Origin of the sequence: Bacillus bingmayongensis (assembly GCF_000299035.1) — a bacterium.
Lineage (GTDB): Bacteria > Bacillota > Bacilli > Bacillales > Bacillaceae_G > Bacillus_A > Bacillus_A bingmayongensis.
In genome coordinates this window covers 201,398-259,068 of the sequence record NZ_JH921521.1, presented here as the reverse complement: position 1 = coordinate 259,068, position 57,671 = coordinate 201,398, and the positions used below count along the sequence as shown (strand labels likewise).

Here is a 57,671-nt window from a genome sequence, read left to right as displayed (position 1 = left end):
TGTGAGAATTGCTTCTCCACCACTTAAGTATCCTTGTTTCTATGGAATTGATATTCAAACTAGAAAAGAATTAATCGCAGCAAACAACTCTGTAGAAGAAATACGTCAAATCATCGGTGCAGATTCTTTAACATTTTTAAGTGAAGATGGCCTAGTAGATGCAATTGGACGCCCATATGAAGGGAAATACGGCGGCTTATGTATGGCTTACTTTAATGGAGATTATCCAACAGCTCTTTATGATTATGAGCAAGAGCTTTTAGAAAGTATGAAGTAAAAAAGCGAGAAGCTTCTACTTCATTTTAAGTAGAAGCTAGCTTTTTCCTAAAACATACTCTATAGAGAGAGTGCCCGCTCGGGTGGGAGAAATTAAAAGACGAGGTGTAAAAAACGATGGCGAATGCATATAAGCAAGCAGGAGTAGATATTGAAGCTGGATATGAAGCGGTATCTCGTATGAAAAAACACGTACAAACAACAATGAGAAAAGAAGTGCTAGGCGGTCTAGGCGGTTTTGGGGGCATGTTCGATCTATCAAAATTTGCATTAGAAGAACCCGTATTAGTATCTGGAACAGACGGCGTGGGTACAAAATTGATGCTCGCTTTCATGATGGATAAACATGACACGATTGGTATTGATGCAGTGGCAATGTGTGTAAATGATATTGTTGTCCAAGGGGCAGAACCGCTTTTCTTCCTTGATTACATTGCTTGTGGTAAAGCAGAACCTAGTAAAATTGAAAACATCGTCAAAGGTATATCAGAAGGTTGTCGCCAAGCGGGGTGTGCACTAATTGGCGGAGAGACAGCTGAGATGCCAGGTATGTATTCCACTGAAGAGTATGACTTAGCTGGTTTTACTGTTGGAATTGTTGATAAAAATAAAATTGTAACAGGTCAGTCTATTGAAGCTGGTCATGTATTAATTGGTTTAGCATCTAGTGGTATTCATAGTAACGGATATTCTTTAGTACGAAAAGTGTTGTTAGAAGACGGACAGCTATCTTTAGATCGTATACATGGTCGCTTAGAACTACCTCTTGGTGAAGAACTATTAAAACCAACAAAAATTTATGTCAAACCTATTTTAGAACTATTGAAAAAGTATGAAGTGTATGGCATGGCACATATTACAGGTGGCGGCTTTATTGAAAATATTCCACGTATGTTGCCGGAAGGAATTGGTGCAGAAATTGAACTAGGTTCTTGGCAAATTCAACCGATTTTTAGTTTACTTCAAGAGGTTGGAAAACTAGAAGAAAAAGAAATGTTCAATATTTTTAACATGGGTATTGGTATGGTAGTTGCAGTAAAAGAAGAAGATGCAAAAGCTGTTATCGAGCTTCTTTCAGAACAAGGAGAAAAAGCGCATATTATTGGACGTACTGTAAAAGGAGCAGGTGTTACTTTTAATGGAGGCACAGAACTATGAGCAGATTGGCAGTCTTTGCCTCTGGAAGCGGGTCTAACTTCCAAGCACTAATTAATGCAGTGGAAGAAAAAAGATTACATGCTGAAATTAGTTTGCTAGTAAGCGATCAACCTGAAGCACGTGTGCTCGGACGGGCGCATTATCATCATGTTCCATGCTTTGCTTTTTCAGCGAAAGAATATGAATCAAAAGAAGCATTTGAAAATGAGATATTAAAAAAACTGCGAGAATACGAGATTGATTGTGTTATTTTAGCAGGATATATGCGTTTGATTGGTCCTACATTACTGGAAGCATATGGCGGTAAAATCATAAATATTCATCCGTCATTATTACCGAGTTTTCCAGGGAAAGACGCTGTCGGTCAAGCATTAGAAGCGGGTGTGAAAGTAACTGGTGTGACCATTCATTATGTGGATGCAGGGATGGATACAGGACCAATTATCGCACAAGAAGCAGTAACAGTTTCTGAAACGGATACGAGAGAAAGTTTACAAAAGAAAATTCAGCAAGTTGAACATAGATTGTACGTAGATACGGTGAACAAAGTTGTTCAAGCTAAGAAAGAGCCAACTGTTAAATAACATTCAACTAGGGGTGAAGGATAAATGAAAAAGCGTGCATTAGTAAGTGTTTCAAATAAAACAGGCGTTGTAGAATTTGTCAAAGGATTACTTGATCAAGGGATTGAAGTTATTTCAACAGGTGGAACGAAGAAATTATTAGAGGAAAATGGTTTACAAGTAATCGGTATTTCTGAAGTAACAGGTTTCCCAGAAATTATGGATGGTCGTGTGAAAACATTACATCCAAATATTCATGGTGGTTTACTTGCAGTACGTGATAATGAAACGCATGTAGCGCAGATGAATGAATTAGGTATTCAGCCAATCGATTTTGTTGTTGTAAATCTATATCCATTTAAAGAAACAATTGCTAAGCCTGATGTGACGTTTGCTGATGCAATTGAAAATATTGATATCGGTGGTCCAACAATGATTCGTTCAGCTGCGAAAAATCATAAATTTGTATCAGTTATCGTAGATCCAACAGATTATGATGTTGTATTAGCTGAGCTAAAAGAAAACGGTGAAGTTACAGACGAAACAAAACGTAAATTAGCAGCAAAAGTATTCCGTCATACAGCGGCGTATGATGCATTAATTTCAAACTATTTAACAGAACAAATGGGAGAAGAAAGCCCAGAAACATTAACAGTAACATTTGAGAAAAAACAAGACTTACGTTACGGCGAAAACCCACATCAAAAAGCAACATTCTATAAAGCGCCATTTGCAGCAACTTCTTCTGTTGCATATGCAGAGCAGTTACACGGAAAAGAGTTATCTTATAACAACATCAATGACGCAGATGCGGCGCTTAGCATCGTGAAAGAATTTACAGAGCCAGCAGTGGTAGCAGTAAAACATATGAATCCATGCGGAGTTGGTGTTGGTACGGATATTCATGAAGCATATACACGTGCTTATGAAGCGGATCCAGTATCAATCTTTGGCGGCATTATTGCAGCCAATCGTGAAATTGATAAAGCTACAGCAGAAAAATTGCATGAGATTTTCTTAGAAATTATTATTGCTCCTTCTTTCTCACAGGAAGCTTTAGAAGTGTTGCAAAGTAAGAAAAACTTACGTCTGTTAACTGTTGATATTGCTAAAGTTGCAACAGCTAGTAAGAAATTAACTTCTATTCAAGGTGGTTTACTTGTACAAGAAGAGGATACATTAGCGTTAGAAGACGCAACAATCACAATTCCAACGAAACGCGAACCAACAGAGCAAGAATGGAATGATTTAAAATTAGCTTGGAAAGTTGTAAAACACGTAAAATCAAATGCAATTGTTTTAGCCAAAGATAACATGACAATCGGCGTTGGCGCTGGACAAATGAACCGTGTTGGCTCTGCGAAAATTGCAATTACACAAGCTGGTGAGAAAGCACAAGGCAGTGCACTTGCATCTGATGCATATTTCCCAATGCCAGATACAGTAGAAGAAGCTGCTAAAGCAGGTATTACAGCAATCATTCAACCAGGCGGATCTATCCGTGATGAAGATTCTATTAAAAAAGCAGATGAGTATGGCATTGCTATGGTGTTCACTGGCGTACGTCATTTCAAACATTAATAGAGGAGGTTTAAAAAGTCCGGTCAAGATAACCTTCGCATTTCTTCGTTGCTTTGCCAGTCCGGTACTCATGTAGTACAAGCTACACTCCGTATCCTCCTGGCTACAGCGCCTTGAACTGCTCGGTTCTCTTGGTCCTCCTTTTTAAACTTATATTGTTAGAGGAAGTTCAAAAAGTCCGGTCAAGATAATCTTCTTTTTGAACATGAACGAATAGAAACAAACTAGGGGCATTGCTCCTAGTTTGTACTTATTTGAATAATGGAGGATGAGATATGAATGTTTTAGTAATCGGCCGCGGTGGGCGCGAGCATGCTTTAGCTTGGAAATTTGCACAGTCTGAGCAAGTGGAAAAGGTATATGTAGCACCGGGAAATGAAGGTATGAGAGATGTGGCAACACCAGTTGCTATTGACGAAAATGATTTTGACGCACTTGTTTTGTTTGCGAAAGAGAACAATATAGGTTTAACATTCGTTGGTCCAGAAATTCCGCTTATGAATGGAATTGTTGATCGTTTTGAAGCAGAGGGACTTCGCGTTTTTGGTCCGAATAAAGCAGCTGCTGTGATTGAAGGAAGTAAAGCTTTTACAAAAGAATTGATGGAAAAGTACGACATTCCAACGGCAGCATATGAAACGTTCACGAACTATGAGGAAGCAGTAGCGTATATTCAAAAAGTTGGTGCACCAATTGTTATTAAAGCGGACGGTTTAGCGGCTGGAAAAGGTGTAACAGTAGCAATGACGTTAGAAGAGGCATTGCAAGCTGTAAAGGAAATGCTACAAGATGTAAAGTTTGGGGAAGCAAGTAAAAAGGTTGTTATTGAAGAGTTTTTAGATGGACAAGAATTTTCTTTAATGGCATTTGTAAATGGAACAACTGTATATCCAATGGTAATTGCACAAGATCATAAACGTGCTTTTGATGGTGATAAAGGACCGAATACAGGAGGAATGGGGGCATATTCTCCAGTACCACAAATTCCAGAATCAGCGGTTGAAGTAGCGATTGAAACTGTTTTACATCCAACCGCTCAGGCGATGATCAAAGAAGGACGTTCATTTACAGGCATTTTATATGCAGGTCTTATTTTAACAAGTGAAGGACCGAAAGTAATTGAATTTAATGCGCGTTTTGGTGATCCAGAAACAGAAGTTGTATTACCTCGTTTAGAGAATGATTTAGTCGACGTATGTAATGATGTATTAGATGGGAAAGAGCTAACTCTTAAATGGTCTGAAGAAGCGGTTATTGGTGTAGTACTTGCTTCAAAAGGATATCCAGAAACATATGAAAAAGGTGCTGTGATTCGTGGATTAGATACATTAGAAGGTGTAATTGTCTTTCACGCAGGTACAGCCATGAAACATGGAGATTTTGTAACGAACGGTGGTCGCGTACTATTTGTTGCTTGTAAAGCAAAAGACTTACAAGAAGCGAAGGATAAAGTATATAAAGAGATAGAAAAAATTGAGAGCGATGGTTTATTTTATCGAAGTGATATAGGATACCGCGCAATTGAAAAAGTAGATTGCTAGAAGCTAACATGTTTTATGTTAGCTTTTTTTGTCTTATTTCGTTTTTTTATAACATATATCCATTTTGATTTTTCGACATATAAGTTGCTACTATACCATGAGCGGATGCTCTCTCCCTTCTAAAAAGAAAAGGTTTATGCTGCTTTTTGATTTGGATTTATATAGTTCTGTTTAACAATAACGTTGATAATCTAGTAAGTTTCTTACTACGAACTAATTAAGCCGACGAAATACGGATCTAAAGCGAAAGTAAACTTTACTTTAGATTCGTATTTTATATAATTCTGCAAAATTAGTAAGCAACCCCATTCATATACTTAATCGATTTGAATATTACTTTTACTTGTCCGGTGTTTATTAAAGGAAGCATTATTTGCAAATTCAAAATCAATAGAGAAAATGTCTAGCAATAAATAATTGCGATGCATAAAATAGCAAAATATATTAAGATTAGTAGCACAGACCAAAGATACAGTCTGTGCTACTATTTTTTATAGTAGAATTGAAGAAAAGGTTAATCTATTTCAGAAATTATATAAGACAAGAATAATAGCATTTTTATTTAGATGGAGTTAAATCAGAAGTTTCTAGTTCCTCAAAGTTTTTCTTTCACTTTTTTGTTAGCAGTGAATGGATGAACATTTTCCTTCTTTATGGTTAGTTCACCAATTAATAACAATAAAATTGAAATAATTAATGTAAGCGCAGCACCAATGAGTGGAAAAGAAAAGCTTTGAGTTTGTTTTGCGATAATGCCTGTAAAGATTGGGCCAATAATTTGGCCGATACCATAAATACCGGTGGTGTAACCGATAATTTTATTGCTTTCATTTGGTTTGATTCTTTTTGCCTCTGTAGTCGTTAAAATAGTGATTCCTACAAAGGTAGCTCCGAGAAGAAAGGCGCTTAAAAATGCTCCAATAACGTTTGGGATTAGGAGTGGAGAAAGTACGCTTATAATTTGCAAAAGGTAGGCAGAAATGAGGGCGCGTGTTGTCCCGTACCTTTGAGCAATGTTTGACCAAATATAGCTAGACGGAATAACGGCGATACCAACAATAATCCAGCTACAAGAGGCATAAAAGGATGAGAGGGTAATCCTCTCTACAATGGTGACAAGAAAGGTTCCGGTAATGATATATCCAAATCCTTCAAACCCATAAGCTAAAATGAGCCAAAATAAATAGTTTTTTCTATGAGTGGTATCTATTGCAGTAACTTTTGATTTTTGCGCAATATGTCTAGTATCCTCTCTTAACCATTTCCATACAAAAATAGTTAAACTAAAGCTAATAAGACCTAATCCAATCCAAGCCCCCTTCCAATACCAAAGTGAGTTGAATAGAGGGGCAAATAATCCAGCAAAAATAATTCCAATTCCAACACCACTATAAATCATCCCGCTTAGTACAAGCTTATTCCGATGAAATAAATAATCTAAAACAATACTGGAAGCAAGAACGAATACGATAGCACTTGTAAAACCTCCAATAAACCGAAGAGGAAACCAAAAGAAAACTTGAGAGGTAAAGCCCATACAAAGGGTCGAAAGGACATTAAGGAGTAAACAATAATGTAACACTTTTTCACGATTTTTTAACGTAATGAATCCAATAAAGAAGGCGCCAAGTAAATAGCCGAGATAGTTACTAGAGGCTAAATATCCAGCGAGGTCTTCCTCTACATGAGCTTGCTTTTCCATAAAAGAAATAATGGGCGTGTAGGCGAAGCGACTAATTCCCATGACAGCGACTAAAGAAAATATGCCAGATAGAATCATTTTCCATGTTTTTGTTTCGTTCATATAATCCACCCTTCTTGAAACAGCTTCTAATACATATGATAGGAGAATATGTACAGCGCGTAAAATGCTGTTTTTTTATATGTAATATCAAAAATAATGATATGAATGAAAGGACGAGAAAAATGAATTTACAAGATTTTGTAGCTTTTTATATGGTAGCGCAAGAGAAAAGTATTTCAAAAGCAGCAGTTCGTCTTAATTTTGTCCAATCGAATATAACGGCAAAAATAAAAAGATTAGAAGCGGAGTATGAGACACAGTTATTTTATCGGCACCGCAATGGGGTCACACTAACGCCAACAGGGGAAACATTATTGAGATATACTGAAAAAATGATTCAATTATTGAATGAGTCAAAAAGAGAAATTACCTATAAAAATGTAACAGAGGGGATTTTGAAAATTGGAGCGATGGAAACGGCAGCTGCAGTTAGGTTGCCAAGTATTCTTTCTAATTATCATACAAAATATCCAGAAGTTGAGATTGGGCTTCAAACGAACAGCACGGAAGAATTAACGAAAAAAATACTTTTACAGGAGCTAGAGGGAGCATTTGTAGCGAATACCATTGAAGATTCAGCGTTAGAAAAGATAGAAGTATTTCAAGAGGAAATGATGTTACTGTCAAAGAGAAGGCTTTTAATGAATCATAAATATATGGAAGAGCAGTCGTTTATCGTTTTCCAATCTGGTTGTTTTTATAGAAAGGTATTGGAAGAATGGTTATTGTCGGAAGGGATTGTTCCAAGGAAAGTAATGGAGTTAAATTCTTTGGATGGTATTATTGGCTGTGTAAAGGCTGGGCTTGGGGTATCCATGCTTCCACGGGAGGTAGCAGAGCAGTTCGATTCTCATCAAGAGCTCGTTCGTACACCGTTATTAAATGAAAATAGATTTATTCCAACGTACTTTATTTATCGGAAAGATAGTGTGAAAACAGCAGCATTATGTAAGTTTATTGATGAATTAATTTACACGAGGAAAAGTGAGAAACGAAAATATTCATAAGTAATGGAAAAAGACCGCTGAAATCTCAGTGGTCTTTTGAAATTTAGTAATCTTTCTCTTTTTTGAGCCTTCCTTTTTGCTTAGCTATTTCCCGAAGTAAATACTCGATGTGAGCGTTAACGCTGCGGAATTCATCATTTGCCCATTTTTCAATGATTGCGTGTAATTCAGGATCAATACGTAATGGAAAACTTTTCTTTTTAGCCATAATACCTACAACCTTTAATATAGACTTCCTGTATTAATAACTGGTTGTGCTCCTTTGTCTGAAACGATGGCAACTAATAAGTTGTTAACCATGTTTGCTTTACGCTCGTCATCTAAATCAAGTATGCCTTCTTCATCTAATTTTTGAATTGAATCTTTAGCCATTTGAACAGCGCCTTCAACAATCTCTTTGCGCGCAGCTAATACTGCTTTTGCTTGTTGACGTTGAAGCATTGCATGCGCAATTTCCGTTGCGTAAGCTAAATGCGTTAGGCGAGTTTCTAATACTTCTACACCAGCAATTTCTAAACGTGCTTCTAATTCGCGTTTTAATTCTTCAGAGATTTCTTCGGAATTTCCGCGTAGTGTTATACAATTTTCATCTTGGAAATTATCATACGGATATTTCGTTGCGACGTGGCGAATTGCTGTTTCACTTTGAATTTCTACGAATTCATCGTAATGTTCAACGCCGAAAATTGCCTTTGCAGAATCAACGACTTTATAAACGACGACAGCTGCAATTTCAATCGGGTTCCCATCGACATCATTTACCTTTAGTTTTTTACTATTAAAGTTTTCAACGCGAAGGGAAACAGTTTGACGAAATGCGAATGGAATTGTTAAAAATAATCCATTTTGACGGATTGTTCCTAAATAGTTACCAAAAAACGTAATCACTTTCGCTTGATTCGGTTGGACAATTCCAATGCCGGTGGCAAGAATCGCAGCTAAAACTAGACAAAGTGCAGCTACTACAAATATTTCTTGTACGAGGCAAAATACACCGATACCAGCTAAGACTAAAAGACCAATAATACCTAGAAAACCATTTACGTAAAATACTTGTTTTTCTCTCATACTAATCGCCTCCTTCTGATATAAAAATGATATCACTTTTATATCATTAAATGCAAGGGAGGAAAACCTAATTTTCTGAAAAAAATAAAAGTATTCTTAAGAAGAGTGAGAGGAATTGGTTGTTAAGGTGTGCGGCTAGATACATTTCAAATTAATATATAGCTACAGTTACTTATAAGAATTCATCTTGTTTGAGAAACAAAAGGTTTCTTCATTTGAGGGCACTGAATTGCTCTCTCATCTTGAAAATGCGATTTATCCTACTATTTACGGACAGTAAGCTGCTTAACTCAAGAGTCAGAGAGAAACGAGGAAAATAGATGGGAGAAAGGTGATTTTTCTCAAGCAGTTGAGGATCATAATTTTCTTTGGGAAATACAAGGTGGTAACACTGGTAAAGCCTACAAATTAACAGATCTAGAGCAAGAGAAAGAATTTATTCAAACGCAAGGGAAGTAAAGGGTGAAAAACGCACTCTTTTTTTATGCGAATCTTTTAGAAAAAACAAAACAAAAGGGAACGTTAGTTCTGTTTTGTGGTAAAATAAAGAAGACTTAGCCGCCCACTGCAGCAGCTAAGTCCCTTTGAGAGCATCTTGCATCTTGACAAATGATTCAAAGCGGTTTCGTCAGGATTGCTTCTTCAATCGCTGACTCAATCTCTTTGTCAGAAGCATCGTAACTTCCTTTTGACTTTTGGAGGTCAGGACTGGAAGTGTGACTTGCTTCTTCTTGTTTAGCATGTCCTTTTTTATTTAAATCCATGCTAGGTATTTTAAAGGCACTCAGGTTTATATATTTTCCAAATTTACATGCTTCAGTAATAGGACAGAAACGCAAGATTCCCTCTGCAATTCTCATTGCACCAAGCCATAGCAAAACCTTTGACCAAGTACACCATGGTTTACGTGTGAGTTTAGCTGTGCTACAACTTAGTACGACTAAACCGAGTGTAATTCGGATTAGAGCATTCATTATGCCGATGTTTTGCTTCATCAAAGAAAACACTCCTTCTTCATCAGCTTAGAAATAGAAGATACTATTTCAATTGTTATTATTCCGCGTAAGTTTGACGATATGTAATCCAACATTTGACGGTGAAAAAGATGTTGGATTGTAAGTGTGTATAGGTGTCTTTTTTTGTTATAATGTAAGAATGCATAAAAGGAAGTTCAAAAAGTCCGGTCAAGATAGCTGTCGCATTTCTTCGTTACATCGCCAGTCCGGTACTCATGTAGTGTCAGCTACACTCCGTATCCTCCTGGCTGCTGCGCCTCGAACTGCTCGGCTCTCTTGATCCTCCTTTTTGAACAAGCACATAAAGGTGATTAGATAAGAGAAAGGGTGTTTTCATGTACGATATTTCCGGATGGAAACATGTATTTAAGCTTGATCCTAATAAAGAATTAAGTGATGAACATTTAGAAATGATTTGTGAATCTGGAACGGATGCAGTAATTGTAGGCGGAAGTGATGGAGTAACGATAGATAATGTATTACATATGCTAGTAAGCATTCGTAGATATGCAGTTCCTTGTGTGTTAGAGGTTTCTGACATTGAAGCACTTACACCAGGATTTGATTTTTATTACATTCCAAGTGTTTTAAATAGTCGAAAAGTAGAATGGGTAACGGGGATTCACCATGAGGCATTGAAAGAATTTGGAGATATTATGAACTGGGATGAAATTTTCATGGAAGGATATTGTGTTTTAAATTCAGAAGCGAAGGTAGCTCAGCTTACAGAAGCGAAATGTGATTTAACAGAAGATGATGTAATTGCATATGCACGTATGGCAGACAAGCTTCTGAACTTGCCAATTTTCTATTTAGAATATAGTGGTACTTACGGAGATATTGAACTTGTTAAAAATGTAAAAGCAGAATTACAACAAGCAAAGCTATATTACGGCGGCGGAATTTCAAGTGCGAAAGAGGCAAAAGAAATGGCGCAGTACGCTGATACAGTCGTTGTAGGAAATGTAATTTATGATGATATAAAAGCAGCGTTACAAACAGTAAAAGCTGTAAAAGGAGAGTAGGTGAAGGCACATATGAGTATAACTGATAAATTATTAAATGGTTTAAACCCAGAGCAGCAAAAGGCAGTGCAAACAACAAACGGACCACTTCTATTAATGGCGGGTGCAGGTAGTGGTAAGACGCGTGTGCTAACACATCGCATCGCATATTTACTTGGTGAAAAAGGTGTAGCACCGTGGAATGTATTAGCAATTACTTTTACAAATAAAGCAGCTCGTGAAATGCGTGAGCGTATCGATACGCTTGTTGGTCCGGAAGCAGAGGATATTTGGATTTCTACGTTCCACTCGATGTGTGTACGTATTTTACGACGTGATATCGACCGTATTGGGATTAATCGAAACTTTACAATTTTAGATGCAAGTGATCAACTTACTGTCGTTAAAAAAATCATGAAAGAGCGAAATATTGATCCGAAAAAATTTGATCCACGTTCTATTTTAGGTGGCATCAGTAATGCGAAAAATGAATTGTTATCAGCTGACAAATATGCAAAGCAAATTTCAATTGCTGATCCATTTGAGAAATTAACAAGTGATGTATATACAGAGTATCAAAAGCGTCTTCTGAAAAATAACTCATTAGACTTTGATGATTTAATTATGACCACAATTCAATTATTTGATCGTATTCCAGAAGTATTGGAATTCTATCAGCGTAAATTCCAGTATATTCATGTTGATGAGTATCAAGATACGAATAGAGCGCAATACATTCTTGTGAATAAATTAGCTGCTCGCTTTAAAAATCTTTGCGTTGTTGGTGATTCTGACCAGTCAATTTATCGTTGGCGCGGGGCAGATATTTCTAACATTTTGTCATTTGAAAAAGACTATGAGAATGCACAGGTTATCTTGTTAGAACAAAATTACCGTTCATCACAAAATATTTTAAATGCAGCTAACGCTGTAATTGAAAATAATTCAAATCGTAAACCGAAAAAATTATGGACGGATAATCAAATTGGAAGTAAGATTTCGTATTACCGTGCTGCAACGGAGAAGGATGAAGCATATTTTGTTGCGAAAAAAATTCGCGACGAAATTCAAATGGGGAATCGAAAATATACAGACTTTGCGGTTCTGTATCGTACTAACGCGCAGTCTCGTATGGTCGAGGAGATTTTCTTAAAATCCAACATTCCATATAAAATTGTCGGCGGCATTAAGTTCTATGATCGTAAAGAGATTAAAGATATTTTGGCTTACTTACGTTTAATTGCAAATCCAGATGATGAGATTAGCTTCGCACGTATTATTAACATGCCGAAACGAGGGATCGGTGCCACGTCTATCGATAAAATTATTAACTACGGTGTGCAAAATGGTATTTCATTAACAGCTGTAATGGATGAGATTGAGCATGTTGGGGTAAGTGCAAAAATTACAAAAGCAGTAAAAGAATTTGCAAGTCAATTACACAACTGGGTAAACATGCAAGAATACCTATCTGTTACGGAATTGGTAGAAGAAGTTATTGAGAAAACAGGTTATCGCGATATGTTAAAGAATGAACGTTCTTTAGAAGCGGAAGGTCGTCTTGAAAACTTAGATGAGTTCTTATCTGTTACGCAAACATTTGAATCACAAAGTGAAGATAAGAGTCTTGTTGCTTTCTTAACAGATTTAGCGCTTGTTGCGGATATTGATCGTGTGGACGAAGATCCAACTGCGGGTGAGGAAGTTATTTTAATGACGATGCACTCGGCAAAAGGACTGGAATTCCCAGTTGTCTTTATTATTGGTTTAGAGGAAGGTGTCTTCCCGCATACTCGTTCTCTTATGGAAGAGGATGAAATGCAAGAAGAACGTCGCTTAGCCTATGTAGGTATCACTCGTGCGGAAGAAGAGTTATATTTATCGAATGCCCAAATGCGTACTCTATTTGGTAGAACAAATATGAATGCAGCATCTCGATTTATTTCAGAAATTCCGACGGAGTTACTAGAATCATTAAATGAAACAGCGCCAAAGCGTGAAACGTTTAGTGCAAAAGGAAGAACGGCTGGTGCGACGACAATGACAACACGTTCTCGCTCTGCATTTGTACGTCCAACTGTAAAAACGACAGGAGGAGAGCAAATTGGCTGGGCTGTAGGTGATAAAGCATCCCATCAAAAATGGGGAGTTGGTACAGTTGTAAGTGTGAAAGGTGAAGGTGATGCAAAAGAATTAGATATTGCATTCCCAAGCCCGATTGGTATTAAACGTTTATTAGCAAAATTTGCACCTGTAACGAAACAATAGAAAGGAGTAAGGATATGTCAAAAGAAGAGGCGAAGCAGCGTATAGAAGAACTTCGTGATATGTTGAATGCATTTAACTATCAATATCACGTATTAGACAATCCTTCTGTTTCTGATGCGGAATATGATCGCGATATGCAGGAGCTTATAAAATTAGAAGCAGAGAACCCAGAATTTGTAACAGAAGACTCTCCCACCGTTCGAGTTGGGGGAGCAGTGCTTGATATATTTGAAAAAGTAACGCACAAATCACCGATGTTAAGTTTAGGTAATGCCTTTAATGAAGGTGATTTGCGTGATTTTGATCGCAGGGTGCGTCAAGGAATTGATGGTTCAAATGTAAGATATATATGCGAACTAAAAATTGACGGTCTTGCGGTTTCCCTTCATTATGAAAAAGGACACTTCATTCAAGGGGCAACACGTGGTGATGGCGTAACTGGTGAAGATATTACGCAAAATTTAAAAACAATTAAAGCGATTCCTCTTCGTTTGAAAGAAGAAGTAACATTAGAAGCGCGCGGCGAGGCATATATGCCAAAGCGTTCATTTGTAAAATTAAATGAAGAGAAAGAACAAAATGGTGAAGCTGTGTTTGCTAATCCTCGTAACGCAGCAGCAGGATCACTTCGTCAGCTTGATCCAAAAGTTGCCGCAAAGCGTAATTTGTCAATGTTTGTGTATGGCCTTGCTGATGTGCAAGAAAAGATGATTGCATCCCATGGTGAGTCACTAGACTTCTTAGGCGAGCTTGGATTTAAAACGAACCCAAACCGCCGCACTTGTGAAACAATTGAAGACGTAATCGCTTATGTAGAAGAATGGCAGGAAAAGCGTCCAAATCTTGATTATGAAATCGATGGGATTGTAATTAAAGTAGATGATGTAGCCTTGCAAGAAAGTTTAGGAACAACAGCAAAGAGTCCACGCTGGGCAATTGCCTATAAGTTTCCGGCAGAAGAAGTTGTAACGAGATTAACAGGTATTGAACTGAGCGTGGGACGTACAGGTGTTGTGACACCGACTGCAGAACTAGAGCCAGTTCGAGTGGCAGGAACAATTGTCCGCCGTGCATCTCTACATAACGAGGATTTAATTCGTGAAAAAGATATTCGAATTGGCGACTACGTTGTTGTGAAAAAAGCTGGAGACATTATTCCAGAAGTAGTTAACGTTATTATCGATAAACGTACTGGTGAAGAAGAAGAGTATCGTATGCCAACCCATTGTCCGGCTTGTGACAGTGAACTTGTTCGTTTAGAAGAAGAGGTAGCTCTTCGTTGTATTAATCCAGCATGCCCAGCGCAAATTCGTGAAGGGCTGATTCATTTCGTCTCAAGAAATGCAATGAACATTGATGGACTCGGAGAGCGTGTTATTACACAACTCTTTGAAGCAGATTATATTCGGACATTTGCCGATTTATATCCATTAACGAAGGAACAATTGTTACAATTAGAGCGTTTTGGTGAGAAATCAGCCTCTAAATTAGTACAAGCAATTGAAACTTCTAAGGAAAATTCGTTAGAGCGTCTATTATTTGGACTTGGTATTCGTCATGTCGGTGCAAAAGCTGCTCGCACGTTAGCTGAGCATTTTGAAACGATGGACCACCTTGTAAAAGCAACAGAAGAAGAGTTAAAAAAGATTAATGAAATTGGCGAGAAAATGGCCCAATCGATCGTAACGTACTTTGATAATGACGACGTGTTAGAATTATTACAACAATTTAAACAGTACGGCGTTAACATGACTTACAAAGGCATAAAGCGTGCTGATTTACAAAATATTGCGTCTTACTTTGCTGGAAAAACAATCGTCTTAACAGGAAAACTAGAAGTTATGGGGCGTAGCGAAGCGAAGAAAAAGATTGAAGAGCTAGGTGGAAAAGTAACAGGTAGTGTAAGTAAGAGTACTGATTTAGTCGTTGCCGGTGAAGCGGCAGGATCAAAATTAGCACAAGCGAAGAAACATAATATTGAGGTTTGGAATGAAGAGAGGTTCTTACAAGAGCTGAATAAGTAAGAGGTGCAAACTTACCATGAAAAAAATAGCATTAGCGGTATTAAGCCTAGGTCTACTTGTAAGTGGATGTAGCACGAGTATAAAAAAAGAAGAAAAAGTTGTTGAGAAATCGGGCAACTCAAAAGAACAAGCGATTGTTCCGAAATATTCTATTTCTGATGAGTATTACAAAACAACGGTGCCATTTGAATCAGGTTCTGCACGTGGTTTAGCTGTACAACAGTTAAATAGCCGTCTGGATATAGATGAATTTGAAACAGGATTAATGCGCATTGCAAAAGAATCATTTAGTACGAAAGATTATTTGTTTCAAGGTGGTAAATATTTAGACAAAGACACAGCTCAAATGCTTGTAAAGAGAAAGCGCACAGATGCTGAGCAAAAAGAGTTAGAGGAGAAGCTTGGCAAAAAAGAAGCTGATAAAATTCCTAACATCGGATTGAATCCACCATTAGAAGGAGGATCAGAATCATTAGAGGTTCGAAACAAGAAAAGTAAAATCTATCTTTCTAATATTTTAGAGCATGATTATTATGCGCGCAAAGGTGATCAAGTTGAATTGGGTGGAGTTGTTGTTGGTCTAGCGATGAATTCAGTTCATTATTTTAATGAAGAACATGGGTATCCGCGTGAAGCTGATATTTCAGAAGACGACATGTTAAAAGAAGGTAAACGCATGGCGCAAGAGATTTTAACATTGATGCAACAGAAAAATCCTGACTTGAAAAATGTCCCAATTACGTTTGCAATTTATCGTCAAGGAGCAAAATCGGCACTCGTACCAGGGAAATTCGTATCGTACGTTCAAGTAGATAAAGGTAGCGATAAAATAGGGGATTGGAAAGCAATTAATGAAAAATATTACTTGTTTCCTTCTGAATCAGCAAAAACGGATGTGCGTGAAGATTACACAACTGTAGAAAACTTTAAAGCAAAATTGAGCGAGTATTTCAAAGGCGATTATACAGCTGTTGTAGGAACAGGATTCTATAAAGATGATCAATTAAAAGAAATGAAGGTTGAAATTCCTGTCCAATTTAATGGAAAAGCAGAAGTAATTGGATTCACGCAATACGTGGCGGGACTTGTTATGCAATACTTCCCGAACTATGTTAAAGTACAGGTGACAATTAAATCTGTTGAACGCCCAGAAGCGATTATTATTCGTGATGCGAAGCAGGATGAACCATTTGTGAAAATTTTAGATTAAGAATAAGAGCTGTTCCTATATGGAACGGCTTTTTTTATTCCGAAATTTTGTTATAATTTCTAATGTTGTGAACAAAAAGGGGTAAGGAGAAAAGACATGGATGAGTTAAGCTTACAGATTATCGTATTACTCGTTGCTTTTGGATTTTTGGCTTCATTTATTGATTCTGTTGTTGGAGGAGGGGGGCTCATTTCACTTCCGGCACTTATGTTTGTAGGATTGCCGCCAGCTTCGGCAATTGCAACAAATAAGTTAGCTTCGACGATGGGGTCGTTAACAAGTACAATTTATTTCATTCGTTCCAAAAAAGTTGACTTTCGTATAGTAGGAAAGTTAATCCCATTAACTATTATTGGAGCTATTGCAGGGGCTTTAGTTGTAAAATTTATTCCACCAGATATTTTACGTCCACTCGTACTGGTTATGTTGGTATTTATTGCAATTTATATTATTGTAAAAAAAGATTGGGGAAGTGTTTCCACCTATAAAAAGATGACAAAAGGAAAAGCATTAATGTTTTACTTCGTTATTTTAATTGTAGGATTTTATGATGGATTTTTTGGACCGGGGACAGGATCTTTTTTAATTTTTGCATTTTTATTAATTGGTTTGGATTTTATTCGAGCAGCTGCATCTGGAAAAGTTTTGAATTTTGTTAGTAACATTGTATCTTTAATTACATTTTTATTTTTAGATATTATTCATTTTGAATACGGTATTATTATGGGGTTATCTATGATTTTAGGAGCATATTTAGGATCGAAGTTTGCTGTGCAAAAAGGTGTTGGATATGTTCGTACCTTATTTTTATTAGTAACAATTCTATTAATTGGAAAAAATATTATGGAATATGCTCATATTATTTAGCTTCATACGTATGTATGAAGCTTTTCTTTTTTTTATTATATTTTAAAAATTAATTAATTTTTAAAATATAAGTCTAGGAATATTTGAATAAATCTAAATTATCGTGTAGAATAATGTTGTAAAATGTAAACGTTTTTCTAAGGGGAGGCTAAAAGGAATGGTAGTAGCATACAAACATGAGCCATTTACAAATTTTTCAGTAGAGGCTAACAAGTTAGCGTTTGAAGAAGGTTTAAAGACAGTAGAATCTTATCTTGGACAAGACTATCCATTAATTATCGGGGGAGAAAAGATCACTACAGACGAGAAAATCGTTTCTGTAAACCCTGCGAATAAAGAAGAAGTTGTGGGCAGTGTTTCAAAAGCAAGCCGTGAATTAGCTGAAAAAGCAATGCAAGTGGCGGATGAAACATTCCAAACTTGGAGAAAGTCAAAACCAGAAATGCGTGCAGACATTTTATTCCGCGCTGCCGCAATCGTTCGTCGTAGAAAACACGAGTTCTCTGCTATTCTTGTAAAAGAAGCAGGTAAACCATGGAATGAGGCAGATGCTGATACAGCAGAAGCAATCGACTTTATGGAATATTATGGTCGTCAAATGTTGAAATTAAAAGACGGTATCCCAGTAGAAAGCCGTCCAATTGAATATAATCGTTTCTCTTACATTCCATTAGGAGTAGGTGTTATTATTTCTCCTTGGAACTTCCCATTCGCAATTATGGCAGGTATGACAACAGCTGCATTAGTTTCTGGTAACACAGTACTATTGAAACCAGCTAGTACAACACCTGTAGTAGCAGCGAAATTTATGGAAGTGTTAGAAGAAGCAGGCTTACCGGCAGGTGTTGTAAACTTCATCCCTGGTAGCGGATCTGAAGTTGGTGACTACTTAGTAGACCACCCTCGTACACGTTTCATTAGTTTCACTGGATCACGCGATGTAGGTATTCGTATTTACGAACGCGCAGCAAAAGTAAATCCAGGTCAAATTTGGTTAAAACGCGTTATCGCTGAAATGGGCGGTAAAGATACAATCGTTGTTGATAAAGAAGCAGATCTTGAATTAGCAGCAAAATCTATCGTTGCATCAGCATTCGGATTCTCAGGACAAAAATGTTCTGCTTGCTCTCGTGCAGTAATCCACGAAGATGTATACGATCACGTATTAAATCGTGCTGTTGAATTAACAAAAGAATTAACTGTAGGTAACCCAGCTGAAAAAGGAATGAACATGGGACCAGTTAATGACCAAGCTGCATTTGATAAAGTAATGAGCTATGTTGCAATCGGTAAAGAAGAGGGTAAAGTAGTAGCAGGTGGCGAAGGTGACGACTCTAAAGGCTGGTTCATCCAACCAACAATCGTTGCTGACGTTGCAGAAGATGCTCGCCTAATGAAAGAAGAAATCTTCGGGCCAGTAGTAGCATTCTGTAAAGCAAAAGACTTTGATCATGCACTTGCAATTGCAAACAACACAGAATACGGTTTAACAGGAGCAGTTGTTTCTAATAACCGTGAACATATCGAAAAAGCGCGTGAAGATTTCCACGTTGGTAACTTATACTTTAACCGTGGATGTACTGGTGCAATCGTAGGTTACCAACCATTCGGTGGCTTTAATATGTCTGGTACGGACTCTAAAGCGGGTGGACCTGACTATTTAGCACTTCACATGCAAGCAAAAACTACTTCTGAAACTCTATAAGTAGTAGATGAAAAAGCCTTCCTGTAATAGGGAAGGTTTTTTTATGTAAGAAAGATGTTGATTGGAAAATTGTTATTTTCTTTAAAATATGAAAAGAAACAAAACCATTAGAAAAATTAATTCATTCGTCATATTTTTCTGTATTAATTTTTTGAATTTCCTGTATAATACAATTTGAAAGAAAATCTATGGTTAGACAAGAGGACACTACTTTCGGTTTTGCTCACTGAAAGTAGTGTTTTTGTATTTTTCAGAAAAAACATTGTAACAAATTATGGAAAATGATAAAATGAAACATGAAAGATTGGGAGAAAAATAAGTAGCTATCGAACAGTATTATATAATATATAGTACTGAATAATAAAAGTTATATGAACAGGGATGTATGGAATTTAATTTTTAACGATTTTATAGAAAGAAATACGACGAAGGAAGTGTTATTTTATGAAAAAGATTGTTCTTATCGCATTATCGTTGTTAGTTATTGGGAGCATTGGTGTTGGTGCAATGACTGTTTTTGGATTAGCTTTTAATAAAACTGAAATTCATAAAAAAGAAACGGTGACCGGTGAGAAGATTAATGAAATTGAAGTAAAGACTTCGGCAGCAGATGTTGAAATTGTTACAGTTGATTCAAAAGATATCGAAGTATTACTGGATGGAGATATAAGCGAAGAGCTAGTAGATAAATATAAATTCGAGGTGAAAGAAGAAAAAAATAGATTAAATGTTAAATTTAGTAAAGGTATAAATTCTGTTGGTTGGGGAATTGGGACTACTACTGTAGGAGTCAAGTTACAAGTTAAAGTTCCCAAAAAATTATATGAAAATGTAAAAGTAATTACATCATCAGGAGACCTTGTAGCGAAAGAAATTGAAACAAAGACAGCCGAATTAAACACTTCTTCTGGAGATGTATCATTATTACATGCGAAGGTAAATGGAAAGTTAACGGCTGAAACGTCTAGCGGAGCAATTGAGACAGACAAAAGTGAAATTGAAGTAGCGAAATTGAAAACCAGTAGTGGGAAAATTAGTGTAGATGGTTTGCATGCTAAAGAGTCTATATTCACAACATCATCGGGGGATATTGAGTATAATGATCGTAGTTTGCAAGGAGAGATAGAATGCAAGACATCCAGTGGGGATGTTGAGATGAAATTTGATGATATTCCTGAATCTTTAAAAGTTGAATTTGATGGGAGTTCTGGTAAGGCAGATTTAGATATCACTGGTCTTTTATATAAAGAGAAATCAAAAAATAAGTTGATTGGGGTAAAGGGTACAGGAGAAAATAAAGTGAAAGTAAAAACAAGTTCGGGAGATTTTAAGTTACGCTAGTTTATGAATGATAAAAAAATCATGTCTTCAATTAAGGAAGACATGATTTTTTTTGTTCAGACGAGGCTTCTTAAGTTAAAAAACTCTGTTGTGCTCATAACATCTGCATATACGGTATTCAAACTTGCTAAAATTGTATTATGGATATAGACAGCAGGAATAGTCGCATTTTTAAAGAGAAGATCTTTTGTTGCACATGCATCATGTACAACAGTGCAATGAAAACCAAAATCAAAAGCAGCTCTTACTGTGGCATCGATACACATGTGAGTCATCATGCCACATATAACGATATGTTCAATTTTTAGCTGTTGTAGTTGCTCTAGTAATGTTGTCTCTCTAAAGCTATTTGGATAGTGTTTAAGAATAACAATTTCATCTCGTAATGGGCGAACATTTTCATGAATGTGGATACCTTCTGTATTGGGAAGAAAAAAGGTAGCAGTTTCTTTAATAGATACATGTTGGATATGAAAAATAGGTTGATTCACTTCTCGAAAATGCTGAAGTAGTTGACTTGCATACTCGCTAGCTTCTACTGCGTTACGTAATTCCATCCTTCCATTTGGGAAATAATCATTTTGAATGTCAACGAGTAACAGGGCTGTTTTCATATCATCTATCGTCCTCCGTTTTTATTTCGTATTCATGTAATGTTATTCAATTAGTAGAGGATATTTTCCTTTCTGAAAGAGTGCGTGAAGAAGAATTTTACATAAGGTTAAAATTCATTCCTTTTTAATGAAAAATTGTCCTGATTTTATTTGAAAATTTCAATAGAAAAATAATTAATATATTTTAGAATGTTTGTGTTGACTCTTACTTTTCAGAGTTTTATAATAAGAATTAATTAAATGACAATTAAATCGATACACTCTTATCCAGAGAGGTGGAGGGACTGGCCCTATGATACCTCAGCAACGGGTTTTTTTAATACCGTGCTAATTCCAGCAAGCTCTAATAGGCTTGGAAGATGAGAAGATATGAATGAGTATATAAGTGCTCTTCTTCTTATTTTTATTATGGATAAGAAGAAGGGCGCTTTTTATTTTACCTCAAGGCTCTGCTTCAAGTTGTTACAGCATATAGGAGGGAAGAAAATGATTTCTTTTGAAAATGTAAGTAAAGTATATGAATCAGGTGGTCAAACAGTTCGCGCTGTTGAAGATGTAACCTTATCAGTTAAAAAAGGTGAGATATTTGGCATTATTGGTTTTAGTGGTGCTGGAAAAAGTACACTGTTACGTTTAGTGAATATGTTAGAACGACCGACAGCGGGAACGATTTCAATAGATGATAAAGATATTACTTCCTTATCAACGAAAGAGTTACGAAAGCTAAGACAAAGAATCGGAATGATTTTTCAAAGTTTTAATTTATTTAATTCGAGAACAGTGTTTGGGAATATTGCTTATCCATTGAAATTAGCGAAATTACCAAAGAATGAGATAAAAGAAAGAGTAAATGAGCTGCTGAAGTTTGTTGGATTAGAAGATAAAGCAAACTACTATCCAGAACAACTATCGGGTGGTCAGAAACAACGCGTAGGGATTGCGAGAGCACTTGCGACATCACCGGATATTCTCATTTGTGATGAAGCAACATCTGCATTGGATCCTGAAACAACAACAGAAATTTTAAATCTATTAAAGAAAGTAAACAGGGAATACAATTTAACAATTCTTCTGATTACACATGAAATGCAAGTTGTGAAAGAAATTTGTCACCGCGTAGCTGTTATGGAAAAAGGAAAAGTAATTGAAGAAGGAACGCTATTTGATGTTTTTACGAAGCCAAAAACAAAGACGACTCAAAATTTTGTTCGCTCTGTTGTTAACGACCACTTACCGGAAAGTGTACTTACGAAAATTCAAAATGGCGGACAGATTTACCGCTTAACATTTACAGGTGAAGAGACGGGGCAGCCATTATTATCGTATATTGCTAAAAACTATAATGTGGATGTAAATGTACTCTATGGAAATATTATTGAACTGCAAGGCGTTTTATTTGGAAATCTTCTCGTAGAACTGCAAGGTGAACAGAAAGAAATTCAAAAAGCGCTGCAACATATAAGATTGCAGGTTGAGCTGAGGGAGGTTGAAGGTTATGCGAGTTGATTGGAGTGTATTTTGGCCACGCATTTTAGATGCAACAGGAGATACCCTCTTGATGGTAATTGTAACCCTTATATTTGCCACAATACTTGGTATACCCCTAGGTTTACTTTTATATGTTACAAGAAAAGGGAATTTCTTAGAAAACAAACTGGTTTTTTCTATTCTTAATATTTTCATTAATACGATTCGCCCGATCCCATTTATTATCTTTTTAGTAGCTTTAAGTCCTTTAACGCGTACTGTTATCGGAACAACAATCGGAACGGCAGCAGCAATCTTTCCAATGACGCTGGTTGCTTCAATTGGAATTGCAAGAATGGTAGAAACAAATCTTGTTTCTGTTCCAAAAGGAGTGATTGAAGCAGCGCAAGCGATGGGAGCATCACCACTAAGAATTGTTTTTGAAATTCTTGTTCCAGAAGCGTTAGCACCATTAATTTTAGGTGTTACGTTTATGACGGTTGGCTTAATCGAATTTTCAGCAGTTGCTGGTCTTGTCGGCGGCGGAGGTCTTGGTGATTTAGCAATGACATATGGTTATCAACGCTTTGATACATCGGTTATGTTCGTGACAGTTGTATTACTTATTATTCTTGTACAAATTGCACAAAACTTAGGAAACTATTTCGCTAAAGTATTCTTACATAGATCATAAAGGGAAGAGAGGGAAAGAAAATGAAAAAGATATTAGCATTTGCATTATCAGCGTTGGTTAGCGTATCGGTATTAAGCGGCTGTGGAGCTGATGTAAAAGAAAAAGTAGTTCGCGTCGGTGTAACAGGAACGGATGGAGACGCTTGGACTATTCTTCAGAAGAAAGCTGAAAAAGAAGGAATTAAAGTTAAACTTGTAGAGTTTTCGGATTATACAACACCAAATAAAGCATTAGCTGATGGGGATATCGAATTGAACTCATTCCAACATATTGCTTTTTTAGAGCAGTTTAAAAAGGAACATAAGTTAGATATTACAGCTGTTGGTACAACACAAATTGCACCAATGGGATTATTCTCTGAAAAATATAAAAAACCAAATGAGATTCCAGATGGTTCAGAAATTGCAATTCCCAATGATCCAACAAACCAAGCGCGTGCATTAAAACTCCTTGATGCAGCTGGATTATTGAAATTGAAAAAAGACTTTGGTCTATTTGGTGATCCAAGTGGTATTGCTGAAAATCCAAAAAAATTAAAAATTACTCCGGTAATTGCACAGCAAACACCACGTGTATTAAAAGACGTAGCAGCTTCTGTTATTAATAATGGTGTTGCAGGTCAAGCTGGTTTAAACCCAGCGAAGGATCCTATTTTCTTAGAGGATCCAAAAAATGAAAATGCGAAGCCTTATATTAATATCTTTGCGGCTCGTACGAAAGATAGAAATGATCCAACAATCAGAAAAGTGATTGAATTGTACCATTCAAAAGAAGTAGTAGAAGCAGTTAAGAAAGAAACAAAAGATGGTGCGATTTCAGTAGACCTTTCACTTGAAGAGTTAGAGAAAATCGTAAAATAATATCGGGTTTAACGAACTAACAGTAGGAACCCCTCCGCTGTTAGCTCGTTCAACATATAATCATACCTAACAGACGATACCCTAATTTTGTACCTTCCAATTCTGTATAATATAAAATCCAATGTCTGTTAGGTAGAGTGAAAGGGCCAGGAGTTTTCCTGGTCTTTTTTTATTGGATTAAGTAAAGAAACTAGCTGAAAATAAGGTAATCCAGATTATAACAGGACAGGAGAGTAAACTGCAAACAAGTGTAAGGACTAGTTTCTTTTTTTGAACTCTTATTCTTATTAAGGAAAATAAGTAGAATGAAAATAGTACAATCACAAATGCTGATATCGTCCCAGGATTGTAAGAGCGATAAACGAAAAATAAAATCGTATGTTGAACCGCATTAAAGAAAATAGCACCTTGTATGAAAAGAATCCAGTAAATAGACGATATAATTTGGATTTGATATAGGACAATAAAGAGTAGAACAAGGATTGATAATATACAAATGGCTATCATAAATTGCTGATGACTTATGAAGTTGATAGAGAATTGATCAGTGAGATACTGAGGCATACGAATAGATTCTTCAAAATTATGAATGAAAAATAATAAAGGGATAAACCAAATTATACGATTAGTAGAAGGAATTTTAATACTGGGTGTTTTCATCAAATACATCACCACCGCATAAAGGAATGGAAAGCCCCTAAGAAGAGGCCTTCTCCGTTATTATTCAATCGTAATACTTTGTAAGTTGCTTTTCGTATTTTGTGTTTTTTCTTGCTTATAAGAAGAAAGCTCCTCTTGTAATATATTTAGCATCTTGTTAGCAGATTGTTGAACTGGGGGTGGTAGTTCGCCTAGGATATACATTCCAACCTCTAATTTCTTACGAATGATGTGTCGTAGTAATTCCTCACGCATGAACCACACCTCCAAAATGAATGTTTAGTACATCCCCTTCAAATTTCGCTCCTTGAATGGATAAATGTGTTAACGTTTTAGGTAACGTAATGTTGCGTTTAACAGAACCGGCGCGAATGATGAGTTCATCACCTTTTTGATTTAACGATAATTCACTTTTATCAGAGAATGGAATAGAGAGGACAAAAATATATTCATCGCCATCTTTTTTTACATATTGTGTACGCCCGTTGAATTTTACGGCAGTTGGTTCTACATCACCTTTGAATAAAGCATCTGCTACGCGCTCTAGCATAGGTAAGCCAACTACTTCTTGTTCAAACATTGGGGTTTCATAAATAGGAAGTGGTTGGAAGCTATCTTGAATTAATGTTTTATATTTCTTTTGAGCATCTTTCCACGCTTGGAAGTAGGAGTCGGTAACAGTATCAGGGATGACACGGTTAATCATGATCGCATCCACGTTGTAATCATATAAATTCAAATAGGTAAAGCTACGCTGAGCTTCTTTAATAACCATTTTTTCTGGATTTACAACAACGCGAATACTTGTCACTTCCCGGTTAGATAAAATATCACGCATTTCTCCTAGCTGTTCAAGCGTATTCGTTAATTCATCCATAATATCATCAGTAGGAAGAGGAACTCCCAGAAGTGGTTGTGCAACAGGACGGACAACTTTTAAAACTTTCCTTTTAATCGGAAAGAGTTTTTCCATCCACCAGCCGAGCATATCAGGAAAGCTTAACATGGCAAGAGTTTCTCCAGTTGGTGCACAGTCAATAATGATGACATCATATGTTTTTTGTTTATAGTAATCGAGTACACGGAGTAAGCTAATTAAGTCTTCCATGCCAGGAAACATCGTTAATTCTTCCGTTGTAATATCATCAGCTGCTTTTGATGTGAACAGCAACGTAATATATTTTTGTAATTTTCCCCAGCCCTTTTCCATTTCATAAATTGTATTGATTTCTTGTGCCCATAAATTTTCACGAATTTCTTGTGGGTCAGAAGATAATTTTATGCCAAATGAATCTCCTAAACTATGAGCAGGATCTGTGCTCATGACTAATGTTTTTAAGCCTTTTTTTGCACTTTGAAGTGCAGTTGCTGCTGAAATACTAGTTTTCCCTACGCCGCCTTTACCTGTATACAAAATAATTCTCATATTTATATCCCCTTTGTTTCGGTAGTCGAATATTACGAATATCGAAATATATTTTCGAATAAAAACCCATAAAGGGCTTTATTCAATCGGAATGTTTTTTATCTTAGGTGAAGGAAGTTTTTCTTCTGTTTTTTGTTGTGATGTAGCGATGTGGTTCATAATCTTTTGGAAGATTTGTAGTAAGAATGCTTTCTCTTCCTCTGATAAAGCTTCCGTCACAATGCTGAAGTAATGAGCCGCATTTTGTTTCACTTCTTGGGTGAGCTGTATGCCAGTTTCTGTTAAGCGAATTAATACAATACGTCGATCACTTTCATTACGATAGCGCTCAATATATCCTTTTTTGACAAGACGATTAACAACACCCGTCGTTGTGCTCATTGGAATATCAAGAAGTTCGGTGATTTTCGTCATCGTAATATCTGTATTTCGCTCCATCCATAACAAACAGAAGACTTCCGTTTTAGAAAGTGATAAATCAAGGCTTACCCATTCTTCTGGATAGAAAAGCTTCTTGGCGTTATCTAGCAGTAAGTCTAAAAAATGTTCATATTGCAACAATTATTTCCACTCCCGTATATTTCGAGATTCGTAATATTTATTTTTATTTTATGCTGAGTTGAAATAAATGTCAAATATTCATTTTGATTTTTCTGTCTGTTTGTATAAAGAATTTTATATGCTAAAGCAATACAAAAGAAAGGGATATTCTGCATGACATTTCATAATAAGTTGTTCAATGCAATGGAAAGTTCTTAATTAATAGAAGTACAAGTAATATGAAGAATTTATTCTTCATAAGAGTCAAGGTAAGTTTAAGAAAAAGGAGAGAGCCGTGGTGCTCTCCTTTTTCTAATAACAGACTGAAATATAACATTCAAAGAGGGGGATGATATATTATGTTAGCGGGAGATAAACAAAAAATGTAGTTCCTTCTCCAACTTTACTCTTTACAGATACCGTTCCGCCATGTGCATGAGCAATGGCTTGGGTAATGGAGAGACCTAGACCGGCTCCACCATGCTGCCTTGTTCTAGAACTATGTATTCGATAAAAACGATCGAATACATAGGGAAGATTTTCTGATTCTATGCCCGAACCATTGTCCCGTACTGATATTTCCACTTTATTGTACAAGACCATTAAAGAAATTGTTATTTTTCCTCTAACAGGGTCAGTATATTGAACTGCATTGTGAAATAAGTTTAAAATCACTTGCTTAATCTTATCGGCATCATAATTCCCTTTTATGCCTTCTGTTAGATCGTATGATATCTGTCGGTTTCCTCCCAAAACGCTTAATTGCGGCTCCATCTGCCGAATAAGTTTAGTAATATTGGTTTCCGATAAATGTAGTCCAGGCTCACGGTCCATCTTTGCAAGAAATAATAAATCTTCTACTAGCTTGATGATGCGCTTTGATTCACCATGCATACTATTTAAAGCATTATAAAGCTGCTCAGGGCGATCTGCTGCACCTCGTAATAACACTTCTAAGAAACCATGAATTGACGTAAGCGGTGTTCTTAGTTCGTGAGAAGCATCGGCGATAAAACGCCTCATTTGTTCTTTTGTTTCCCTTTCATACTCAAAGGATGCCTCCAATCGTTCTAACATGCCGTTATATGTTTCTGATAAACGATCAATTTCCTCTTGCCCTTGATGTGTGGGCAGGCGCTCGGCTAAATTACCCGCATTTGTATTTTTTACTGCGTTTACAATGTTAGAAAGAGGGACAAGTGTTTTTTTCAGAACCGGTAAATATAGTGCTAAACCGGCAATTAGAGCAAGTCCGGACAGAACAATGAAGGTAAGTAGTTGCTGAAATAGAACATCACGTAAAGGACCAGTATCTGTTCCGATTTGAAGAATATAATTAGGAGCTTGATCTAAATTACCATCTGAACCATCAGGAATGCCTCGAATTGGTCTAAATACTATTAATTGTTCTATTCCTTCCTTATTACGTACTACTTTATATTCGATTTTCTTATGACTCGAGAACTGTTCTAATATTTTTGTATAATCTTTGTTTGACAGCTTTGGAGAGGACATTCCAGTACTCTCTGCGAGATCTTCATAACGACCGTCTTTTCCGATAACTGCAAGTGAAATATCTTGTGAAAACAGGAATTTTGGTCGGTTAGGTTCAGGATGGTTTTCTACTTTATTTTGTGAATCAAAGGGAAGTAAATCTATTTCTGGCGGTAAAGACATCATCTTTGCTCGTAATGTTTCAGCCTCGTTGTTAGATAGAAAGTCTTTCATCACCCAATATTGCAAAAGACCAATACTCAAAAGAATAAGAGATAAAATAAATAATGTTCTCGTTAGGAGTTGACGGCGCAGAGAGCGAGGCAAAAGCACCTTTTTTATAAAAGAAGTAATACGTCTAATCATGGTAAATCCACACGGTAACCCGCTCCCCTAATCGTACGAATGAGTTGGTGTTCCTTATCGTTTAATTTTTCCCTGAGTGAGCGAATATACACCTCTACAATATTTTCATCTCCTTGAAAATCATAGCCCCATACCTTATCGAGTATCATGCCCTTACTTAATACAATTCCATGGTTGATTACAATATATTTAAGCAGTTCATATTCCGTTGGAGAAAGTTCCAAAACTTTACCGTTAAATAGTAATTCTTTTCTACGATCATCTACTTTAAATGGACCGTAAATTACCTCTCCGAACAGATTCGGAAATTGATTGCGAAGACGAGCGTGTATACGAGCAAGTAACTCATCGAAACTGAACGGTTTTATGACATAGTCATCTGCTCCTAACGTCAGTCCCTTCACCCGATCATCCACTTCGTCTTTTGCAGTAAGCATGATCACAGAAGTGTGAGAACCACTTTTTTTAATCATACGGCACACTTCAAACCCGTCGATGCCAGGCATCATTACATCTAAGATTGCTACATGTGGCTGGAATTCTTGTGCCAAGTTAATAGCACTTATTCCATCAGCAGCTTTTTTTACCTCATATCCTTCGTTCATCAATCCTATCTCTAAAAATTGTAAAATGTGTGGCTCGTCATCCACTAACAATATTTTAATTCCTTTAAGAGAATTCACTTTTTTAATACCTCCTGTGCTGTAATTATTACTATTATCTACGATTATGCTGAAAATTTGCTGAAAGCAGCCAGAACTAGTGGTGAAATTTTTTCATTTCTTCTTATTTAATCCTTAATGTAAAGGTATTTTACGTATTCAGGAAACTTTCAGCTTATATTCAAGTTCATTTCAGCTTGAAGGATGATAATACAGTCATGGCCTAGTTCAAAATATAAAGTGATTAAGGAGTTGTAATATCATGTTTTCACGGTTAAAAAACCGATTAGATGTGCCTTTAATATTAATAGTCTTATTGGCAGCTTTTTTAAATGGATATAACATTTGGACCGATCAGTATGCAAATACTTATTACACCACTACAGTAGCAAGCATGTTGCAAAACTTCCATAATTTCTTTTTCGGTTCTCTCGATTCAGCAGGATCTGTAACAGTGGATAAACCACCTGTTACATTTTGGATACAAACAATAAGTGCTTATATCTTTGGTTTGCACGGTTGGAGTGTGATTCTTCCGCAGGCATTGGCTGGGGTGGGATCAGTACTGCTCATTTATTTTTTAGTAAAACCATCTTTCGGCTTAGCAGCTGCAAGACTTGGGGCTTTAGCTTTTGCATGTACGCCAATTGCAGCGGCAGTGAGCCGAACAAACAATATTGATAGTATGCTCGTATTTACCCTTTTGCTAGCTACTTGGTTATTATTTAGAAGCGTGAAGCGTAGTAGTGTTTGGAGTCTCTTTGGTGCCTTTGCAGTAATAGGTTTGGCCTTTAATATGAAGATGCTACAGGCTTATATGGTACTTCCGGCTTTTTATGTCTTCTATGTTTGGGCTGCCAAAGTAAACTGGAAGAAAAAGATTGGTTTACTCTCTGGGGCAACAGCTATCATGCTTACTATTTCTCTTTCATGGGCAGTTATTGTGGATGCTATTCCTGAAGATAAACGCCCATATGTTGGTAGTAGTGAGACGAACTCGGTTCTAGAATTAGCGTTTGGCTACAATGGACTTTCTCGTCTCACAGGAAATCAAGGAGGCGGCGGGGGAGCACCCGGTGCGAACGATCAACAGCACCAACCTCAAGATAACAATGGGGGAATGCCGAACGGTGGTATTGAAAATGGAGTTGACTCGGCAAATAGTGATGATAGTAACCAAGGAGCTCCTAATGTAAATAATCAATATCAACCGCCTCAGGATAACAATGAGACGAAGACGAACGACGAAACCAAAAACGGAGTTAATTCAACAAACGGCAATGATGATAGCCAAGGAGCTCAAATAGGTAAAGGAGACGGCCAGCCTGGAGGTAATAATGGTGGTCCGGGTGGCGGAGCAGGCGGTAATTTTGGAACTGGCGAGAAAGGTCTACTCCGTTTGTTCCAGTCTGAATTGTCTGGGCAGGCTAGTTGGCTACTTCCATTTGTTGCTATCGCTAGTGTCAGCTTATTGGCTGGTTTACGAAGAAACAATATAACGCCCAAGCATAAAGAAATAGTCTTCTGGCTCGTATGGTTAGTCCCGGCAATGGCATTCTTCAGTATTGCAGGTTTCTTCCATCATTATTATCTGATTATGCTCGCAGCTCCTATTGCAGCTCTGTTTGGATCCGGTTGGACACAGCTTTTTGAAGATTACAAAAGCAATGCTGGTTGGAAATCTTGGTTATTGCCGGCTGCAGTTGTAGGAACGGCGGGATTCCAATGGTACATTATCCATCCTTATGATGATGTAATTGGGGCTGGTTGGTCTATTGGTATAACGTCTGCAGGAATAATCTTTGCTCTGGTACTTGTTCTGTTTAAGTATAGAAAGGTAAAGTTACCTCTTGCAGTAAGCATTGCAGGATTACTTATACTGCTGATTGGACCATTGTATTGGGCTACTACACCGATTACGTATGGTGGAAACAGTATGCTGCCACAGGCGGGACCGAGCTCGGCTGATGGTAAAGGTAACATGGGTGGTTTCGCAGGAGGAGCGATGCCTACAATGAATGGACAAGGAGGTCCTGACGGCGGTGAAATTCCGACCGAACGAGATCGTGAAGATAAATCTAATACTTCATCAGAAGATGATATGAAAGGGCCAATGACTAGTGGACAACCTTCGGAAATGCCAAGAAACAAGCAAGGAGGAATGGATAGCGAGAGTTTAGATAGTAAAACTTTGTCATACTTAAAGAAAAACAATACTGGTGAACAATATTTGTTTGCTACAACAAGCTATCAAACTGCAGCTCCTTACATTATAGATAAGGGAGAATCCGTGATAACAATGGGCGGATTTTCTGGTTCTGATCCGGTTTATACGGTTGAGGATTTAGAAAAATTGGTATCAAGTGGGAACGTAAAATACTTCCTCATTTCAGGTGAAGGGATGCGAGGCGGAAGTTCTGAAGTGACACAGTGGATTCAGGAAAATGGTGAGGAAATCCCATCTGAAGAATGGCAGACAACGCAAAACAGTGACAAGGAAAGCGTTAATATGGGTGGTCCTGGACGCTCAAATACTTTGTATAAAGTAACGTTGTAAAGGAGTGAAGCAAGAATGAGAAACGATATATGTTATTCGATTATAATTCCCATGTATAACGAAGAAGCTGTTATTGAAGAAACCTACCGGAGACTGAAAAAGGTCATGAAGGATACGAATGATACGTATGAATTACTGTTCATTAATGACGGAAGCCAAGACAAATGTGCTGATATTATAAAAGACTTTGCCAGATGCGATAAAGCAGTGAAGCTCATTGATTTTTCCCGGAACTTTGGTCATCAGATTGCCATCACAGCTGGCATGGATTATGCAAAAGGGAATGCGGTTATTATCATTGACGCTGATTTACAGGACCCACCTGAATTGATTCTGCAAATGATTGAAAAATGGAAAGAAGGCTACGAAGTAGTCTATGCAAAACGAATAAAGCGTAAGGGAGAAACATGGTTTAAAAAGTGGTCAGCAAGCATGTTTTACCGTGTGCTTCGCGCTTCTACAGATATCGATATACCGGTGGATACGGGAGATTTTCGTCTTATGGAACAAAAGGTATGTAAAGAAATGAAACGGATAACCGAGAATAATAGATTTGTCCGAGGATTAGTCAGTTGGGTTGGATTCCGTCAAACATCTGTTGAATATGTTCGAGATGAAAGGCTGGCAGGTGAAACCAAATATCCTCTTAAGCGAATGATAAAGCTATGCTTGGATGGAATTCTTTCTTTCTCTTATAAGCCCTTGAAGTTGGCGATTTATTCCGGGCTACTTCTATCTGGATCGGGTTTCCTATACTTTATGTATGTTCTGTATCTCACTCTTTTTACTGAAGCAACTATGAAAGGTTGGCCTTCCATGATTAGTATTATGCTAATCTTTAACGGCTTTATGCTATTTATGCTAGGGATTATCGGTGAATATATTGGGCGGATCTATGATGAAACAAAAGGAAGACCCTTATATATCATACGGGAATTCTATGGGGAACAGGCAAAGGAAAAGTTAACAACGAATCATGAGGTAGTTTATGAATAAAAGTTGGATACAAGCTTTGAAATTCTTAGCAGTGGGTTCGCTTAATACTGGTATCGATATAATGATTTTTACATTGCTGGTCATGACGGGGATACCGCTTTTACCGGCCCAGTGGATATCCTATAGTTGCGGCATAGTAAACAGCTACTTGCTTAACAGACAGTGGCCTTTCCAACCAAAAGGAAGAAAACAAGTTGTAAAAGAACCATTGAAATTTATATGCGTTAATCTTTTGAGTCTTGTTGTAGTATCTCTAATACTAAGTGGTATGCATGACACTTTAGAGCAGTCTTTGGCTGTTTCTAAAGTGACTGCAACGTTGATTGGTAGTTTAATAAATTTTATAGGAAGCCGATATTGGGTGTTCCGTGTTTCTTGCAATAAAGGAGTGGGCCCAAATGAAAATTAAAAAAACAGTAATTTTGACAGCTGGGCTAGGTATCTGTTTTGTTGCTAGCAACAAAAGCGTAGTCAAAAGGGATACTGATAAATAAATTTACCATTCGATTTTTAAATAGCTATTAAAGTTTTTCTAGTTCAAATGAAAGAGAGTATACGTAAAAAACAAACACATTCCATTAGGAAATTTCACATATATTACTATAGAACGGAGATCAAAAAAATGAAAAAAACAATCGCAGCTTTATCTTTCAGTCTAGCGCTTACTATTGGGTTGGTGGGGTGCTCACCCTCTGGCAGTGAAGTAATTGTAAAAACGGATGCCGGAAATATTACAAAAGATGACTTATATGAGGTGCTAAAAACATCGAGCGGAGCAACAGTGCTAGAAAGTTTAATTGAAGAAAAATTATTGAGTACAAAATATAAAATTTCCAATGAAGAATTAAATAAAGCGTTCAATGAAATAAAATCTCAGTATGGGTCAGATGATGAATTTGAATTAGCATTGACTAGTAATGGATATGCCGATGCAGCTTCTTTTAAAGAACAATTGGAGATAAGCTTGCTTCAAGAAAAGGCTGCTACGGAAGGAATCAAGACGTCTGAGAAAAAGCTAAAAGCTTATTATAATGAAAATAAGACGAACTATGAATATGTGACAGCATCTCATATTTTGGTTAGTACGGAAGAAGAAGCAACTGAAATCAAACAACAGCTGGATGATGGAGCGGATTTTGCTAAGCTGGCAAAGGAGAAATCTACAGATACAACTTCTGGTGAAAAAGGCGGTTCTCTTGGTGAGTTTATGCGTAATGAAATGGTTACGGAATTCGCAGATTCTGCATTTAAGCAAGAAGTCGGTACAATCAGTGATCCGGTGAAAACGGATTATGGTTACCATATTATTAAGGTTACTAAGCATGAACAAAAGAAATATAACGATATTAAAGAACAAGTGAAGAAGGACTATTTAAGTGCTAATGCTAAATCGATTGATGATGTAATCGAAAAACTGAAAAAAAGTAAAAATGTAGAAATAATGGATAAGGATTTAAAGAAACAACTATCCGCGGATTAACCATAATTGGAATATCGAGAATTTCGGTTATTTTAGTCATCGTAATATCTGCTTGTTGTTCTATCTATAACAGACAGAATACTTCTGTTTTAGAAAGTGATAAATAAGGCTTACACATTCATCTTGATAGAAAATTTATTAGGTGTTATCTAGCAGTGAGTCTAACAATTATTCATATTCCAACAATTGCTTCCACTGACAAATATTTCAGTATTCGTAATATCCGTTCTCATTCCTTGATTAGTTGAAATAAATGTAAAATGATTATTTTTTTGTTTTTTCAGATTAGAACGAAAAATAAACTTTATAATAGAAAATGTGTGTGATAGAGTAATAGATACAGAAGTATATTTTACATAAAAATCCATAATGGTAATATACTTATCTATAATGGATATACAGCTACAAGGGGGAGAACAATGAGGAGAAGAAATACCCAAGCGTTCACATTTTTAGCATGGACTTCATTTGTTTGTGCGCTTTCTGGTATGTTAATTGGTATTTATACATTAGATGAAACACTAAGTGTAAAAGGATACTATTTAATAGGTACATTATTTTTAACGATGTCATGTTTTGTGCTTCAAAAAACAATCCGTGATAATGAAGAAGATAACGAGCGTTTTCCGAAAAAAGAACCGTTAGATAAAGATTAAATTGAGAGGAAAGGCAAAAGCCTTTCTTTTTTTATGTAAAAATGCTGTAAGTGCCGTGTGTTGACTTGCTTGAAGTACTGAAAATTTGGTATCATCAATAGTATTGTAGATTGAACGATATATTATGGAGGTGGCCTAGCCGTGTCAAGAATTTCCGTGGAGAATGTAAAGCATGTAGCGCATTTAGCACGTCTTGCAATTACAGATCAAGAAGCAGAAAAATTCCAAAAACAACTCGATGCAATTGTTACATTTGCAGAGCAGTTAAATGAATTAGATACAACAAATGTAAAACCAACAACTCACGTACTAGATATGAAAAATATTATGCGTGAAGATGTACCAGAAAAAGGTTTACCAGTTGAAGAAGTATTAAAAAATGCACCGGATCACAAAGATAATCAAATCCGTGTTCCAGCAGTATTAGAATAGAGGAGGGGAATTTCGATGTCATTATTTGATCATTCTGTATTAGAGTTACATAAGAAATTAAACAGCAAAGAAATTTCCGTTACGGATTTAGTAGAAGAGTCTTACAAACGTATTGCGGATGTTGAAGATAACGTAAAAGCATTTCTTACATTAGATGAAGAAAATGCACGTGCGAAAGCGAAAGAATTAGATGCGAAGATTGGCGCTGAAGATAACGGTTTACTATTCGGTATGCCAATCGGTGTGAAAGATAACATTGTAACAAATGGTCTGCGTACAACTTGTGCGAGCAAAATATTAGCAAATTTTGATCCAATTTATGATGCAACAGTTGTGCAAAAGCTAAAAGCTGCTGACACAATTACAATCGGTAAATTAAACATGGACGAGTTTGCAATGGGGTCTTCAAATGAGAACTCTGGTTTCTATGCTACGAAAAACCCTTGGAATTTAGACTATGTTCCGGGCGGATCTAGTGGTGGCTCTGCAGCAGCAGTAGCGGCAGGAGAAGTATTATTCTCTTTAGGTTCTGATACAGGTGGTTCTATCCGTCAGCCAGCTGCATATTGCGGCGTTGTTGGTTTAAAACCAACATATGGACGTGTATCTCGCTTTGGTTTAGTTGCATTTGCATCTTCTCTTGACCAAATCGGACCGATTACACGTACAGTAGAAGACAATGCATACTTATTACAAGCTATTTCAGGTGTTGATCGTATGGATACAACTTCTGCAAACGTTGAAGTTGGTAACTACTTAGCTGGTTTAACAGGCGACGTAAAAGGTTTACGCATCGCTGTACCAAAAGAATACTTAGGCGAAGGTGTTGGCGAAGAAGCTCGTGAGTCAGTACTAGCTGCTTTAAAAGTGTTAGAAGGTATGGGAGCGACTTGGGAAGAAGTATCTCTTCCGCACTCTAAATACGCGCTAGCAACGTACTACTTAATATCTTCTTCTGAAGCGTCTGCTAACCTTTCACGCTTTGATGGTGTACGCTATGGCGTTCGTTCTGATAATGTGAATAACTTAATGGACCTTTACAAAAATACGCGTAGCGAAGGCTTTGGTGACGAAGTAAAACGCCGTATTATGCTTGGTACATTTGCACTTAGCTCTGGTTACTATGATGCATATTACAAAAAAGCACAACAAGTACGTACATTAATTAAAAATGACTTTGAAAATGTATTTGCTAACTATGATGTTATTATTGGACCAACTACGCCAACTCCAGCGTTTAAAGTGGGCGAAAAAATTGATGATCCAATGACAATGTACGCAAATGATATTTTAACAATTCCAGTAAACTTAGCGGGTGTTCCAGCAATTTCTGTCCCATGTGGATTCGGTGCGAACAACATGCCGCTTGGTTTACAAATTATCGGTAAGCATTTTGATGAAGCGACGATTTACCGCGTTGCACATGCATTTGAGCAAGCAACAGATTATCATACAAAAAAAGCAAGTCTGTAAGGAGGCGAGCATAGATGAATTTTGAAACAATTATTGGTTTAGAGGTTCACGTTGAGTTAAAAACAAATTCGAAAATTTTCTCTGCGAGTCCAACAGAATTCGGAGCGGCTCCAAATACACAAACAAGTGTAATTGACTTAGGATATCCTGGGGTGCTTCCAACTCTAAATAAAGAAGCAGTTAACTTTGCAATGAAAGCTGCAATGGCATTAAACTGTGAAATCGCAACAGAAACAAAGTTTGACCGTAAAAACTATTTCTATCCAGATAACCCGAAAGCTTACCAAATTTCTCAGTTTGATAAACCAATTGGGGAAAATGGTTGGATTGAAATTGAAGTAGGCGGTAAAAAGAAACGTATCGGTATTACACGTCTTCATTTAGAAGAAGATGCAGGTAAATCAACGCATACAGGTGAAGGCTACTCATTAGTAGACTACAACCGTCAAGGTATGCCGTTAATCGAGATCGTATCTGAGCCAGATATGCGTACGCCAGAAGAAGCATATGCATACTTAGAAAAATTAAAATCAATCATTCAATATACAGGCGTATCTGATTGTAAGATGGAAGAAGGTTCTCTTCGCTGTGATGCAAACATTTCTCTTCGTCCAGTTGGACAAGAGAAGTTTGGTACAAAAGCAGAGCTGAAAAACTTAAACTCTTTCGCTTACGTACAAAAAGGTCTTGAGCATGAGCAAGTACGTCAAGAAAAAGAATTATTATCTGGTGGTATTATCCAACAAGAAACACGTCGTTATGATGAAGCAACGAAGAAAACAATCTTAATGCGTGTGAAAGAAGGATCTGACGATTACCGTTACTTCCCAGAGCCAGACTTAGTTGAACTTTATATTGACGATGCGTGGAAAGAGCGTGTTCGTGCTTCTATTCCTGAACTTCCAGATGCTCGTAAAGTACGCTATGTTGAAGAGCTTGGCTTACCAGCTTACGATGCACACGTATTAACGTTAACAAAAGAAATGTCTGATTTCTTTGAAGCAACGGTTGCAGACGGTGCAGATGCAAAATTAACATCAAACTGGTTAATGGGTGAAGTACTTGCATACTTAAATAAGCAACAAAAAGAATTAAAAGACGTAGCATTAACGCCAGCTGGACTATCTAAAATGGTTCAATTAATTGAAAAGGGTACAATTTCGTCTAAAATTGCGAAAAAAGTATTTAATGAGTTAATTGAAAAAGGTGGAGACCCAGAAGAAATCGTTAAAGCAAAAGGTCTTGTTCAAATTTCTGACGAAGGCACACTTCGTAAGATTGTAACAGAAATTCTTGATAATAATGAACAATCTATTGAAGACTTCAAAAACGGTAAAGACCGTGCAATTGGCTTCTTAGTTGGTCAAATTATGAAAGCAACAAAAGGACAAGCGAATCCACCGCTTGTTAACAAGATCTTGTTAGAAGAAATCAATAAACGATAAGCTAAAACAAGTATTAAAGATTAAGCAGAGAAAGCACCCATATTTGGGTGTTTTTTCTGAGTTAATCAAACGTTTGTTTAAATTAACAAATTATTTAAACAAACGTTTGATTAACTGACAAAAGTGAGAAAATGTTTGTATAGCAACTATGGTATGATAGTTGCAAAAAGGTGGGAATAATGATAAATCTAGACATAGAGAGTTTTTCATCTCGTGAAATAATAAATACTTATTATTCGTTATATTTATTTTTTGTGAAACAATGAGAAGTAATAAAGAGTGGAAAGATATATTTCTTGGTCAAATAAAGCAAAACCTTTGTTAGTGAACATTTTACTAATAGAGGGCTACACGAATCAGTTTCTTACTGCCTGTTTGAGCGGGATAAAAGAAGGATAGGAAGATGAGAGGAGGTAGGCATAGGAACGCTGAATAAGGGTTCGGTATATTCTTTTTCTATGAATGAGAAATTTCCTGTGCTAATGAATGATGAAGCGAGCAAGAATAATTTATAACCCTACTTCTGGTCGTGAGTTATTTAAAAAGAGTTTACCAGAAGTATTACAAAAATTAGAACAAGCTGGATATGAAACATCTTGTCATGCAACAACGGGTCCTGGAGATGCGACTGTGGCAGCGAGGCAAGCGGCAGATCGTAAGTTTGATGTCGTTATTGCAGCAGGTGGTGACGGGACGTTAAATGAAGTAGTAAATGGTTTAGTAGGGAATGAACATCGTCCAAAATTCGGTATCATTCCAGTTGGGACGACGAATGATTTTGCACGTGCAATTGGTGTGCCGCGTTCTATTGAAGAGGCGGCGGATATTATTTGTGAAGGTAAGACTGTCCCGTTAGACCTTGGCAGAGCGAACGATACATATTTTATTAACATTGCTGGCGGCGGACGTATTACAGAATTAACATATGAAGTGCCAAGTAAGTTAAAAACAGTTTTAGGACAACTTGCCTATTATTTAAAAGGTATTGAAATGCTCCCATCATTACATCCAACATATGTTGAAATTGAGTATGATGGAAAGCTCCTGCAAGAAGAAATTACGATGTTTTTAATTACGAATACGCGCTCAGTCGGTGGTTTTGAAAAGGTTGCACCATATGCATCTATTAACGATGGCTTATTTGACTTATTAGTGCTGAAGAAGGGCTCTATTGCTGATTTGATTAAAGCGGCAACACAAGCACAACGCGGTGAGCATATTAATAATCCAAAAGTTTTATATACACAAGCGAATCGTATTAAGGTTCATTCACCGGATAAATTAATGATTAACTTAGATGGTGAATACGGTGGAGACGCACCGATGGAATTTGAAAATATATATCATTGTCTGGAACTTTTTGTTCCGGAACATAAAGAGGATGTCCTATAAAGGCATCTTTTTTTGAATTGTAAATTGGAAGTTAGTTTGATTTTTATGGTATTTTTACAATTTTTTCATTTTACATCCACATTTTCTTGCTACACTGAATGGGAGAAGAACCGAAAGGTAGGATGGTATGAAGAAGGTAAAAGCGATTTTATTTGATAAAGATGGAACATTAATGGACTTTCATTCAATTTGGATAAAAGTAGCGGAAGAGCTTGTAACTGAACTGATAGAACTATACCATTTACCTCAATCGTTACAACTAACTCTTTTGAAAGAAATTGGTGTGGAAGGGGCGTTTGTTCATCCGCGTAGTGCATTAGCGGCTGGAACAAGTCTTGATGTGGCAAATGCCCTTTGTAAGTACATCCCGTCTGTAAAAGAGTGTGAGATGCATCATTGGGTAAGTGAAAAATTATTTACTCTCATGTACGAGCATCGTTCCTATATGAGGATGACAGCGGATTTACCAAGGATTTTACAAACATTGAAAGATAAAGGGTTCATTTTAGGGGTTGTGACAGCTGATGATTTTGCGCCGACAGAATTATTTTTAAAGCAGTATCAATTGGAATCTTTCTTTGATTGTATTGTAGCTTCAGATACATTTCCAGCACAAAAACCAGATAAACAAATTGTAGAAGCATTTTGTGAGAAGTTTAGCTTGGATTCATCTGAAGTAGCGGTAGTTGGTGATACACCGACCGATTTACATTTAGCGAAAAATAGCGGGGCTTGTTATGCAATTGGAGTTCTTTCTGGGACGAGCGATCTTCAAACATTAGCACCACTTGCAGATATTGTATTAGATTCTGTCGGTAATTTCATTTCTGATTCTGGAGAACTTATTTGGGAACGAGAAAAGTCTAATCTATAAATAAAATAAGTCTATATTGACTTGTATTAAGTCAATATAGACTTATTTTTTATGTCGAAATCCTGAGAAAACTAGAAAATTGTTGTATTCATTAAGTTGGCATGTATTTTGCAATATAGAAAAAGAAAATCATAGCATAGAAAAGGATGGGAGAAACGATGAATACAAAATTCGCTAAAGTAAATGAACAAATTCCAGGACCAAAGGCAGCTTCTTTATTAGAGCGCCGTCAAAATATCGTACCAAGAGGTGTGAGTAATGGGATTTCAACATTCGTACAGTCAGCCGATGGTGCGCTTGTGACAGATGTAGATGGAAATCAATTTATCGATTTTGCCGGAGCAATCGGAACGATTAACGTAGGACATTGCCACCCTGCTGTGAAAGAAGCACTTCATAAACAAGTAGACCAATATATTCATACTGGTTTTAATGTCATGATGTATGAGCCATATATTGAATTAGCAGAGAAGCTTGCTGCATTAGCTCCTGGAAACTTTGAGAAACAAGTACTATTTTTAAATAGCGGTGCTGAAGCAGTTGAAAATGCTGTGAAAATTGCTCGTAAATATACGAAAAGACCTGGCATTATTGCGTTTTCAAAAGGATTTCATGGTCGTACATTGATGACAATGACGATGACAAGTAAAGTAAAGCCTTATAAATTCGGATTCGGCCCATTTGCACCAGAAGTATATAAAGCACCATTCCCATATGAATATCGTCGTCCAGAAGGTTTAACAGACGAACAATACGATAACTTTATTATTGAAGAATTTAAGCACTTTTTAATATCAGAAGTTGCACCAGAAAGCATAGCAGCTGTTGTGATGGAACCAGTCCAAGGCGAAGGTGGTTTTATCGTTCCAAGTAAGAAGTTTGTACAAGAAGTACGTCATCTTTGCTCTGAACATGGCATTTTATTTGTAGCTGATGAAATTCAAACAGGTTTTAGCCGTACAGGAAAATACTTTGCAATTGATCACTATGATGTCGTTCCAGATTTAATTACTGTTTCGAAATCATTAGGGGCAGGAGTACCAATTAGTGGCGTTATTGGCCGAAAAGAAGTTATGAATGAATCAGCACCAGGGGAACTTGGTGGAACATATGCTGGAAGTCCATTAGGATGCGCGGCGGCATTAGCTGTTTTGGATATTATAGAGAAAGAAAAATTAAATGATCGAGCTCTTCATGTAGGGAAAGTTGTAATGGATCGATTTGAAGAAATGAAGAAAAAATATAACTGTATTGGTGATGTGCGTGGTTTAGGAGCGATGTGTGCATTCGAACTTGTTAAAGATCGTACAACGAAAGAAGCAGATAAAGCATTAACAGCAAGTTTATGTGCTGAAGCGAATAAACGCGGACTGCTCTTATTATCAGCTGGAACGTATGGGAATGTAGTTCGTGTGTTAATGCCACTGGTCATTACAGATGAACAACTAGAAGAGGGGCTTACAATTATTGAAGATTCCTTGCAAGTTTGTTATGAGCAAGCAGATATCGCTCGTGTGTAAATAATAGAATACAAATTGAAAAAACGACATAAAGCCTTTCCTTTTAGGTGGGAGAGAGCATCCGTCCATGCATAGAAGCGATCAGACCCTCTTTTTGCCCCATGCAAAGTTAAAAGAAAGAGAGAAAACGAGTGTAGGTCACCTTTTGTTCTTCTTAGCAGCGACTTATATGTTGAAAAAATAAAATGTATTTATATATAACATATTTGCAATCATTCTAGTTTACTTCGTTTAAAAGTACAGAAAATTCCCTTAAATGAAGATTTCACTTTATAATGAAATGTAAGTGATAATAAAGTGAAGCAATGTACTTGAATTTGAGGAGTGGCTGGAATGGTTGCAGAAAAGGAACGAGCATTTATGGATTTAAAAGATGTGTTTGAATATGCATTTGATGAAATTTTTGTTACGGATGAGGAAGGGACTGTCGTCCGTGTAAATAGTACATGTGAAAGACACTATCAATTATCTGCTGAAGAGTTAGTGGGAAAGCATGTAAAAGAGCTGCAAAAAGAAGGGATTTTTTATCCATCTGCAACATTAGAAGTAATTGAGAAGAAAAAGCCAATTGAACTTGTTCAGACAACAAAGTCGGGAGAATATTTGCATGTCCGTACAAGACCTGTATTTGATGAACAAGGAAATTTGCGAAGGGTGATTAGTTATTCTCGTGACCTCACTGAACTCTATCAATTACGCAAAAAGGTAGAGGAGATGGATAATCAGTTAAAGACATATAAAAAAGAGTTAAGAGAAACGTATGAACATGAAGGGCTTATTTTTAAAAGTATAGCTATGCAAAAAATAGTCACAACAATCAAAAAAGTTTCTGTGGTAGATAGTACAGTCCTTATTTTAGGTGAGACCGGCGTAGGGAAAAGTAGATTAGTACGTCATTTGCATGAGGTGAGTCATCGTAAAAATGAAATGTTTTATGAAATTAATTGTGCGGCATTACCGACAAATTTAATCGAATCAGAACTGTTTGGTTATTCAGGTGGTTCATTTACGGGAGCAAACCGTGAAGGAAAAAAAGGAATTTTAGAGTTAGCTCATAAAGGGACCCTTTTTTTAGACGAGATTGGTGAAATGCCGCTTGAAATTCAGGCGAAACTGTTGCAAGTATTACAGGAAAAAACATTCCGCCCAGTAGGAGGTAGGGAACTAAAAAAAGTAGATGTTCGGATTGTCGCAGCTACGAATAGAGATCTAGCTGAAATGGTAAAACAAGGTACTTTCCGAAAAGATTTATACTATCGTTTGAATGTAATTCCTATTCAAATTCCGCCGCTGCGCGAGAGAACGGAAGATATTTTACCGTTAGTTTATCATTACTTACAACATTTTAACGAAAAGTATGGACGTGATGTAAATTTGGCTCCTAGTACTTTACAAATGTTTGTAGGGTACCCTTGGGAAGGGAATAATAGAGAAATAGAAAATGTGATTGAACGTATTGTGATTACTGCAGATGATCTTGTGACAATAGAAGATTTGCCACTATCGATGCAGAAATCAACAGTTGAGCAATCCGGTCAAAGCCTCTATAAAATGCTGGAAGAAGTAGAACGGAATATTATCCTTAAAGCGTATAAAACATATGGATCAAGTTACAAAGTAGCAGAGTTTTTGAAAATAAGCCAGTCTGCAGCGACTAGGAAAATTAAGAAGTTTATAGGAGAGGAATTTGGCCATATGAGTGGTTAATGGTACTAGGGTGGGTGATTTTTGGAGGATATTTTTTTGTTAGAATGCTTTTCGGTAAGTATGAAGGAAATACCGTAGAAAATGAAGAGAATATAAAGGAGGAAGAGAACATTGGATAAGAAAGCGACGTATGTAAATTTAGATCAAAAAGCAATGTATATAAATGGGGAATGGATTAAGCTACAGGAACAAATTGAGATTAATAACCCGGCGACGCAGGAAGTGTTTGCAACTGTTCCGAAGGGCGGAGTCACTGAGGCAAAGCAAGCTGTAGATGCTGCACATGAAGCTTTTAAATCTTGGTCAAAATTAACTGCAGCTGACCGTGCGCAAAAATTAAAGAAGTGGTTTACGTTAATTGATGAAAACAAAGAAGAAATTGCGGCGATTATGACAAAAGAACAAGGAAAGCCGTTTGTAGAAGCACTTGGGGAAGTGAACTATGCAAATAGTTTTGTAGAGTGGTATGCGGAAGAAGGAAAGCGAGTATATGGTGAAATGATTCCAGCTTCTCATCCGAATAAACGCATTTTAGTAACGAAGCAGCCTGTTGGCGTTATTGCAGCGATTACACCGTGGAATTTTCCAGCTGCAATGATTACAAGAAAAGTAGCACCAGCACTTGCAGCAGGCTGTACAGCGGTTGTAAAACCTGCAAGCCAAACACCGTTAACGGCATTAAAATTAGCTGAATTAGCACATGAAGCAGATATTCCAAAAGGTGTTTTAAATATTGTAACAGGTAGTGCAAAGGCAATTGCTGATACTTGGATGGAGGATGGGCGCGTAAGAAAGGTTTCATTTACAGGATCAACTGAAATCGGAAAAGAATTAATGTGCGGTGCAGCGAAAACAATGAAAAAAGTGTCACTTGAACTAGGTGGGCATGCCCCATTTATTGTAATGAATGATGCAGATTTAGATAAAGCTGTAGAAGCGGTAATTGGTTCGAAGTTCCGTAACGCTGGTCAAACATGTATATGTACAAACCGTGTATTTGTACAAGAAGCGGTATATGGAGAATTTGCAGAAAAGTTCCAAAAAGCGGTAGGCCAGCTTAAGGTAGGGGATGGATTTGGAGAAGGTACGACTGTAGGACCGCTTATTGATGCAAGTGCTGTAGAAAAAGTACAAGAGCATATCGCAGATGCAATCAAAAAAGGCGGTGAAATTCTTTATGGTGGCCAAACAATTGCAGAGTTAAATGGTCACTTTATTGAACCAACTGTAATTGGAGGAGCAAACGATACAATGTTATGTATGAATGAAGAAACATTTGGTCCGGTTGCACCTGTTGCGAAATTTGAAACGGTTGAAGAAGTAATTGAACGCGCAAATAATACACCGTACGGTTTAGCGGCATATGTATTTACAAAAGACATTAGTCAAGCATTCCAGATTAGTGAATCATTAGAATATGGAATTATTGGTTTGAATGATGGACTTCCATCAGTTGCACAAGCACCGTTTGGTGGATTTAAGGAAAGTGGTATTGGTCGTGAAGGTGGTCATTTTGGAATTGAGGAATATTTAGAAATTAAATATATCTCGTTAGGATTATAATAAAGTAAAAAAGGTTGTTTTCTGAAAATGAAAACAGCCTTTTTATTATGTGAGAATGAATTAATATAAGAGAATAAGTTTACATGAGTGCTTTCAATAGATCTGTTACTAATGGAATTACTTTACCAACGAATGTTAAAATTGCAATTGCTGTCGTCATGAAAACTCCTCCTTTTGTTTTGAATATTATAATAATAAAACTTTATACATTGATTATATTAAGACGACGTACGATTCGCAATGCTTTTTAGTATGCAATATTGCATGTGTTTAAAAATGAAAAGAGCTGTTTTTTTCTAGAAAAACAGCTCTTTTCATTAAGTAATTTGTATTCTTAAAACGCCCAGTTACCTTTACGGAAGATAGGTTCACGTTTTCCATCAGCTGTAATACCGTCGATATCAAGTTCAGCTGATCCAATCATAAAGTCTTCATGTGTAATACTAGAGTTTGCTCCATTTTCAGCAAGCTCTTCTTTTGTCATTGTTTTACCACCAACTAAATTAAATGCATAAGCATTTCCAATTGCTAAATGGCAGGATGCATTTTCATCAAATAGCGTATTATAGAATAAAATATTTGTATTAGAAATTGGTGAATCATGAGGTACTAATGCAACCTCTCCTAAGAAATGAGAGCCTTCATCTGTCTCAACTAAATGTTTTAAAGCTTCTTCGCCAACATCAGCTTTATAGTCTACAATACGCCCATTTTCGAATGTAAGTGTAAAGTTATCGATAATGTTACCTGCAAATACTAATGGTTTTGTACTCGATACTTGTCCGTTTACACCTGTTTTTAATGGCATCGTAAACACTTCTTCTGTTGGAATGTTAGCCATAAATGGTACATTTTTTTCATTTAGGCTACCAGCTCCAGCCCATACGTGTTTTTCTGGAAGTTCAATTGTTAAATCTGTTCCAGGACCTGTATAATGAAGAGCTTTATAATGTTTTTCATTTAAGTAATTTACTTTTTTATGTAATGTTTCATCATGTTCTTTCCATGCTTCCACAGGATTTTCTAGATTTGCACGAGTTGCTTGGAAAATTGCATCCCATAGCTTTTCTTCTTGCTTTTCTGATGCAACATCAGGGAACACTTTTGCTGCCCATTCTTTCGTAGGAACAGAGATAACGCACCAGCTTACTTTATCAGCTTGTACATAATCGCGGTATACTTTCATTGCTTCTCCAGCAACCTTATGAGCACTTGCAATTCGTTTTGCATCTACACCTTTTAATAGATCTGGATTTTCTGCATAGATAGACATAAATGCAGCGCCTTCTTTTGCTAATTCCTCACGTGCATGCGCCTTCCAAGCAGGGAATTCTGAGAATGCTTCTTCGGGAGCTAAGTCAAATTTTAAACGTGTTAAAACTTCATCGTTCCAATCTACATATACATGTTTTGCGCCTGATTTATATGCCTTTTCTGTAACAAGACGGACAAATGGAGCTGCCTCAAGTGGTGCATTAATCGATAATGTCTGTCCGGGCTGAATATTAACACCGACATTTACTGCAAGAGCAGCATACTTTTCTAATGTTTGTTCAAATGACATATGACAATCTCCTTTATTCGAAAGATTTCTTATATACATAATACAAGAAAATTTAAAAAATATAAATAGAGCTCAGCTGAGATTGAGTTCTATTTATATTTGGTACTTTTTTACAAATCATAACATTTCTATAAGGGAGTCTACATGCTCCAAATTATAATTTAAGCTAATTTTAAAGTAGTATAGATGGATGAAAAGGCCACTTTTTCATAAAAACAGCCTAAAAATCTATTAATATTTTTCTTCTACAAGTGATGTAAACTGCGCAATTGTTGTATTAGGACCAACAATTGCGCAGTTTAATTAAGTATTGTTCGTTCGGTGTGCCTTTTGTAATGTGGGTTTCATGATCTGTAGTTACTGCAAATTCATAATGTTTCTTTGTTTCTTCCACAGCTGGATTATTATAAGAACCTACTGGATAGGCAAGTGCGATGACCTTTTTGCCTGTAAGATTTTCAATTTTTTCTTTAGATGCACGTAATTCTTCATCAGAATTGCTTGTATAAGCCACCATTGCATGATTAGCGGTATGCGATTGAATAGAAAAAATACCTGAATCAAGCATTTGTTTTACCTCATCGATTGTGAGACGATTTGGTTTATCGATATCATTTGAGATTAGGAATTCTGTTGCCGCTGGCTAGAATTTATCATCTTTTAATTTTTGTAAAATATGAAGAGCATTCATATTATTTTTCCGACCATCATCCATTGTTACAAAGACTGGTTTATTGACACGATTTACATCACCCCAACGTTCAAACGTTAACATTGTATAACCGTTAGTTTTCAAATATTGCATATGTTTTTCAAATTGCTCTGGTGGTACATATAAGCCTAAGTCACCATCACTTGGTCCAGGGTATTTTTCAATAGCATGGTACATAAGGAAAGGTACATACTGCTGGAATGTAATCGTAGATTTCACTAGAGGAACTTCTGTGTTGTCTTCTTTTAATCCCACTGTTTCAATTTGAAATTCTCCACGTTTTAAATGAAATGATTGTAAATGAAATGGGAGAGCAAAATCACGGGCTTTGTCTTGTGTAAAATTTTGCAAATGAAAATAATGGTAGTTATATAGTCCTTTATAAAAAAAACACCTCCAAAAATAGTTATTTTCGGAGGTGTCTTTAAAAACGCTTTTCTACTTTTGGGGGCTTAATGTTGGATATTTCTTTCACTGTAAACAGAAAAAATACATCTTCTTGCCAATACTAGTATATATTTATTTCTTCATATACAAAAGAGAAATCGTGTTGAAGAGTGTATGCAATATTGCATATGATTACATTGTTAAATTAGTTATTCTTAATCATAAAAAAATCACCCTAACATCCAAAACTAAAAGGGAAGAGAGGGTGATTTATTATTAAATAAATAATCCAGCAATCGTAGCGGATAAAATAGAAGCAAGTGTTGATGCAAATAGCATTTTCCAGCCAAACTTAGATACGACGCTTCCTTGTTTTTCAGAAAGAGCGCGGATTGTACCGACGATTGCACCGATTTGGCTAATACTTGCGAAACTAATTAAGAATACAGTAACGATTCCAACTGTACGTGGAGATAACGTTTTGGCAACTTCTTTTAAATCAAGAATGGCCACGAATTCATTTAAGACAATTTTTGTTCCCATGATTCCACCAGCTGGGATAATATCGTGTGCTGGAATACCCATTAGGAATGCAAATGGAGCAAGAATATAACCGAAGATTTGTTGCAGTGTAAGCGCATGTCCCATTGCGCCTGAAGCTGCACTAATCACATAGTTTACAACTTCCATAACGCCAATAAATGCAATCATTAAAGCGGCAACGATACCAGCTACTTTTAAACCATCTAATGCACCGTTAATCATTGCACCGATGAGGCTGTCACCGAATAGACTTCTTTCAAATTTTTGAACCGTTTCTTCTTCTTTTTTCGTATCAACTGGTGTTAATAATGAACACACAATTAAGCTAGAGAATAAGTTCAGTGGAAGTGCTGCTAGTACGTATTTCGCATCTAACATCATAACATAAGATGCTGTAACAGAAGCTGAAACTGAGCTCATTGCTGAACAGCAAATGATAAACATACGGTTTTTATTAAAATGCTTTAGGTCATTTTTAATTACGATTAATGCTTCACTTGAACCGAAGAATACAGAGTTTACCGCATGGAATGATTCAACGCGTGGTAAACCGGTAATTTTTGAAATCGCACCGCCGACAATGCGAACGATGAATGGTAAAACGCCTAAATAACTAAAAATAGAAAGTAGTGTTGAAAAAAAGACGATAATTAATAGTACGTTGAAGAAAAAGACAAAGTCTCTTTGAATTCCATTAAATAGGAAGTCAACACCTGTTGTACCAAGTTTAATCAGCTTGTTGAAGACTTTACTAATAAAAATGATGATCTCTTGACCAATTTTTGTGCCAAACATAAACCAACCAATTAAAATTTGGAAACCCATCATAATAGCAATTGCACGGAAGTTGATTTTACTTTTGTTGTTTGACAAAGCAAAACATAAACCTAGCACGGCAAGAATACCGATAACGCTCATTACATATTGCATGTAGTTGCCCCTTTCAGAAGTTCGTATAAAGTTTTTGCATAAAACGCTCGTTATATAACTAATAAATAAAATAGGAGAAGTTTTATGTCATACGTAAGATGTCTGACCTTTTAGAAAAGTAAAAAATAAAAAAGACTCATATGGATTCACTTTCATCTATGAGAGAAAGCTAATCAATATGAGTCTTTGTATACACAAACAAGCTAATATTCATTAGTTTTCCCCATAGTCCAGCAATTTTCGGTTGCCGGGTAGAAACTCTCGATCCATATTATCAAGTATATATGAGGTAACATCGTCCGTATTAAATTAGTAGTAGCGTAACATTAATAGAGAAGCACCGTCAATAGCTTTTTTTCTTCCAATAGAAAAAGACCATATAAGTATGATAAAATGTAACGCAGTGTTATGAAAAAGAGAGGTCGGAAAATGGTTAATAAAATGACGCCACCAGTTGAAAAAAACGAGTTTATAGATGTAGTATTTGAAGATTTAACACATGATGGTGCCGGTGTTGCGAAAGTAAAAGGATATCCTATTTTCGTGAAAAACGGATTACCAGGTGAAGAAGCACAAATTAAGGTTATTAAAGTAAAGAAAAACTTCGCATTTGGTCGTTTAATGAAGCTTCATACAGAAAGCCCGTATCGTAAAGATGCAGAGTGCCCAGTTTACAATCAATGCGGCGGTTGTCAGCTTCAGCACTTAACGTATGAAGGACAACTAAAGGCGAAGGAAAAACAAGTACGTGACGTGATTGAGCGTATCGGTGGACTTCATGATGTACCAGTTCATCCTGTTCTTGGTATGGAAAACCCGTGGGTATATCGAAACAAAGCACAAGTGCCAATTGGAGAACGTGAAGGCGGACTTGTAGCTGGCTTCTACCGCCAAGGGACGCATGACATCATTAATATGGAAACATGCTTAATTCAAGCAGAAGAAAACGATACGTTAATTCAAGAAGTAAAACGTATTTGCGAAAAACACGGTATCGCGGCGTATAACGAAGAACGTCATAAAGGAACACTTCGTCACGTGATGGCTCGTTATGGACAAGTAACAAGGGAAATTATGCTTGTCTTCATTACACGTACGGTAGAACTTCCGAATAAAAAGGCAATCATCGAAGAAATTACAGCGAAGTTCCCAAATGTAAAATCAATTGTTCAAAACGTAAATACGAAACGCACAAACGTAATCTTCGGAGACACAACAACAGTCCTATACGGATCAGAATACATTTATGACTTTATCGGTGACATTAAATTTGCTATCTCAGCACGTTCTTTCTATCAAGTAAATCCAGAACAAACGAAGGTGCTATATGATAAAGCATTAGAATATGCAAAGCTAGATGGAAACGAAACAGTCATCGACGCATATTGTGGAATCGGATCAATCTCGCTATTCTTAGCGCAAAAAGCAAAGAAAGTATATGGCGTTGAAATCGTCCCAGAAGCAATCGAAGACGCAAACCGAAATGCGGCACTAAACAACATGACAAACGCTGAATTTGCAGTTGGAGAAGCAGAAGTAGTCATTCCAAACTGGTACAAAGAAGGCATAATCGCGGATACAATCGTCGTTGATCCACCGCGTAAAGGTTGTGATGAAGCATTACTAAACACAATCATTGATATGAAGCCAAAGCGTGTCGTATACGTATCATGTAACCCGGCGACACTTGCACGTGACTTAAAAGTATTAGAAGAAGGCGGATATAAAACACAGGAAGTACAACCTGTTGATATGTTCCCGCATACTACTCATGTGGAGTGTGTGGCTTGGTTAAGCCTTGATATATAGGGATTTCATAATAATTGTTGATGGGTTTGACCACATTCGGACCACATCAACAATTATTTTATGATTTTAAAGCCTCACTTAGTGCTATAGTGGCACTTTCTTGCATATCTAATGTAACATGACTATAAGTGTCCAATGTGGTCTTAATAGAATTATGCCCTAATCGTTCACTTACGACTTTTGGATTAATGCCTAATTTAAGAAGAAGTGTAGCATGAGTGTGTCGTAAGTCATGGAATCTAATTTTAGGAACTTGTGATGTTTTTACAAACCTTTCAAAAACAGTAGTTAATGTTCTTGGATATATTGGCTGACCATCTTCTCTACAGAAGACTAAATCATTATCTTTATAAGCTGTACCAATGGATAATTTAAATTCACTTTGTTTTACTTTATAACTTTTTAACTCTTTACATAAGTTTTGGTCGATGGAAATTAAACGTTTAGAACCTGATGTTTTTGGTTCTGTAAATCGAAATCCTAATTCATCGTAAATTAGAGTTTCCGTCACACTGATCTTACCTTCAACTAAATCTACATTTTTCCACTTTAAACCTAGTAACTCACCTCTACGCATACCTGTATTGAGTGCAAGTAAAAATAAATGGTAGTAGATAGGATTATCAAATTTAGCATATGTTAAAAATGTTTTTGTCTCCTCAATTGACCACGTATTATTGACCACTCTTCGTGGTCGAGGAATTTCTACATGCTCAAATGGGTTTTTATATAGAAGTTCCCATTTAACCGCATCTTCTAATGCCCCTTTTAAAACAACAAAAATATATTCAATATATTTAGGAGATAATTCTTCATCGATTAGTGATTTAACAAATCGTTGCCCATGCAGGGGTTTTAAGTCTTTTAGTTTTTGTGAACCAAGTACAGGGATAATCCTACTGTTCACAGCTCGTCTATAATTGATAAATGTAGTTTCTCTCACTCGTTGCTTAGCTGTGTTTTCAAGCCACTCTTGTAAATATTCACTGAGAGTAAGATTCTTATCATCAACTAGACTTCCGGTATTAAATTGATGAGTAAGTTCATTACATGCTCTTTCGGCTTCTTTCTTTGTTTTAAAGCCTGATACTGTTTTTTGTTTCCTTTTACCTGTGAGCGGATCGCGACCAATATCAATTGTAAATGACCACTTTGTACCACGCTTTCTAAAATATCCTTTCATATCCATACCTCCTTGAATCAATAGTATTCTAATAGCACAGATAATTCCAGTATTATAAAAAGGAAAAAGTAACTCATTTGAGTTACTTTATGGTAAACTATATTCAACTGTATACGTCGGGTGGCTGGTTGCTATCCTTTCTCTGTATTTTAGAGAGAAAGGAGGTGACCCTTATGATGGAATATTTACTTTCTTTGTCTCAGGATTTACTCAAGGTATTCCTAACTATAGTTGTTACAGCTTATGCAAATAAGTTTGCTAACAGCTTGTTTAAGAAAAGTAAAAGAGCCACCCCTCGCCGTAGGAAGCAGGGTAGCTCTAAAAGAAAATAAATAGCAACCTTGCCATCTGATGGCGGCAGTTACTGGAAGAGATGTTACAGCATCTCTTCTTTTATTCTATGCAATTCAGATAAGTGTCATACTCACTATATAGTAAATATATATTCACTATACAGTGGTGATTCTAGTGCAAATATACCATAATCTTATTTTTTGGTCAACGCAGATAGCGGAGAATGAATAGTAAGTTTATGAAGGTCCACAAAATAAAAATCTATGGTAAAATATACGTATCCATACTTCTAAGTCCACAAAATTTGTGGGCTTTTTTTATTGATACAAAATCAGTATTTTATTTGAGATATTGACCTATGAACTTAGTTACGTTTAATGCCTAACTCTGTTTCGGTTTCAACTAAACTAGCCGTAGCATTAATAATTTTTTGATCGGAAAGTTTAATCGATTTTTGAGCCTCTTCCATTCTTCCTTTCATTGGAGCAACTCCTTTTAAACCTTGTTGCACAGCGTTTGCAGCATTACTTCTATAGTTAGTTGCTAAACCAAATTCCACTCTAAATTTCTCGATTTTTTCTTTTAGAACTGGATCGTGTAGCTTTTCAGTATCTTTAAATTCTGTATTTTTTTTAGAGAGTGTATCGTATTTATTTGAAATGAGTTCCATTTTTTCTTTTAAAACATTTGGATCCATAGATGAAACATCTTTGCTTACTTCAGTCCAAACTGGTCGCCATTCTTGATTCCATATCTCATCATACTCTTTTATCATGGAATCAATTTTGGGTTTTATTTCATTTTCATAAGTGGTTTTATCTGAATTCACATTAGTTTTTGTTTCTTCTTGTTTAGGCTGTTCTTGTTTTGCTGGTTCTTCTTTTTTAGTTTCTGGTTTTATTTTTGGGGCATTCTCTTCTTGTTTTGATGCATTATTTTGAATAGGTCTTTTTAATTCTTCTGTAAACTCTTTTACTGATTTTCTAGATTGTTCTTCTTTAGCTTCTGAATTAGCTTCCTCTTTAAGTGGTTCCTTCTTTACTTCGGTAGAAACTTTTGTAGTATCTTCTTTTTTACTACCAATATTTCCGGCAATTCCTAATACTACAATGACAGCAATAACCCAGAACCACCATTTTTTATAGAATGGTTTCTTCATAATACAATTCCTCCAATTATATAAAATGTAAGATTTCTGAAGTTAGCATAACAAATATGGTATTGATAAATTGTTATATTATGTCGAATAGACAAATAAAAAAAGAGAGCTAATAGCTCTCTTGCTCAAATTGTAAAAAAATGAATATTTTACAATTTGAAATTGGAAAACATTTCTTCTAAAATCAAATCATAACAACTCGTCATTTTCAGCTAAAGCTTTTGAGTAAAATAAGAGTTGTTTACAGTAACGCTCTCTCTGAAATTCATCTAGCGCCGCATACGTTTGTTGAACTTCTTTGAGAGTGTTACGTAACATTTTGTCATTCGTATCGCTATATCCATTAAAAAGAAAGTCTAGCGATACACCGAAAAATGATCTGATCTGAAGGATAGTTTCCATACTCGGCTCAAACATTGCATTCTCATAATTATTTATCTGATTACGACTGAGGTTTAGTTTTTCACCGAGTTGTTCTTGAGTTAAATCTCTAGATTTTCTAAGCTTCTTTAAATTTTGTCCAAACACTTCTAACGCTTTCATAATTCGAGTATAGTCTTTAGAAATCCAATATACTATATATGATTGTAAAACAATCAGTATATGATAATATGATTGCTGAGTATAGTTGAATGGAAAATAAAAAGAACGTTCGTTCTCATTTTTGTTTTTATGTGGTAAAATATTCTTATGGGTTTTCTCATACAAGAAATGTCAATTTGTAGCGATTTTTAAACTTTCTCAATAAATATCAGATAACTCTATGACCGAATATTGGGAAATTTGTGGTATTATGAAAACTAAATAAAAGGAACGAAAAAAAGACTCACAGCGTGTGTAAGTAGTGTTCGCCCACTCTTACACCGTTCGCCTCGACTCACAAGAGGGAACATCTGCCATAAGTCTATTTTCGGTCACTTCACGAGTAACATTTACATTATAACATGCCGATAATACTAAAACATTACTATGGTATTAAATTCCCGTTAAAACAGTTGAGAAAATGAGCGAAGTCTTTGTTCCATTAGGAGGAGCAAAAATGAAGAAGTTAATGAAAGAAGTGCGAGATTTTATTGATTCCAACAATATGGTTAGAAATGATCTAGCTATAAAAATAGGTGTTAGTAGTACGACACTTAGCAATGGACTCAATGGGAAATTCGAAATGAAATTTGATAATTTTTTGAAGTTGTTAAATGAAGTGTATGGTAATCAAAAAGAAATTAGATTGAAGATAAAAAAATTCGCAATGAAATGCATAAGTGATTTGAATGTAAAAAAAGCTCTTTTTTATTGTCAAGCAGCTGGGGAATATGACACGATTCAATATTTAATTAGAAAATATAAAGAAAATGAAAGTTTACAAAGATATATTGATGTATATGAACTTTTCAATAAGAGAAATCGTAATGAGGCGCGTGGACAAGAATTAAGTAATTTGGTCAATAAACTAACAAAAATAGAAGACGTAGACCGTCAAATACTTATTGAACTGTTATTAACGGTATGTATGTATGACCATGGGAATTATAGCGCGATGCTTCCGCATGCTGATAACGCTAGAAATGCACTGCCAAAAGTAAAAAATAAGTTTGTAAAACAATGTGTAGAATTACATTTTTATGAGCGCCAAGCCTATATACAGCTTCTAAATAATAATGTTAGTGAAAGCCGTAGGATAGCTAATAAAGTCGTAGAATCAAGTTTTAATGCTTTAATCACTAAAGCCACAGCATTATGTTGCATTGGGGAATCTTATATATTTTCGGGAGAAATTTTAAAAGCTGAAAAGTACATCCTAGAATCTATTAGTTTATTAAAAGAAGTATCTTCTGCACAGAAAACTAGAAAATACAAATCATTTCATACAACATTAGCTTTTCTTTACATAGAACATAACTTTAATCTTGATAAAATTGATTTTACAGCAATAGATAAAGCCGAAATTGCTTTTTTTGAAGCGAAGTTTGGTGATCGAAACCTTGCTATTAAGTTGTTAAATGAATTACTAGAAGAGAACGGAAATTTGACTGGTTTTCAATGGTATTATTACGCCTATGCTAGACCAGAAAAAAGGACAGAATATCTTAATAAAGCGTTGCTAGAACTTGCCAAAAATGGTAATATATATTATATGCAGGCTGTTCGTGAAGCCTTAACGAAAGAGCAGGTGAGCTAAGTGAAAAAAATTATAGCAACAATAATCTGTACCTTTACCTTATGCACATTAGTACATAAGGCGGATACAAAAATTAGTGCCAATTCAAATGTTACACCTACAATTCAATATATGGTGACTGATCCCGGTGGGCTTTGAGCCTAAAACAAGGGATTTAAAAAAGACGCTACCTAGGTAGCGTCTTTCGTGCATTATAGGCTATAAAACTTTTTAGTGAAACAAGTTAAAATTTTACGTTTGTGAACAATTCACAAACTAATATGGAGATATTGGAGGATGTCGGGGATGACTAGAGACGAAATTTTAAAGGGATTTTTATTGCAAGTTGCTGAATTATCTAACAACGATGAACAGGCGATTGATTCATATATCGAAATGCTATTTAATACAGAACAAAAAAATAGCCACGCCTCATAATGGGGTTGGCTATTTTATCGAGTTGTTATTTAGTTTTTCGAATTCTTCCATTAAGTTTTCTGCCTGTTTCATAATTACTTCACGTTGCGATTTTGGAAGATTAGCTAATCGCTCTTTCATTTCTTTAAATTTCACATCTAACAGTTCGTTTAGATCTTCTTCATCACTTCTACCTAATAAATAATCAGTAGTTACGTTTAATACTTCAGCAATTTTAGTAGTTACTTCCCTAGAAGGTTGTTTCTTTCCAGATTCTACTTTTGAGATGAATGATTCGCTAACGTCTACTCGTTCCCCTAATTCTTTTTGAGACCACTTTTTCTCTTTCCTTAATTCTTTTATCCTAATGGATAGTATAGGTAACATATTCAAATTCCCCTTTAAAAACTATTTTAGATTTATTTGCAATACTTTTGTTTTACAATGCTATAGTATATATTCTACATAAAACTTGACCCACAGTCCATTTCTTGTTTAATAAAAAATAAATTTTAAACAAATACTTGACCTATGGTCATGTTAATTGTACAATGAAAATGTAATCGAGAGGTGAAGCTGATGAAAATAAAAGGGAGTTACATAAGAGAACTTCGCAAAAGAAATAATCTTACACAAAAGCAACTTGGAAAACTCTCAGATATCAGTGAGAGTATGATTTCTAAGATCGAATCAGGTGGAAAATCAACAAGTATAGAAAACTTAAAAAAGATAGCAAATTCACTATCAACAACAATGGATGACTTAGTAGGATAAGGTCATTTTTAAAAGGATACAAACTTGACCTTAGGTCATATTAAGTGATTAGGACTTGACCTTAAATACAAAAGGAGGAAAGAAAATGAGTCAAATACAAGTTGCACAAGAGCCAGTAAGTAAATTGGTGTTTATGAAAGAAAACGAAGTTATAACTGACAGTTTGACACTAGCTGAAGTTTTAGGTAAACGTCACTCTGATGTATTAAGAGATATCAGAAAGCATGTAGAAAAACTTAACGAAGCTGGTGAAGTTGAATTTAACCAACGCAACATTGCGCCGGTTGGCTACTACGACGCTAAGAAAGAATGGAGATCAAAATACGATTTAACAGAAGATGGATTTGTAATGGTGATGATGTCTTATACAACAATTGAAGCAATGAAAATGAAAGTGAAATTCATCGAAGAGTTCAAACGAATGAAAGAA

General features: G+C 36.2%; 52 protein-coding genes, 2 pseudogenes and 2 riboswitches (2 of these 56 running past the window's edge). Of the genes and pseudogenes, 36 read left to right on the top strand and 18 right to left on the bottom strand.

The genetic code is table 11. From position 1 onward, the window contains the following. From purF to purD, 5 genes are all read left to right on the top strand, one after another. Window positions 1-277, top strand: partial view of an amidophosphoribosyltransferase gene (purF, locus tag Y7E_RS0126420; protein ID WP_017154219.1) — the end only. It extends 1,139 nt beyond the left edge of the window; the window shows 277 of its 1,416 coding nt (coding positions 1,140-1,416); the start codon falls outside the window, past its left edge; its stop codon occupies window positions 275-277. Window positions 278-393: 116 nt separating this feature from the next. Further along, window positions 394-1,434, top strand: coding sequence for a phosphoribosylformylglycinamidine cyclo-ligase (purM, locus tag Y7E_RS0126415; protein ID WP_017154218.1), 1,041 nt, complete (start codon window positions 394-396; stop codon window positions 1,432-1,434). Continuing rightward, entirely contained in the window at window positions 1,431-2,018 is a 588-nt protein-coding gene (gene purN / locus Y7E_RS0126410; protein WP_017154217.1) for a phosphoribosylglycinamide formyltransferase, read from the top strand. Before purM ends, purN begins: the two co-directional genes overlap by 4 nt. A 24-nt stretch (window positions 2,019-2,042) precedes the next feature. Continuing rightward, window positions 2,043-3,578, top strand: a complete 1,536-nt coding sequence (gene purH / locus Y7E_RS0126405) for a bifunctional phosphoribosylaminoimidazolecarboxamide formyltransferase/IMP cyclohydrolase (RefSeq protein WP_017154216.1) — start codon at window positions 2,043-2,045, stop codon at window positions 3,576-3,578. A 275-nt stretch (window positions 3,579-3,853) separates the two neighbouring features. Then, the gene (gene purD, locus Y7E_RS0126400) at window positions 3,854-5,119 is read left to right on the top strand and encodes a phosphoribosylamine--glycine ligase (protein ID WP_017154215.1); all 1,266 of its coding nucleotides are present in this window, start codon (window positions 3,854-3,856) and stop codon (window positions 5,117-5,119) included. Between the two features lie 595 nt (window positions 5,120-5,714). Here the strand turns inward: purD and Y7E_RS0126395 are convergent. Beyond that, the gene (locus tag Y7E_RS0126395; RefSeq protein ID WP_017154214.1) at window positions 5,715-6,923 is read right to left on the bottom strand and encodes a YbfB/YjiJ family MFS transporter; all 1,209 of its coding nucleotides are present in this window, start codon (window positions 6,921-6,923) and stop codon (window positions 5,715-5,717) included. 122 nt (window positions 6,924-7,045) lie between these two features. Between Y7E_RS0126395 and Y7E_RS0126390 the strand changes: the two genes are divergently transcribed. After that, window positions 7,046-7,930, top strand: a complete 885-nt coding sequence (locus Y7E_RS0126390) for a LysR family transcriptional regulator (protein WP_017154213.1) — start codon at window positions 7,046-7,048, stop codon at window positions 7,928-7,930. Between the two features lie 43 nt (window positions 7,931-7,973). Here Y7E_RS0126390 and Y7E_RS31085 read toward each other — a convergent pair whose 3' ends face one another. Together Y7E_RS31085 and Y7E_RS0126380 are read right to left on the bottom strand one after the other, a co-directional pair. After that, complete coding sequence (locus tag Y7E_RS31085; protein ID WP_017154212.1) at window positions 7,974-8,138, bottom strand: type II toxin-antitoxin system antitoxin; 165 nt, start codon at window positions 8,136-8,138, stop codon at window positions 7,974-7,976. A 14-nt stretch (window positions 8,139-8,152) separates the two neighbouring features. After that, complete coding sequence (locus Y7E_RS0126380; RefSeq protein ID WP_017154211.1) at window positions 8,153-8,998, bottom strand: SPFH domain-containing protein; 846 nt, start codon at window positions 8,996-8,998, stop codon at window positions 8,153-8,155. A 315-nt stretch (window positions 8,999-9,313) separates the two neighbouring features. Between Y7E_RS0126380 and Y7E_RS34615 the strand changes: the two are divergent. Continuing rightward, window positions 9,314-9,457, top strand: a pseudogene (locus tag Y7E_RS34615) (DUF6241 domain-containing protein); the annotation flags it as partial. A gap of 155 nt (window positions 9,458-9,612) precedes the next feature. On the opposite strand, the gene Y7E_RS0126375 reads toward Y7E_RS34615, so the two are convergent. Continuing rightward, entirely contained in the window at window positions 9,613-9,993 is a 381-nt protein-coding gene (locus tag Y7E_RS0126375; protein WP_017154210.1) for a YgaP family membrane protein, read from the bottom strand. Between the two features lie 356 nt (window positions 9,994-10,349). Here Y7E_RS0126375 and pcrB point away from each other — a divergent pair, with 356 nt between their 5' ends. From pcrB to Y7E_RS0126340, 7 genes are all read left to right on the top strand, one after another. Next, the gene (gene pcrB / locus Y7E_RS0126370; RefSeq protein WP_017154209.1) at window positions 10,350-11,039 is read left to right on the top strand and encodes a heptaprenylglyceryl phosphate synthase; all 690 of its coding nucleotides are present in this window, start codon (window positions 10,350-10,352) and stop codon (window positions 11,037-11,039) included. A 12-nt stretch (window positions 11,040-11,051) separates the two neighbouring features. Then, a complete protein-coding gene (gene pcrA, locus Y7E_RS0126365; RefSeq protein ID WP_081584790.1) occupies window positions 11,052-13,286 on the top strand; it encodes a DNA helicase PcrA in 2,235 nt (744 codons plus the stop codon). Between the two features lie 14 nt (window positions 13,287-13,300). Further along, entirely contained in the window at window positions 13,301-15,310 is a 2,010-nt protein-coding gene (gene ligA, locus Y7E_RS0126360) for an NAD-dependent DNA ligase LigA (protein WP_017154207.1), read from the top strand. Between the two features lie 16 nt (window positions 15,311-15,326). Then, window positions 15,327-16,520: a CamS family sex pheromone protein gene (locus tag Y7E_RS0126355; RefSeq protein ID WP_017154206.1), complete on the top strand. Its 1,194-nt coding sequence runs from the start codon at window positions 15,327-15,329 to the stop codon at window positions 16,518-16,520. A 96-nt stretch (window positions 16,521-16,616) separates the two neighbouring features. After that, window positions 16,617-17,387, top strand: a complete 771-nt coding sequence (locus Y7E_RS0126350; RefSeq protein WP_017154205.1) for a TSUP family transporter — start codon at window positions 16,617-16,619, stop codon at window positions 17,385-17,387. A 157-nt stretch (window positions 17,388-17,544) separates the two neighbouring features. Further along, on the top strand, window positions 17,545-19,092 hold the full coding sequence (gene pruA / locus Y7E_RS0126345; protein ID WP_017154204.1) for an L-glutamate gamma-semialdehyde dehydrogenase: 1,548 nt from the start codon (window positions 17,545-17,547) through the stop codon (window positions 19,090-19,092). Between the two features lie 444 nt (window positions 19,093-19,536). After that, entirely contained in the window at window positions 19,537-20,433 is an 897-nt protein-coding gene (locus tag Y7E_RS0126340; RefSeq protein ID WP_017154203.1) for a DUF4097 family beta strand repeat-containing protein, read from the top strand. Between the two features lie 56 nt (window positions 20,434-20,489). Here the strand turns inward: Y7E_RS0126340 and Y7E_RS0126335 are convergent, their stop codons facing one another. Further along, a complete protein-coding gene (locus Y7E_RS0126335) occupies window positions 20,490-21,047 on the bottom strand; it encodes a cysteine hydrolase family protein (protein WP_017154202.1) in 558 nt (185 codons plus the stop codon). 260 nt (window positions 21,048-21,307) lie between these two features. Continuing rightward, a riboswitch (SAM riboswitch) is annotated at window positions 21,308-21,413 on the top strand. Between the two features lie 120 nt (window positions 21,414-21,533). On the opposite strand from Y7E_RS0126335, the gene Y7E_RS0126330 reads away from it, so the two are divergent. From Y7E_RS0126330 to Y7E_RS0126320, 3 genes are read left to right on the top strand one after another with little or no spacing between them, the layout of a single operon-like run. Next, window positions 21,534-22,553 (top strand): methionine ABC transporter ATP-binding protein, encoded by a 1,020-nt coding sequence (locus Y7E_RS0126330; RefSeq protein ID WP_017154201.1) that lies wholly within the window; start codon window positions 21,534-21,536, stop codon window positions 22,551-22,553. Beyond that, on the top strand, window positions 22,543-23,208 hold the full coding sequence (locus Y7E_RS0126325) for a methionine ABC transporter permease (protein ID WP_017154200.1): 666 nt from the start codon (window positions 22,543-22,545) through the stop codon (window positions 23,206-23,208). The genes Y7E_RS0126330 and Y7E_RS0126325 overlap by 11 nt, the downstream gene beginning before the upstream one ends. Before the next feature lie 20 nt (window positions 23,209-23,228). Then, complete coding sequence (locus Y7E_RS0126320; RefSeq protein WP_017154199.1) at window positions 23,229-24,068, top strand: MetQ/NlpA family ABC transporter substrate-binding protein; 840 nt, start codon at window positions 23,229-23,231, stop codon at window positions 24,066-24,068. Window positions 24,069-24,245: 177 nt separating this feature from the next. On the opposite strand, the gene Y7E_RS32250 is transcribed toward Y7E_RS0126320, so the two are convergent. The 6 genes from Y7E_RS32250 to Y7E_RS0126295 form a co-directional block, all read right to left on the bottom strand. Continuing rightward, complete coding sequence (locus Y7E_RS32250) at window positions 24,246-24,731, bottom strand: HXXEE domain-containing protein (RefSeq protein ID WP_081584786.1); 486 nt, start codon at window positions 24,729-24,731, stop codon at window positions 24,246-24,248. Window positions 24,732-24,788: 57 nt separating this feature from the next. Further along, on the bottom strand, window positions 24,789-24,983 hold the full coding sequence (locus Y7E_RS0126315) for a DUF3926 domain-containing protein (RefSeq protein WP_017154198.1): 195 nt from the start codon (window positions 24,981-24,983) through the stop codon (window positions 24,789-24,791). Continuing rightward, entirely contained in the window at window positions 24,976-26,154 is a 1,179-nt protein-coding gene (locus Y7E_RS0126310) for an ArsA family ATPase (RefSeq protein WP_017154197.1), read from the bottom strand. The genes Y7E_RS0126315 and Y7E_RS0126310 overlap by 8 nt, the downstream gene beginning before the upstream one ends. A gap of 78 nt (window positions 26,155-26,232) precedes the next feature. Next, the gene (locus Y7E_RS0126305; protein WP_017154196.1) at window positions 26,233-26,715 is read right to left on the bottom strand and encodes a MarR family winged helix-turn-helix transcriptional regulator; all 483 of its coding nucleotides are present in this window, start codon (window positions 26,713-26,715) and stop codon (window positions 26,233-26,235) included. 336 nt (window positions 26,716-27,051) lie between these two features. Continuing rightward, window positions 27,052-28,554 carry a sensor histidine kinase gene (locus Y7E_RS0126300; protein ID WP_017154195.1) on the bottom strand — a complete coding sequence of 501 codons (1,503 nt, stop codon included), beginning with the start codon at window positions 28,552-28,554 and terminating at the stop codon, window positions 27,052-27,054. After that, a complete protein-coding gene (locus tag Y7E_RS0126295; RefSeq protein WP_017154194.1) occupies window positions 28,551-29,237 on the bottom strand; it encodes a response regulator transcription factor in 687 nt (228 codons plus the stop codon). The genes Y7E_RS0126300 and Y7E_RS0126295 overlap by 4 nt, the downstream gene beginning before the upstream one ends. Before the next feature lie 241 nt (window positions 29,238-29,478). Here Y7E_RS0126295 and Y7E_RS0126290 point away from each other — a divergent pair, with 241 nt between their 5' ends. The 13 genes from Y7E_RS0126290 (at window position 29,479) to Y7E_RS0126220 (ending at window position 45,311) form a co-directional block, all read left to right on the top strand. After that, complete coding sequence (locus tag Y7E_RS0126290; RefSeq protein WP_017154193.1) at window positions 29,479-31,773, top strand: glycosyltransferase family 39 protein; 2,295 nt, start codon at window positions 29,479-29,481, stop codon at window positions 31,771-31,773. Between the two features lie 15 nt (window positions 31,774-31,788). Beyond that, on the top strand, window positions 31,789-32,769 hold the full coding sequence (locus Y7E_RS0126285; RefSeq protein ID WP_017154192.1) for a glycosyltransferase family 2 protein: 981 nt from the start codon (window positions 31,789-31,791) through the stop codon (window positions 32,767-32,769). Then, on the top strand, window positions 32,762-33,178 hold the full coding sequence (locus tag Y7E_RS0126280; RefSeq protein ID WP_017154191.1) for a GtrA family protein: 417 nt from the start codon (window positions 32,762-32,764) through the stop codon (window positions 33,176-33,178). Before Y7E_RS0126285 ends, Y7E_RS0126280 begins: the two co-directional genes overlap by 8 nt. Window positions 33,179-33,391: 213 nt before the next feature. Then, window positions 33,392-34,249, top strand: coding sequence for a peptidylprolyl isomerase (locus tag Y7E_RS0126270; RefSeq protein WP_017154189.1), 858 nt, complete (start codon window positions 33,392-33,394; stop codon window positions 34,247-34,249). A gap of 419 nt (window positions 34,250-34,668) precedes the next feature. After that, window positions 34,669-34,905, top strand: coding sequence for a YiaA/YiaB family inner membrane protein (locus Y7E_RS0126265; RefSeq protein WP_017154188.1), 237 nt, complete (start codon window positions 34,669-34,671; stop codon window positions 34,903-34,905). 141 nt (window positions 34,906-35,046) lie between these two features. Beyond that, window positions 35,047-35,337, top strand: coding sequence for an Asp-tRNA(Asn)/Glu-tRNA(Gln) amidotransferase subunit GatC (gatC, locus tag Y7E_RS0126260; RefSeq protein WP_017154187.1), 291 nt, complete (start codon window positions 35,047-35,049; stop codon window positions 35,335-35,337). Between the two features lie 15 nt (window positions 35,338-35,352). Then, window positions 35,353-36,810: an Asp-tRNA(Asn)/Glu-tRNA(Gln) amidotransferase subunit GatA gene (gene gatA, locus Y7E_RS0126255; protein WP_017154186.1), complete on the top strand. Its 1,458-nt coding sequence runs from the start codon at window positions 35,353-35,355 to the stop codon at window positions 36,808-36,810. Window positions 36,811-36,824: 14 nt separating this feature from the next. After that, on the top strand, window positions 36,825-38,255 hold the full coding sequence (gene gatB, locus Y7E_RS0126250) for an Asp-tRNA(Asn)/Glu-tRNA(Gln) amidotransferase subunit GatB (RefSeq protein WP_017154185.1): 1,431 nt from the start codon (window positions 36,825-36,827) through the stop codon (window positions 38,253-38,255). A gap of 486 nt (window positions 38,256-38,741) precedes the next feature. Next, window positions 38,742-39,647 carry a diacylglycerol kinase gene (locus Y7E_RS0126245; protein WP_017154184.1) on the top strand — a complete coding sequence of 302 codons (906 nt, stop codon included), beginning with the start codon at window positions 38,742-38,744 and terminating at the stop codon, window positions 39,645-39,647. Window positions 39,648-39,774: 127 nt separating this feature from the next. Continuing rightward, window positions 39,775-40,521 carry an HAD family hydrolase gene (locus Y7E_RS0126240; RefSeq protein ID WP_017154183.1) on the top strand — a complete coding sequence of 249 codons (747 nt, stop codon included), beginning with the start codon at window positions 39,775-39,777 and terminating at the stop codon, window positions 40,519-40,521. A gap of 158 nt (window positions 40,522-40,679) precedes the next feature. After that, window positions 40,680-42,041: a 4-aminobutyrate--2-oxoglutarate transaminase gene (gene gabT / locus Y7E_RS0126235; RefSeq protein WP_017154182.1), complete on the top strand. Its 1,362-nt coding sequence runs from the start codon at window positions 40,680-40,682 to the stop codon at window positions 42,039-42,041. A gap of 333 nt (window positions 42,042-42,374) precedes the next feature. Then, window positions 42,375-43,748 carry a sigma-54 interaction domain-containing protein gene (locus Y7E_RS0126230; protein ID WP_017154181.1) on the top strand — a complete coding sequence of 458 codons (1,374 nt, stop codon included), beginning with the start codon at window positions 42,375-42,377 and terminating at the stop codon, window positions 43,746-43,748. A gap of 111 nt (window positions 43,749-43,859) precedes the next feature. After that, entirely contained in the window at window positions 43,860-45,311 is a 1,452-nt protein-coding gene (locus Y7E_RS0126220; protein WP_017154179.1) for an NAD-dependent succinate-semialdehyde dehydrogenase, read from the top strand. A gap of 334 nt (window positions 45,312-45,645) precedes the next feature. Here the strand turns inward: Y7E_RS0126220 and Y7E_RS0126210 are convergent, their stop codons facing one another. From Y7E_RS0126210 to Y7E_RS0126200, 3 genes and pseudogenes are all read right to left on the bottom strand, one after another. Then, window positions 45,646-46,875, bottom strand: a complete 1,230-nt coding sequence (locus tag Y7E_RS0126210; RefSeq protein WP_017154178.1) for an aminopeptidase — start codon at window positions 46,873-46,875, stop codon at window positions 45,646-45,648. 231 nt (window positions 46,876-47,106) lie between these two features. Beyond that, window positions 47,107-47,935, bottom strand: a pseudogene (locus Y7E_RS30430) (polysaccharide deacetylase family protein); the annotation flags it as partial. A gap of 315 nt (window positions 47,936-48,250) precedes the next feature. Further along, on the bottom strand, window positions 48,251-49,447 hold the full coding sequence (locus Y7E_RS0126200; protein ID WP_017154175.1) for a NupC/NupG family nucleoside CNT transporter: 1,197 nt from the start codon (window positions 49,445-49,447) through the stop codon (window positions 48,251-48,253). Window positions 49,448-49,653: 206 nt separating this feature from the next. Then, a riboswitch (purine riboswitch) is annotated at window positions 49,654-49,755 on the bottom strand. 121 nt (window positions 49,756-49,876) lie between these two features. Here Y7E_RS0126200 and rlmD point away from each other — a divergent pair. Further along, the gene (gene rlmD, locus Y7E_RS0126195; protein ID WP_017154174.1) at window positions 49,877-51,256 is read left to right on the top strand and encodes a 23S rRNA (uracil(1939)-C(5))-methyltransferase RlmD; all 1,380 of its coding nucleotides are present in this window, start codon (window positions 49,877-49,879) and stop codon (window positions 51,254-51,256) included. A gap of 58 nt (window positions 51,257-51,314) precedes the next feature. On the opposite strand, the gene Y7E_RS0126190 is transcribed toward rlmD, so the two are convergent. Next, window positions 51,315-52,439: a tyrosine-type recombinase/integrase gene (locus tag Y7E_RS0126190; protein WP_017154173.1), complete on the bottom strand. Its 1,125-nt coding sequence runs from the start codon at window positions 52,437-52,439 to the stop codon at window positions 51,315-51,317. A 173-nt stretch (window positions 52,440-52,612) separates the two neighbouring features. Between Y7E_RS0126190 and Y7E_RS33800 the strand changes: the two genes are divergently transcribed. Beyond that, the gene (locus Y7E_RS33800) at window positions 52,613-52,771 is read left to right on the top strand and encodes a hypothetical protein (protein ID WP_017154172.1); all 159 of its coding nucleotides are present in this window, start codon (window positions 52,613-52,615) and stop codon (window positions 52,769-52,771) included. Between the two features lie 326 nt (window positions 52,772-53,097). On the opposite strand, the gene Y7E_RS34610 is transcribed toward Y7E_RS33800, so the two are convergent. Both Y7E_RS34610 and Y7E_RS0126175 read right to left on the bottom strand, forming a co-directional pair. Continuing rightward, entirely contained in the window at window positions 53,098-53,892 is a 795-nt protein-coding gene (locus Y7E_RS34610) for a hypothetical protein (RefSeq protein WP_017154171.1), read from the bottom strand. 189 nt (window positions 53,893-54,081) lie between these two features. Next, window positions 54,082-54,435 carry a helix-turn-helix domain-containing protein gene (locus tag Y7E_RS0126175; protein ID WP_026049360.1) on the bottom strand — a complete coding sequence of 118 codons (354 nt, stop codon included), beginning with the start codon at window positions 54,433-54,435 and terminating at the stop codon, window positions 54,082-54,084. Window positions 54,436-54,931: 496 nt separating this feature from the next. On the opposite strand from Y7E_RS0126175, the gene Y7E_RS0126170 reads away from it, so the two are divergent. Continuing rightward, entirely contained in the window at window positions 54,932-56,071 is a 1,140-nt protein-coding gene (locus Y7E_RS0126170; RefSeq protein WP_017154169.1) for an AimR family lysis-lysogeny pheromone receptor, read from the top strand. A 285-nt stretch (window positions 56,072-56,356) separates the two neighbouring features. Beyond that, complete coding sequence (locus tag Y7E_RS34850; protein WP_017154168.1) at window positions 56,357-56,488, top strand: hypothetical protein; 132 nt, start codon at window positions 56,357-56,359, stop codon at window positions 56,486-56,488. A gap of 9 nt (window positions 56,489-56,497) precedes the next feature. On the opposite strand, the gene Y7E_RS0126155 is transcribed toward Y7E_RS34850, so the two are convergent. Then, window positions 56,498-56,854, bottom strand: coding sequence for a helix-turn-helix domain-containing protein (locus tag Y7E_RS0126155; protein ID WP_017154167.1), 357 nt, complete (start codon window positions 56,852-56,854; stop codon window positions 56,498-56,500). Between the two features lie 192 nt (window positions 56,855-57,046). Here Y7E_RS0126155 and Y7E_RS0126150 point away from each other — a divergent pair, with 192 nt between their 5' ends. Together Y7E_RS0126150 and Y7E_RS0126145 are read left to right on the top strand one after the other, a co-directional pair. Further along, window positions 57,047-57,241, top strand: a complete 195-nt coding sequence (locus tag Y7E_RS0126150) for a helix-turn-helix domain-containing protein (protein ID WP_017154166.1) — start codon at window positions 57,047-57,049, stop codon at window positions 57,239-57,241. Between the two features lie 85 nt (window positions 57,242-57,326). Continuing rightward, window positions 57,327-57,671 carry the beginning of a Rha family transcriptional regulator gene (locus tag Y7E_RS0126145; RefSeq protein WP_017154165.1) on the top strand. Its footprint extends 378 nt past the window's final position, so only the first 345 of its 723 coding nucleotides appear in the window; it begins with the start codon at window positions 57,327-57,329; its stop codon lies off the right edge, out of view.

What these genes read in the sequence shown, in the direction of transcription:
- purM (WP_017154218.1), top strand. Translation starts at nt 394, where the DNA reads ATGGCGAATGCATATAAGCAAGCAGGAGTAGATATTGAAGCTGGATAT.
- purN (WP_017154217.1), top strand. Translation starts at nt 1,431, where the DNA reads ATGAGCAGATTGGCAGTCTTTGCCTCTGGAAGCGGGTCTAACTTCCAA.
- purH (WP_017154216.1), top strand. Translation starts at nt 2,043, where the DNA reads ATGAAAAAGCGTGCATTAGTAAGTGTTTCAAATAAAACAGGCGTTGTA.
- purD (WP_017154215.1), top strand. Translation starts at nt 3,854, where the DNA reads ATGAATGTTTTAGTAATCGGCCGCGGTGGGCGCGAGCATGCTTTAGCT.
- Y7E_RS0126395 (WP_017154214.1), bottom strand. Translation starts at nt 6,923, where the DNA reads ATGAACGAAACAAAAACATGGAAAATGATTCTATCTGGCATATTTTCT.
- Y7E_RS0126390 (WP_017154213.1), top strand. Translation starts at nt 7,046, where the DNA reads ATGAATTTACAAGATTTTGTAGCTTTTTATATGGTAGCGCAAGAGAAA.
- Y7E_RS31085 (WP_017154212.1), bottom strand. Translation starts at nt 8,138, where the DNA reads ATGGCTAAAAAGAAAAGTTTTCCATTACGTATTGATCCTGAATTACAC.
- Y7E_RS0126380 (WP_017154211.1), bottom strand. Translation starts at nt 8,998, where the DNA reads ATGAGAGAAAAACAAGTATTTTACGTAAATGGTTTTCTAGGTATTATT.
- Y7E_RS0126375 (WP_017154210.1), bottom strand. Translation starts at nt 9,993, where the DNA reads ATGAAGCAAAACATCGGCATAATGAATGCTCTAATCCGAATTACACTC.
- pcrB (WP_017154209.1), top strand. Translation starts at nt 10,350, where the DNA reads ATGTACGATATTTCCGGATGGAAACATGTATTTAAGCTTGATCCTAAT.
- pcrA (WP_081584790.1), top strand. Translation starts at nt 11,052, where the DNA reads ATGAGTATAACTGATAAATTATTAAATGGTTTAAACCCAGAGCAGCAA.
- ligA (WP_017154207.1), top strand. Translation starts at nt 13,301, where the DNA reads ATGTCAAAAGAAGAGGCGAAGCAGCGTATAGAAGAACTTCGTGATATG.
- Y7E_RS0126355 (WP_017154206.1), top strand. Translation starts at nt 15,327, where the DNA reads ATGAAAAAAATAGCATTAGCGGTATTAAGCCTAGGTCTACTTGTAAGT.
- Y7E_RS0126350 (WP_017154205.1), top strand. Translation starts at nt 16,617, where the DNA reads ATGGATGAGTTAAGCTTACAGATTATCGTATTACTCGTTGCTTTTGGA.
- pruA (WP_017154204.1), top strand. Translation starts at nt 17,545, where the DNA reads ATGGTAGTAGCATACAAACATGAGCCATTTACAAATTTTTCAGTAGAG.
- Y7E_RS0126340 (WP_017154203.1), top strand. Translation starts at nt 19,537, where the DNA reads ATGAAAAAGATTGTTCTTATCGCATTATCGTTGTTAGTTATTGGGAGC.
- Y7E_RS0126335 (WP_017154202.1), bottom strand. Translation starts at nt 21,047, where the DNA reads ATGAAAACAGCCCTGTTACTCGTTGACATTCAAAATGATTATTTCCCA.
- Y7E_RS0126330 (WP_017154201.1), top strand. Translation starts at nt 21,534, where the DNA reads ATGATTTCTTTTGAAAATGTAAGTAAAGTATATGAATCAGGTGGTCAA.
- Y7E_RS0126325 (WP_017154200.1), top strand. Translation starts at nt 22,543, where the DNA reads ATGCGAGTTGATTGGAGTGTATTTTGGCCACGCATTTTAGATGCAACA.
- Y7E_RS0126320 (WP_017154199.1), top strand. Translation starts at nt 23,229, where the DNA reads ATGAAAAAGATATTAGCATTTGCATTATCAGCGTTGGTTAGCGTATCG.
- Y7E_RS0126315 (WP_017154198.1), bottom strand. Translation starts at nt 24,983, where the DNA reads ATGCGTGAGGAATTACTACGACACATCATTCGTAAGAAATTAGAGGTT.
- Y7E_RS0126310 (WP_017154197.1), bottom strand. Translation starts at nt 26,154, where the DNA reads ATGAGAATTATTTTGTATACAGGTAAAGGCGGCGTAGGGAAAACTAGT.
- Y7E_RS0126300 (WP_017154195.1), bottom strand. Translation starts at nt 28,554, where the DNA reads ATGATTAGACGTATTACTTCTTTTATAAAAAAGGTGCTTTTGCCTCGC.
- Y7E_RS0126290 (WP_017154193.1), top strand. Translation starts at nt 29,479, where the DNA reads ATGTTTTCACGGTTAAAAAACCGATTAGATGTGCCTTTAATATTAATA.
- Y7E_RS0126285 (WP_017154192.1), top strand. Translation starts at nt 31,789, where the DNA reads ATGAGAAACGATATATGTTATTCGATTATAATTCCCATGTATAACGAA.
- Y7E_RS0126280 (WP_017154191.1), top strand. Translation starts at nt 32,762, where the DNA reads ATGAATAAAAGTTGGATACAAGCTTTGAAATTCTTAGCAGTGGGTTCG.
- Y7E_RS0126270 (WP_017154189.1), top strand. Translation starts at nt 33,392, where the DNA reads ATGAAAAAAACAATCGCAGCTTTATCTTTCAGTCTAGCGCTTACTATT.
- Y7E_RS0126265 (WP_017154188.1), top strand. Translation starts at nt 34,669, where the DNA reads ATGAGGAGAAGAAATACCCAAGCGTTCACATTTTTAGCATGGACTTCA.
- gatA (WP_017154186.1), top strand. Translation starts at nt 35,353, where the DNA reads ATGTCATTATTTGATCATTCTGTATTAGAGTTACATAAGAAATTAAAC.
- gatB (WP_017154185.1), top strand. Translation starts at nt 36,825, where the DNA reads ATGAATTTTGAAACAATTATTGGTTTAGAGGTTCACGTTGAGTTAAAA.
- Y7E_RS0126245 (WP_017154184.1), top strand. Translation starts at nt 38,742, where the DNA reads ATGATGAAGCGAGCAAGAATAATTTATAACCCTACTTCTGGTCGTGAG.
- Y7E_RS0126240 (WP_017154183.1), top strand. Translation starts at nt 39,775, where the DNA reads ATGAAGAAGGTAAAAGCGATTTTATTTGATAAAGATGGAACATTAATG.
- gabT (WP_017154182.1), top strand. Translation starts at nt 40,680, where the DNA reads ATGAATACAAAATTCGCTAAAGTAAATGAACAAATTCCAGGACCAAAG.
- Y7E_RS0126230 (WP_017154181.1), top strand. Translation starts at nt 42,375, where the DNA reads ATGGTTGCAGAAAAGGAACGAGCATTTATGGATTTAAAAGATGTGTTT.
- Y7E_RS0126210 (WP_017154178.1), bottom strand. Translation starts at nt 46,875, where the DNA reads ATGTCATTTGAACAAACATTAGAAAAGTATGCTGCTCTTGCAGTAAAT.
- Y7E_RS0126200 (WP_017154175.1), bottom strand. Translation starts at nt 49,447, where the DNA reads ATGCAATATGTAATGAGCGTTATCGGTATTCTTGCCGTGCTAGGTTTA.
- rlmD (WP_017154174.1), top strand. Translation starts at nt 49,877, where the DNA reads ATGGTTAATAAAATGACGCCACCAGTTGAAAAAAACGAGTTTATAGAT.
- Y7E_RS0126190 (WP_017154173.1), bottom strand. Translation starts at nt 52,439, where the DNA reads ATGAAAGGATATTTTAGAAAGCGTGGTACAAAGTGGTCATTTACAATT.
- Y7E_RS33800 (WP_017154172.1), top strand. Translation starts at nt 52,613, where the DNA reads ATGATGGAATATTTACTTTCTTTGTCTCAGGATTTACTCAAGGTATTC.
- Y7E_RS34610 (WP_017154171.1), bottom strand. Translation starts at nt 53,892, where the DNA reads ATGAAGAAACCATTCTATAAAAAATGGTGGTTCTGGGTTATTGCTGTC.
- Y7E_RS0126175 (WP_026049360.1), bottom strand. Translation starts at nt 54,435, where the DNA reads ATGAAAGCGTTAGAAGTGTTTGGACAAAATTTAAAGAAGCTTAGAAAA.
- Y7E_RS0126170 (WP_017154169.1), top strand. Translation starts at nt 54,932, where the DNA reads ATGAAGAAGTTAATGAAAGAAGTGCGAGATTTTATTGATTCCAACAAT.
- Y7E_RS34850 (WP_017154168.1), top strand. Translation starts at nt 56,357, where the DNA reads ATGACTAGAGACGAAATTTTAAAGGGATTTTTATTGCAAGTTGCTGAA.
- Y7E_RS0126155 (WP_017154167.1), bottom strand. Translation starts at nt 56,854, where the DNA reads ATGTTACCTATACTATCCATTAGGATAAAAGAATTAAGGAAAGAGAAA.
- Y7E_RS0126150 (WP_017154166.1), top strand. Translation starts at nt 57,047, where the DNA reads ATGAAAATAAAAGGGAGTTACATAAGAGAACTTCGCAAAAGAAATAAT.